Raw genomic sequence first — 56,849 nt, 5'->3', positions numbered from 1 at the left:
GTGATTACTTAGAGGCGCGCCGCGCCTCATGCGCATAGCGCCTTTATAGCGAAGCCACCATGTCCGACACAGCCGTCAAGCCCAGCACCGAGACCTTCGATCAGTTCGGCCTCGCGCCCGAGATCCTCAAGGCCGTCAAGGAGCAGGGCTACACGACGCCCACGCCCATTCAGGCGCAGGCCATTCCCGTGGTCCTCACGGGCCGCGACGTGATGGGCGCCGCGCAGACCGGCACCGGCAAGACGGCGAGCTTTTCGCTGCCGATCCTGCAACGCCTCTTGCCGCTGGCGAGCACGAGCGCATCGCCCGCACGCCATCCGGTGCGCGCGCTGATCCTCACGCCCACGCGCGAGCTGGCGGACCAGGTGGCCAACAACGTGCGCACCTACGCGCAGCACACGCCGCTGCGCAGCGCGGTGGTGTTCGGCGGCGTCGACATGAATCCGCAATCGGACGAGCTGCGCCGCGGCGTGGAGATCCTGATTGCGACGCCTGGCCGCCTGCTCGACCACGTGCAGCAGAAGACCACGCAACTCGGCCAGGTGCAGATGCTGGTGCTCGACGAAGCTGACCGCATGCTCGACATGGGCTTCCTGCCGGATCTGCAGCGCATCCTGAACCTGCTGCCGAAGGAGCGCCAGACGCTGTTGTTCTCGGCCACGTTCTCGCCCGAAATCAAGAAGCTCGCCGCGACGTACCTGCGCAATCCGCAGACCATTGAAGTGGCGCGCAGCAACTCCACGGCTACCAACGTCACCCAGATCGTCTACGAAGTCCACGAGGGCGACAAAACCGGTGCGGTCGTGCAACTGATCCGCGACCGGGGCTTGAAGCAGGTGATCGTGTTCTGCAACAGCAAGATCGGCGCGAGCCGTCTTGCGCGCCAGATCGAGAAGCAGGGCATCGTGGCCGCCGCGATTCACGGCGACCGCTCGCAAAACGAGCGCATGCAGGCGCTCGACGCGTTCAAGCGCGGCGAGATCGAGGCCCTGGTGGCCACCGACGTGGCCGCGCGCGGCCTCGACATCGCCGAGCTGCCGGCCGTGATCAATTTCGACCTGCCATTCAACGCCGAAGACTACGTGCACCGCATTGGCCGCACGGGCCGCGCGGGTGCCTCGGGCGATGCGCTTTCGCTGTGCAGCCCGAACGAGCGGAAGCAACTCGCCGATATCGAAAAGCTCATCAAGCGTCCGCTGACCGTCGAGCACCTCGTGGTCGACGTGCCGGTCGCGCATCACGAAGGCGGCAGCCGCCGCCGGGAACGTGATGGGCGCGATGGGCGTGACAGCCACGAAGGCCGCGGCGAGCGCATCGGCCACCGTCGCGCCGGCGCGTACGAGCGGCCGCATCATCACCGTTCCGCACAGCCCGTCGACGACTTCTTCCTGAAGCCCTACGAGCCGTCGCCGAGCGCGCGCAGCAAGGCCGACGACACGCCCGCGCCGGCGGCAGCCACGTCGCAAAAGCAGAAGCAGCCGCTTGCGGCGCTGCTCGGCGGCCTGGGTTCGTCGTGGCGCAACAAGCCGACGTCGTCTTCGTCGTCCTGAGACGTTCTGCGCGATTGCGCGCGATGAAGCGATGAAAAAACGGCGTGCCGGTCGAAACCGGCACGCCGTTTTTGCATTTCTGCCCTCGACCGTGGGTTACGCGCTCACGCGGTGGCTGGCAGTCTCAAGAGTCGCCGCTTCCACGCATCGATCGCACCAGTCTGGAATGCCTCGAGCGTCGCAGGAGTGGGACCACGAAGATCCAGACCCAGATGTCGCGCGGCGGCCAGCAGCGCCTCGAGCGGCCGCGTGGTGTCGAGCGCGAGCGCGCCGGTTTGCTTCGAGAGCTTTTCGCCTTCCTCGTTGGTCACGACGGGTACGTGTAGATACGCGGGCGTCGGCGCGCCCAGGCATTGCTGCAGCCAGATCTGGCGCGCCGTGGAGTCGAGCAGATCGGCGCCGCGCACGACGTGCGTGATGTTTTGCGCGGCGTCGTCCACCACCACGGCGAGTTGATATGCCCACTGGCCGTCCGCGCGAAGCAGCACGAAGTCGCCCACTTCGGTCGCGAGATCCTGTTGCTGTGGCCCTTGCCAGCGGTCATCAAAGCGAATCAGCGCGGGATTATCGTCTGCTTGTGGATCATCGTCCGGCACGCGCAGGCGCCACGCACGCGCGGGCTTGCCGTGCAGGCCGCCGCGGCAGGTGCCGGGATAGATCAGCGTGGTGTTGCGCCGGTGCGCATGCAGTAGCGAATCGGCGATTTCCTTGCGCGTGCAGCCGCACGGATACACGTGGCTCGCCGCGATCAGCTGGTCGAGCGCCGCGCGATACAAGTCGATGCGGCGGCTTTGCCATTCGGGCGGCTCGTCGGCTTGCAAGCCGAAGCACTCCAGCGTCGCGAGAATGTCCTCGGCGGCGCCGGGCACCGTGCGCGGGCCGTCGATGTCCTCCACGCGCACGAGCCATGTGCCGCCGTGTGCGCGCGCGTCGAGCCAGCTCGCGAGCGCCGAGACGAGCGAGCCGAAATGCAGCGGTCCAGTGGGCGAGGGCGCGAAACGCCCGCGATAGCCCTCGTGCATTCGCGCCGGTGCGCTCACACGCGAATCAAGCGGCTTGAGCCGGAGCCTGTGCGCTCGCGGCGCCTTGCGCGCGCTCCGGGTGGCACGCCGGGCAGCTCTTGCCCACGGCGTAGAGCGGCGAAGCCTGGTCGGCCGGCGAGACCACGGCGCGGCACGCGAAGCACTGCACGGTGTCGGTGGGCTCGAGCTGCGGATTGACCGCGGTGCGCTGATCGAACACGAAGCAGTCGCCGTTGTAATGCGCGCCGCCCACTTCCTCGAAGTACTTGAGAATGCCGCCTTCAAGCTGATAGACGTGCTCGATCCCCACTTCCTTCATGTGGATGGCCGCCTTTTCGCAGCGGATGCCGCCTGTGCAGAACGACACCACGGTCTTGCCTTCGAGGTCGGCGCGGTTCGCTTCGATCACGCCCGGGAACTCGCTGAACTTGTCGATGCGGTAGTCGAGCGCCTTGTCGAACGTGCCGACATCGATTTCGAACGCATTGCGCGTGTCGAGCATGACGACGGGGCGGCCCGCGTCGTCAAAGCCGCGGTCGAGCCATTGCTTGAGCACGACCGGCGCGACCGAAGGCGCGCGCCCTTCCTCGGGGCGGATCGCGGGCTTCTTCATCGTGATGATCTCGCGCTTCAGGCGCACGAGCATGCGGTTGAAGGGGCGCGTTTCCGAGAGGCTTTCCTTGAACTGCAGCGTCGCGAATTTGCCTTCGAACAGCGGATCGTGGTTGATGTAGTCCATGAAGGCGCGCACGTTGCCTTCGTCGCCCGCGACGAACAGATTGATGCCTTCTGGCGCGAGCAGAATGGTGCCCCGCAAGTCGAGCGACTTGCAGCGTTCGAGGACAAGCGGGCGCCATTCGGCGGTCTTGTCGAGTGTCGCGAACTGGTAGGCGGAGAGATTGAGAATACGCATGGCCAACTTGAAAACCTGAATCGGACGGACCCGCCTGAATGCCGCGCGCCGATTCAGCCAGCGGCGAAATCGGGGTACCAGCGCGGGAGGCGCGGCATGAGGTGTGGCATGGGACCAAAGTGCCAAATGACGACAAGCTGCGCGGCGGGCGTAATCCGCTATTATCCCTCAACCGGGCGCTGCCGCGCCGCGTGCGCGCCGTGTTCGCCAGGTTGCATGTCGCGCGTTGCTGATGACGCGCAAGGCCTTGGCCACAGGCCCGGGCCGTTTGGCCCGGCGTCGTGGCCGGCGTTTCGCCACACGCGCTCATACGCGCAGGCGGCGGCAAAAATCGCCGGACCGTAGAGTTACAATGACGCCCATGTCAGATCCCCGCTTCGTCCATCTCCGCGTCCACTCCGAATTCTCGATTGCCGATGGCATCGTGCGCCTCGACGACCTCGTCAAGGCGGCGGCCAAGGACGGCCAGGGCGCGCTCGCGCTCACCGACCTCGGCAACGCATTCGGCCTCGTTCGTTTCTACACGGAAGCCCGTGGCAAAGGGGTCAAACCCATTGCCGGCTGCGACGTCTGGATCATGAATCCAGATGACCGCGACAAGCCTTCGCGTCTGCTTCTGCTCGTGAAGGACAAACGTGGCTACCTGAATCTTTGCGAACTGCTCTCGAAGGCGTGGCTCACGAATCAGTATCGCGGCCGCGCGGAAGTCGACGTCGCATGGCTTGAATCCGGGCTTGCGGAAGGCTTGCTCGCGATCTCGGGCGCGCAGCAGGGCGACGTGGGCCTCGCGCTCGCGGCGGGCAACGTCGAAAGCGCGAAGCGTCACGCGCAGCGCTGGGCAACACTGTTTCCGAACGCTTATTACATCGAACTCCAGCGCTGCGGCCAGCCCGGCAGCGAGCAGTATGTCGAGCAGGCTGTCGCGATCGCGGCGGAGCTCGAGCTGCCGGTGGTGGCCACGCACCCCATGCAGTTCATGACCCACGAGGAATACACCGCGCACGAAGCGCGCGTGTGCATCTCGGAGGGCGACATCCTCGCGAATCCGCGCCGCCAGAAGCGCTTCACGACCGACCAGCGTTTTCGCACCCAGGAAGAAATGGCCGCGCTGTTCGCGGACATTCCCTCGGCCATTGCGAACACAATCGAAATCGCGCGGCGCTGCAATCTCACGCTCGAACTCGGCAAGCCGAAGCTGCCGCTCTTTCCGACGCCCGACGGCATGTCGCTCGACGACTACCTCGTGCAGCTCTCGAAAGAGGGCCTCGAAAAGCGCCTCGTGCAGCTTTATCCCGACGAAGCGGAACGCGAGAAAGAACACGCGCGCTACTACGAGCGTCTCGATTTCGAGTGCGGGACCATCATCAAGATGGGCTTCCCCGGCTACTTCCTGATCGTCGCGGACTTCATCAACTGGGCCAAGAACAACGGCGTGCCGGTGGGCCCGGGCCGGGGCTCGGGCGCGGGTTCGCTCGTCGCGTACGCGCTCGGCATTACCGATCTGGATCCGCTGCGCTACAACCTGCTGTTCGAGCGCTTCCTGAATCCGGAACGCGTCTCGATGCCCGACTTCGACATCGACTTCTGCCAGCACGGGCGCGACCGCGTCATTCAGTACGTGAAGGAGAAGTACGGCGCCGATGCGGTCTCGCAGATCGCCACCTTCGGCACGATGGCCGCGAAGGCGGCCGTGCGCGACATCGGCCGCGTGCTCGACCTCGGCTACAACTTCACCGACGGCGTGGCCAAGCTCATCCCGTTCAAGCCGGGCAAGCACGTCACGATTGCCGATGCGATGAAGGAAGAGCCGCTCCTGCAAGAGCGCTACGACAACGAAGACGAAGTGCACCAGCTGCTCGACCTCGCGCAGCTCGTGGAAGGTCTCACGCGCAACGTGGGCATGCACGCGGGCGGCGTGCTGATCGCGCCCGGCAAGCTCACCGACTTCTGCCCGCTCTACACGCAGGGCGACGAAAGCGGCGTCGTGAGCCAGTACGACAAGGACGACGTGGAAGCCGTCGGCCTCGTGAAGTTCGACTTTCTGGGCCTGACCACGCTCACGATTCTCGACTGGGCCGAGCGCTATATCCGCATGCTCGATCCGTCGAAAAAGGACTGGTCGCTCGCCCAGGTGCCGCTCGACGACGCGCCGTCGTTCCAGATCCTCAAGAAGGCCAACACGGTCGCCGTGTTCCAGCTGGAAAGCCGCGGCATGCAGGGCATGTTGAAGGACGCCCAGCCCGACCGCTTCGAGGACATCATCGCGCTCGTGGCCTTGTACCGTCCGGGCCCGATGGACCTGATCCCGAGCTTCTGCGCGCGTAAGCACGGCCGCGAAGTCGTGGAGTATCCCGATCCGCGCGTCGAGCCTGTTCTGAAAGAGACCTACGGCATCATGGTCTATCAGGAGCAGGTGATGCAGATGGCGCAGATCATCGGCGGCTACTCGCTCGGCGGCGCTGACTTGCTGCGCCGCGCGATGGGCAAGAAGAAGCCCGAGGAGATGGCCAAGCACCGCGAGATCTTCGCGGAAGGCGCGGCGAAGAACGGCCTCACGCGCGAGAAGGCCGACGAGACCTTCGACTTGATGGAGAAGTTCGCGGGCTACGGCTTCAACAAGTCGCACGCGGCGGCCTATGCGCTCCTCGCCTATCACACGGCGTGGCTCAAGGCGCACCATGTGGCGGAATTCATGGCGGCCAACATGTCGCTCGCCATGGACGACACCGACAAGGTCAAGATCCTCTTCGAAGACTGCATCACGAACGGCATCAAGGTGCTGCCGCCTGATGTCAACGCATCGGCGTATCGCTTCGAGCCGGTGTCCGACGCCAACGTGGCTGAAGGCAAGCGCTCGCGTACGATCCGCTATGGCCTCGGTGCGATCAAGGGCAGCGGCCAGAACGCCATCGAAGAAATCTTGCGCGCGCGCGAGGAGGGCGGTCTTTTCAAGGACCTGTTCGACTTCTGCGAGCGCATCGACCGCCGTCTCGTGAACCGCCGCACGATCGAGGCGATGATCCGCGCGGGCGCGTTCGACACGATCCACGCGAATCGCGCGCAATTGCTCGCCTCGGTGCCGATGGCGATGGAAGCCGCCGACCAGGCGAGCGCCAACGCCATGCAGGCGGGTCTGTTCGACATGGGCGACGCGCCGCTGGCCGCGCACGAACTGGTGGACGAGCCCGCCTGGGGCGACAAGCGCAGGCTGCAAGAAGAGAAGGGTGCGCTCGGCTTCTATTTGTCCGGTCACCTCTTCGACGCCTACAAGGACGAAGTGCGGCGCTTCGTGCGCCAGAAGATCGGCGAGCTCAAGGAAGGACGCGACAAGCTCGTCGCGGGTGTGATCGCCTCGCTGCGCACGCAGATGACCCAGCGCGGCAAGATGCTGATCGCGCTGCTCGACGACGGCACCGGCCAGTGCGAAGTGACGGTGTTCAACGAGCAATACGAGGCGCACAAGGCGCTCTTCAAGGAAGACGAGCTGCTGGTCGTGCAGGGCGGGGCGCGCAACGACGCGTTCACGGGCGGCATCCGCTTCACGGTGGACACCGTGATGGATCTGGAGCGCGCCCGCAGCCGCTACGCGCAGGCCGTGAAGGTGCAGGTGAACGGCAACGCCAACGCGAGTGCGCTGCGCACGGTGCTCGAGGCGCATCGCGCGAAGCCCGACGACTCGCTGCCCGCGCCCGTGGTGGAAACGCGCGGGCGTGGCGGCCGCGATGGCGGCGGCGGGGGTTATGGCGGCCGGGGCCGCGAGCGCGAGCAGGTGGTCATTCCGAACGGCCTCGCGGTGCAGATCGTCTATAGCAACGCACGCGCGCAAGGCGAGGTGCGTCTGGGCGATGCCTGGCGCGTGAAGCCCACCGACGACCTCATCGCCGCGCTGCGCGGCGAGTTCGTGGGCAGTTCCATCGAAATCGTCTATTGACGATGTCTACGCGGCGCGGGCGCAAATGGCCGCTCGCGTCGTGACTTCTCGTTCGGCTTTGCACCACGCCGAACGCCCACACTTCCCCCGGATTCAGCTTTTCTTCGCGACCTTGCCGTCGCGTGTGAGCAGCGCGAGCTTGGCGTAGCGGTAGTACGTCGTCTCGGCGTTGTTGATCGCCAGCATCAGCCCCTCGGCGCCGTCGAGAAAGCCCGCGCGAATCACCCAGGTGCGAAAGAACGCCCAGAAACCCTTGCCGAGCGCCTTGCCAAGCGACGAGCGCTTGCCGTTCTCGGCCATCGTCAGCGCGCCGGCCGTCGAATAGGCATTGGTTTTTTCGAGCGCCTCATGCAGGTCCGGCATTGAAATATGGATGATTGGGCCGTCGAAGCGTCCGATCGTGCCCTGAATTTCGAGGTGCGTGTGCGTGCGCACGTCGGTGAAGCGCGCGCTGCCGCGCCGGAACAGGCGCTCGATGCGGTCGGGCCACCAGCCCGAGTGCTTCATGAAGCGCCCGCAGAAGCTCGAGCGGCGCGGCGTGCTGAACGCGGCGTGCGGCGTGCCCTCGGCGAGCAGGCGCTCGAGTTCGGCGCGCAGCTCGGGGCTCAGGCGCTCGTCGGCGTCGAGACAGATGACCCAGTCGCCGCGCGCCTCGGCCAGCGCCCGGTTCTTCTGCGGGCCGTCGCCGGGCCAGTCGGTCTCGAACACGCGTGCGCCGAGCGCGCGGCAGAGATCGGGCGTGCCGTCGGTGCTGCCGGAGTCGAACACGATGGTTTCCATCGCGAGCCCGCGCACCGATTCGAGGCAGTCGCGAATGTCGTGCGCCTCGTTCATCGCCACCACGATGACCGAAAGCGTGGCGCGCGGCGTGCTGCTGGCCTCGCGGCCTGGGCGGGTCGGAGAAAGTCCGTCGGACATGGAAGGGACGCCTGTTCTGGAGGAATGTCGGAAACGGTGAGCCGCGCCGCGCCCGCCGGGGAACGGCCAGGCGCGGAGGTGCGTATTCTAGACGATGCTTCCCGTGCCGGGCGCGCCCGGGCCGTGCATTCAGGGCCAGTCACGCTCGTCGCATTCTGGCGGATCGCACGGGGCGCCGCGCCAAGCGTATACAATGCCTACCGCGCCGCCGGACCATCCGTCAGACGATCCGCTGCGAACCGCCAGGCGGCCCGGGCAGGTGGCCCAGGCGGTGAACCCTATACACCGGCATTGACCCCGCATTTCCAGCACCCGCCTTTCCAGAGGATTCCTTGAGCGAGACGTCCCGACAATCCACCCTCAGCAAGCCGATCGGCTCCGACACGAAGTCGAATGCCGCCTCGGTCGGACGGCGCCTCTGGCCGTATCTCAAGCCGCTCATGTGGGTGTCGATCGCAGCCATCCTTACGCTGGCGCTAGTGGCCGCGACCGAGGCCGGCATTCCCGCGCTCCTCAAGCCGTTGCTCGACCACGGCTTTGGCACCAAGGGCAGCCCGAGCGCCAGATGGATCGTCCCGACCGCCGTGATCGGGCTTGCGCTCGTGCGCGGCCTCGCGCAGTACGCGTCCGGCTATCTGCTCCAGTACGTGTCCAACCGGATCCTGCTCGAACTGCGCCTGAAGATGTTCGAGCGCATGATCCATGCGAGCGTCGGCTTCTTCCAGCGCGAGACGGCGAGCACGGTCATCAACGCGATCGTGTTCGAGGTCAACCAGATCCTGGGCGTGCTGTTGAGCGTGCTGGTCACCTCCGTGCGCGATTCGCTCACGGTCGTGTTCCTGCTCGGCTACCTGTTCATCCTCAACTGGCGGCTCACGCTGATCGTGGCGGTGCTGCTGCCGGCCATCGGCTGGCTCGTCAGCAAGATCAACCGGCGCCTGCGCCGCCTGAACCGCGAGCACCAGGCGCTCACGAACGAGCTGTCGTATATCGTCGAAGAGACCGTGGGCGGCTACAAGGTCGTCAAGGTTCACAACGGCGAGCAGTACGAAATGAACCGCTTCGGCGAGATGAGCAAGCGTCTGCGCGGCTATCAGATGCGCATGACGGTCTCGGGCGGACTCGCGCAGCCGCTCACGCAGTTCCTCGCCTCGATCGCGCTGGCGATTGTCATAACGATCGCGGTGGTGCAGGCCTCGCACGACCAGACGACCGTGGGCGGCTTCGTGGCCTTCGTCACCTCGATGCTGCTCGTGATTTCCCCGCTCAAGCACCTGATCGACGTGAACCAGCCGCTGCAGCGCGGCATGACGGCCGCCGAGCTCATCTTCGGCCTGATCGACGAGCCTGCCGAGCCCGCGGGCGGCGGCAAGCCGCTCGAGCGCGCCCGTGGCGAGATCGAGTTCCGCGGCGTGTCATTCGAATATGGCAACGGCAGGCCGATCCTCGAAAGCGTGACGTTCAGCGCGGCGCCCGGCGAGATGATCGCGCTGGCGGGCCCCTCGGGCAGCGGCAAGACCACGCTCGTGAACCTGCTGCCGCGCTTTTTCGATCCGAGCGGCGGCGAGATTCTCGTCGACGGCGTGGCGTTACCGGAGTACGACATCCACGCGCTGCGCAGCCAGATCGCGATGGTGAGCCAGGACGTGACGCTCTTTAACGACACGGTCGCGAACAACGTGGCCTACGGCGAGCAGGCCGACACGGCACGCGTCGAACAGGCGCTGCGCGCGGCCAACCTCTGGGACACGATCGCGGCGCTGCCCGACGGCATCGACACGCTGGTTGGCGACAACGGCATGAAGCTCTCGGGTGGGCAGCGGCAGCGTCTGGCGATCGCGCGCGCGATCTACAAGGACGCGCCGATCCTGATTCTCGACGAGGCGACTTCCGCGCTCGACTCGGAGTCGGAGCGCCACGTGCAGGCGGCGCTCGAAACGCTGATGAAAGGTCGCACGACGCTCGTGATCGCGCACCGGCTCTCGACCATCGAGCGCGCGGACCGCATTCTCGTGATGGAGGCGGGCCGCATTGTCGAGCGTGGCTCGCATCAGCAACTGCTCGAACAGCGCGGGCTCTACGCGCACCTGCACAAGATCCAGTTCCAGCAGAACGCGGCCTGAGCGGTGGTAGGGGCGCCCGATGTCCGGGTGCGCCCTGCGCTGGCGAGTCCAGTGGGCTGGTCCGCACAAGGGCCGCGGGCTGGGGCTCGCAGGCACGCCTCGCGCGCCAGAAATAGATCGGCGTTCCAAAGTAGACCCGCAAGAGGCGCGCCGCGCCCACGGCGCCCATTTCGGCAATGGCCGAGAAGAAGCCGCTGTGCGCGCGCTCATTGACGATCTGCTGGCTCGTCTCGCCTCGCCGTGCTGCGCGAGTTCGCGGAGTGCCTGTTCGAGACGTCTCTTGCCCACGCCGTAGACCGTTGTCATGTCGATGGAGCCGGGCAGTTGCGCCATTGCACGCCGCGCGGCCATCGCCAGCCTGCCATAGGGAAACTGGCTCTATGGCCCGTAAGCCGGTCGAATATACCGGGGGCGTTTTGGGTATGCGGGATGCTCCGACAGGGAGCGTGCGAGCCGCATTACAAGAACTTTCACACAAAGCTCAGGCGTGCCCTGGCGTGCGTCGATGCGGGCGAGTGGCGGCTTCGGCGCTGCGTGGAACTGGCGCTTTATAATCGGCCCACGCGAGATCTGCGCACAATAATTCACAACTCGGACGGGTCATGAAGGTTGGAATCTCCTGCAACGCCCTCAAGCACAGCGGTGGCCTGGAACGCTACGCGATGGACCTCGTCCAGGGGCTGGCCGCGCGCGGCGTGCGGCCCGTGTTCTTCGCGCGCAAGTTCGATCCATCCATACCCGAATACGCACTCGTGGAGCCGCACCGCATCAACGTCTCGTTGCTGCCGGGCAAGCTGCGCGACATGTGGTACTCGCGGCGGCTCACCACCTTGCGCCGCCGTGCGGGCGTGGACGTGCTGATCGGCTGCAACCGGGTCGACTCCTCGGAGATCGCCATCTGCGGCGGCACGCATCGCGGCTTTCTGCGCGCGACCGGGCGCACGCAGCGAGGCTCCGACAGCCGGCAGATCGCGCTCGAAAGCCAGCAATATGCGCGATCGCGCGTGATCGTCGCGCATTCCGACCTGATGGGTGCCGAGCTTCGTGAACTCTACGGCGTGGACGAAGCGAAGATCCGCGTGCTCTGTCCCCCCGTGGATGGTGAGCGCTTCTCACCCGTGGACGCCGGAACGCGCGCCGCGCTGCGCAGGCAATACGGATTCGCCGACCACGAGACGGTATTGCTCTTTGCGTCGAGCAGCCACGAGCGCAAGGGTTTGCCGCTCATCGAGCAGGTGATCGAGGCGCTGGATCTTCCGGTTGTGGTGGCCGTGGCGGGGCGCGCGCCCGAGCGCACCAGCGCGCGCGTGCGCTACATCGGCTATGTGAAGGACCTCGAAAATGCTTATCGCGCGGCCGACTACTCGATTCTCGCTTCGACCTACGAACCGTTCGGGCTCGTCGGCATCGAGTCGGTCATGTGCGGCACGCCGGTGATCTTTTCCTCGAATATCGGCTGCTGCGACGCCATCGCCGATAGCGCCAAATACCTGTTCAACCCCGGCGACGCCGCCGATCTGCGCCGCGCGATCGAAGCGGCGGTGGCGGCGCGCGGCAGGCGCGTCGAATCCGCCGCCGAACCGGGCAATCCTTCTGGCTCTCATCCCGTCGTTCTGTACGACGCGAGCGTGCAATCCCACGTGGACGCGCTCCTCGAACTCGTGACGGACATTTCCTCGACCCGCTAGTTTGCGCTTTGCGCCCGCTTCAAGCTCGCTCCGGCCAGCGCCAGAGCGGGCAATTTCGCCGTAAACCCCCGCCCTGTGCCGCTCGCGGCCATTCTTCCGCAATCTGGAAAGGTCCCCTAGGATTTCAAGGGTTAACCCTGGAGACTGACAGGCATACGATGCGTACATCGGTCGCATGCACATACACACAGTCGCACGCCGGCCGTCCTGAACAAACCGGAGGTCGTAACCATGAAGTCCCTGATTCAAGCCGTTGCCGTTGCCGCTGCACTCGTCGTCCCCGTCGCTTCGTTCGCGCAGTCGCACTCCACCATCACCCGCGCTCAAGTGCGCGAAGAACTCGTGCAACTGCAGAAGGTCGGTTACCGCGTCGGCGACGGCGATCAAGCGCACTACCCGGACGCAATCCAGGCCGCTGAAGCCAAGGTGGCCGCGCAAAACGGCAATAGCGCGTACGGCGGTGTCGCGAACGCGTCGGAATCGGGTGCGCGTGGTGCCACGGTGTCGGCGCAAGACTGGAACGCGATGTACGCGCATCCCTAAGCCGCTAGTCCGACTCAAATGAGCCATGGAGCGTCGCGCCGGGGGAGGGCGACGAGGCGCGCACAGCGGGCGGGCAGTCGAGCGGTGCAATGCCGCTGTGAAACGCAGCCTGCCCAGGAAGAAACCTCCACCATCGGGACTCCGATGGTTTAGCCCGGGCACGGAATGGGTGTCCGGGCGCTTTTTCCTGGGGGTTGCCATCCGTGGGCGGCCATCCGTGGGCGGTGAGCCTTGGGGCGGCCAACTGTGGGGCGGCCGTTCGCCGGCCGGAAATCGAACCGGCGGCTGTCCTCGGGACAGCCAGGCGTCGGGCGAGCGTCGCCCGAATGCTTAACCAGGCGATTGCCCCAACATCTCTCCAGGCCGATTTTCGCCGTGCAGTTGCGCAAGCAGCGCGCGCGCCTCTTCGATCGGGTCGCCCGTCATCGGATGGAACACGAATCGCGGCGAGGCCGACAGCTTCGGATAGTTCTTGCGCGTGCTGCGTGCATACGCGGGATCGTAGTGCTCGGTCACGAGCGTCTCGGACAGCTCCGCGTGGCGGCCCTCGTCCAGCAGACGGCACCAGGACTCGATGCGCTCGCGCCCATGCAGCGGTGTGAGCTTGAGCAATTGTTCCCGGAAGTAGGTCGGGTCGCCGAGCAGGTGGCCGTATTCTTCGAGCAGCAGCGTCACGCGCTCCTCGCGCGCCACTTCGACCACGACGCAGGGTGCGCCGTGGATGCCATCGACGAGTGAGACCGGCAGCGTGATCGCGCCGATGCGCCGGCTTTCCGCCTCCACGAAGACGGGCTGCGCGGGGTCGAACGCGTGGAGTTGCTGAACCAGTGCCGTGTCGAACGACTTCTGCGAGGGCTGCGCGCGTGTAGGCAGTGCGCCGAGCAGCGAGCCACGATGCGCCGCGAGTGCCTCGAGATCGAGCGTTTGCGCACCGGCCTGGCCGAGCGCGTGTAGAAGGCGCGTCTTGCCGCTGCCCGTGGGCCCGGCGAGCACGACATAGCGCAACTGCCCGGGCAGCGTGCCGAGCGTATCGAGCACGGCGTTCCGGTAGGTCTTGTAGCCGCCTTCGAGCTGCCGCGCGCGCCAGCCGATCATGTTGAACATGGCCGTCATCGAGCCCGAGCGCTTGCCGCCGCGCCAGCAGTAGATGAGCGGGCGCCAGTTGCGTGGACGGTCGGCGAAGGTCGTGTCCAGGTGCATGGCGATATTGCGCGCGGCGATCGCCGCGCCCACGCGGGTGGCCTCGAAGGGCGAGTCCTTGTACAGCGTGCCGACGATCACGCGCTCCTCGTTGCTGAGCACGGGCGCGTTGATCGCACCGGGCACGTGGTCCTCGGCGTATTCGAGCGGCGTTCGCACGTCGACGATCTCATCGAACTCGCCCAGTTGGGAAAGGGTGGCGCGCTGGTGATTCAACTGTGGTGCTCCGGTGGTGCATGCGACGGCTTCGCGCGGGTTGGGCGCGATGTCGTGGTTTGGCGATGTACGGTGGAAAGTCCCGGATCAATCGATCGCTTGGGAACAAGCATGGCCCGATTTCCAATTCCGGCTGCCCATTGTGCAACCGATTCCAGGTCGCCCCAGGCCAATAGCGAATGATATACGGTGGGACGGCCATCGGCAGTGTGAAGGCAATGAGCGGCGCTGCCTGCCGCAATGGTGTGGCAACGTGGGTCCACCCGACGCGCGAGCCGCATTGTGTCATGTCCAGCCGTCGCTCAAAGAGCACAATTCGGATTTGTGCGGTGCATATCTTCTCCCTCTTGTCGCGCACGGCCCTTCGTGCGTCGGCTTTTGCCTGTCCGCCGTCGGTGCCGGATATCTTGAAATTAGTGTTAGCACTACCTAAGATTCGCTCGTGATGTGCCGTTAAGCCGTACGCAGAAGCGCTCCGCCAACGGGCGGCATACGCAAGCTCCCAGACGGAGGCACGATGAAATCGAAGCATGAACGAAAGGCATGGCAATGGGTGCTCGGTGCTTCGATGCTGTTCACGGCTTGCGGCGTTGCGCAGGCTGGAACGGGGGGGACCATTTACCTTAGCGGTGCGATCGTTGAACCGACATTCCAGATAACCGCTGCCCCTGGCAGTTTTGCCGATGCTTCAAGCACGAGCGCCCCGGCATGGACGGTCGAACCGGATTGCGCGGTGTCCATCGCGTATGTCGCCGCGCCAAATGCGAGGGCCTACGCAGAAGTGTCGATCGTCGCGCTCGGCGGTAACGCGGGCGCGTCGCATGCGACACCGGCGCCTGTGTCGGTGAGCGTTGCTGACGGGGCGGTTTATCGACGCCAGGTCGATGGCAGCGGACGTTACGGTATTGGGAGTGCCGGTGGTGTGATCCGGCTTCAGGCCGGCGACCTGTCTCAGGCGACAGGACCGACATTGGTGGCGGTCGTGACGAGCTACCAGTGAACGCGATCAGCGCGCTTCGTTACCGATTCCTCACTTGCGGACATTTCAGAGGATTATGTTGAGCGGAATCGTTCGCAATTATCGCGCTTGGCAATCCGCACTTTCGCGGGTGCTTGCCGTCTGCAGGCACCCCACCAGTGGGCGTTCGTTGCCCAGCAAAGCATCACCGGCCGTATTCGCGGCGCATCAAGTCGCGGGACATTTATCTGCCGCAAGGTCTTGCTCCTGATCATCTGCTACGTATACCGGCCTTAACCGTTCAAGGGGCCGATGCCGATGATGCGAAACACGCTCGATATACCACTCGAAAGCGGATTGCCATGCACGTTAGTGCGGACGAAGCGGTACGACGACGCACTGTCCAGACGGTACAACGACCGGGCCGGTGGCGTGCTCCGTCGTAATGGAGCGGGGGAGATTCAGGATGTCCCATGCACTGGAAATTGATCTGTTGCCCGGACAGGCATGCCGGCTTTACTTCGAATGGGAATATTTTCACGAGTATGACGCGTTGCCGGGACGACGCGCATTATCGAACGAGGAAAAAAATCGGCAGCGAGAGCGGGACAAAGACCTGTTCCTGACCGAGTACTACGCAAACTACGATTGGGGGCCGTACCGCTGGAGCCAGCCTGAATTCGAGGCTCGAAATCTGCTGTGGTTGATCGAGCAAATTGACTTGCTCGGCGATAACCGCCCGGCGAAGAGCAACGCCGAGTTGGAGGCCGTGCTGAAAAACGCCGTGTCCGAAGGCTGGCTCATCCCCGAAATCGAGCCGGAGTATCAAAGCGGCCTCTATGCACCACTAGCCGAGCGGACATCAACGACGCCCGGTAATGATGGGATACTGGCATCGGTTGAGTCGTTCGAATCGTCTCGAAGCGCGCCTTTGCGCCGCGGTGAACCGGTTCTGAGTGGTCCCTACGATCCTTCTGCACAAGAAGCGAAACTGAATGCGGCACGCGGCATGTCGTCAAGCACTGGCGGCGCAGCGGACGATAGCGGTTTCGATCCGCTCGGTGATGCGCAGCCGTTCGAGTATCGACCGGCCAAATTGAGCGATGACGCGACGGAACTCGCCGCGCGCGGCCTCACCGGGACCGAAGAGGCCGAGTGTGATGCCATCTACGACGCCGAAATGATTGCCTGCTCTGCCGCCGCCGCGATGTACCGCGATCCGCGTACCTACGCGTTGTGCAAGCAGCGCGCGTTTCAGAATTATCAAGCTTGCCGAGGTTATTCATGAGCCAACGACAAACCGCCTTCGTCAGCTTCTATGACGAGCACAGTGGCCAGGTGAAGTTTTGCGTTGTTCCGCGTCAGTTCGTTCAGTCTGCGATCGATCGCGTAATGACGATCAGCGTGCCACCTGACGCGCCCGAGCATTCCGATATTCCATTCACTGACGAGGACGCTCGCAAGCTTGGCGGTATGGCGATTCTCGCTATTGCCGGCGCGAATCCTGAACTGCAAGCCCGCCTGCAGATCACCACCGAAGTGCCAATGGAATGGACGCCACCAGAGCCGCCGGCAAAGTGAGCACAAATCGAAGACGAATCCATCTGGCGGGAGAGCTTGGCTGCTTCGTACAGCGATACGTGCGGAAAGCACATGCTGGCCACGACCCGAATGATCGGCGATATGACAAGAAGATCGAAAGCGCTATGCGTCGAATGCGCCCTGAGGTGCTGTCAGATTTACTGACTGGCGACGGGGAAGACCAAGTGCTCGAAGCAGGCGGTGCAGCCGAGGTTGACGAATACCGGTAACGCGGGTCTTTACGCACACGCGATTCCGAAAACCAGCGCGGAATGAAGCGGGGATTTGGGCGGAGCCCCGACAGACAGGGCTTTCGCGGTGGTTGATGATCCGGGTCGATCCGCCCCGCCCCTCACATCAGCACAATATCGTACTGCTCCTGACTCAGATTCGACTCCACCTGCAGCGACACCGGCTTGCCGATGAAATCGATCAGCATCGCGAGATGCTGCGACTCTTCTTCGAGGAACAAGTCGATCACCTGCTGCGACGCCACCACGCGAAACTCGCGCGGATTGAACTGGCGCGACTCACGCAGGATCTCGCGCAGCACGTCATAGCACACAGTACGCGCGGTCTTCACCTGCCCCTTGCCGAGGCACGTCGGGCAGGGCTCGCACAGCACATGCGCGAGCGATTCACGCGTGCGCTTGCGCGTCATCTCCACGAGCCCCAGCTGCGAGAAGCCGTTCACGGTCACGCGCGTGCGGTCGCGCGAGAGCGCCTTCTTCAGCTCGCCGAGCACCTGGTCGCGGTGCTCGATGTTCTCCATGTCGATGAAGTCGATGATGATCACGCCGCCCAGATTGCGCAGCCGTAACTGGCGCGCAATGGTGTGCGCAGCTTCGAGATTGGTCTTGAAGATCGTGTCGTCGAAGTTGCGCGCGCCCACGTAGCCGCCCGTGTTCACGTCGATGGTCGTCATCGCCTCGGTCTGGTCGATCACGAGGTAGCCGCCCGACTTGAGATCGACGCGACGCGAGAGCGCGCGCTGGATCTCGGCCTCGATGTTGTAGAGGTCGAACAGCGGCCGCTCGCCCGTGTAGTGATGCAGCGTCGGCAGCACCGCAGGCGTGAATTCGGTGGCGAACTCCGTGAGCTTCTGGAACGTTTCGCGCGAATCGACCTGGATGCGCGAGGTCTCGTCGTTCACGAAGTCGCGCAGCACGCGCTGCGCGAGATTCAGGTCTTGATAGAGCAGGCTCGTGGCGGGCATGCGTTGCCCTTGCGCGAGGATCGTCGTCCACGTCTTGCGCAGGTAGGCGACATCGGCGGCCAGCTCTTCGCTCGTGGCGTCTTCGGCGATGGTGCGCACGATGTAGCCGCCTTTCTCGTCGGCGGGCAGCACGGCGGTCAGGCGCGCGCGCACGGCTTCGCGCTCCGCTTCGCTCTCGATCTTCTGCGAGATGCCGATATGCGGCTCCTGCGGCAGATAGACGAGCGTGCGGCCCGCGATGCTCACCTGCGTCGAAAGCCGCGCGCCCTTGGTGCCGATCGGATCTTTGACGACCTGGACCATCAGCGTCTGCCCTTCGAATACGGTCTTTTCGATGGGCTGATGATGCACGGGAGCATGCGCTTCGCCTGCGATGCGCGGATGCCAGATGTCGGCCACGTGGAGGAACGCGGCGCGCTCGAGGCCGATGTCGATGAATGCGGACTGCATGCCCGGCAACACGCGCACGACCTTGCCGAGATAGACGTTGCCGACTCGCCCGCGCGAGAGCGTGCGCTCGACGTGAAGCTCCTGGACTGCGCCTTGCTGGACCAACGCGACACGCGTCTCCTGAGGCGTGACATTGATCAGGATTTCTTCGTTCATGATTGCTTTTAGAAGTCGATGCCAGCGGCGCGCAGGAGGGCGGCCGTTTCAAAAAGTGGCAGACCCATGATACCCGAATAGGACCCGTCGATTCGCTCGATGAACTCGGCGGCGCGCCCCTGGATGCCGTATGCGCCGGCCTTGCCGAACGGCTCGCCGCTCGCGACGTAGCGTGCGAGCGCCGCGGGCATCGCGGGGGCGAAGCGCACGTGCGAGCGCGAGAGCGCAAGCGGCAGGCATACGCCTTCCGCATTGACCACGGCCACGGCGGTGAGCACTTCGTGCTCGCGGCCGGCGAGCCGTTCGAGCATCGCATAGGCATCGGCTGCGTCGTGCGGCTTGCCGAGGATATGGCCGTCGATGCTCACGGTGGTGTCCGCGGTGAGGATCGGCGCATAGCCGTGCGCGCCCGCAACGAGCCGGGCGCGCGCGGCATCGGCTTTCGCTGCGCACACGCGCTCGACGTAGACCGCGGCGGACTCGCCCGGCAGCACGGCCTCGAGCGATTCGGCGTCTTCGTCGGGACGCGGCAGCAGGAGCTCGAAGCGCACGCCGAGCTGCTGCAGCAGCTCCTGGCGGCGCGGGCTCTGCGAGGCGAGATAGACGAACGGATAGGGCGCAGTAGTGGTCATCGGGGCGTTTTTACGTCTTGTTGAGGCGGAAATCGGGGTCGCGCGGGTTCACACTTACGACGGACGCAATCCGGCGGGCGCCATTCGGGCCCGCTTCAAACGCGATGATAGGGGTGATTCTGCGTGATGGTCCACGCGCGGTAAAGCTGCTCGGCCAGCAGCACGCGCACCATCGCATGGGGCAGGGTGAGGGAGGACAGGCGCAGGAGCGTGTCCGCGCGCGCCTTGAGCTGCGGGTCGAGCCCGTCCGCGCCGCCGATCAGGAACGCCACGTCGCGCCCATCCTGCTGCCATCCGGGCAGCGCCTGGGCGAGCTGCATCGTGGTCCAATCGCGGCCGCGCTCGTCGAGCGCGACGATGCGCGCGTTCTTCGGCAACGCCGCTTCGATGCGCGTGCGCTCGGCGGCCATCACGCTTTCCGCCGAACGGCCCGAGGAGCGCTGCTCGGGCTTCACTTCGCGCAACTCGATGCGCAGCTCGGGCGGCATGCGCTTCGTGTACTCCTCGAAGCCTTCTGCCACCCAGTCCGGCATCTTGTGGCCAACGGCGACGATATGCAGTTTCATTGTGCTAAACGAATGCGTGTGGCGCGCTTGCGTGCACGTTGTGTGCTCGCGGTGTACCTGGCTCGTGCGCAAGGCGCGTCCACTTCGCGTTGATGGCGGACTTACTTCGCGCTGCGGCGCGATGCGGCTTTGCGCGCGGGCTTCTTGACGGCGGGCGCGTCGAGCTCGTCCTCGTCGTCTGCGTCGATCGGCTCGCTCGGGCGCGCGCCTGCGAAGCCCGTGTTGTTCGCGAGCTTCACGCGCACCGGCTTGTCGCCCCAGATTTCTTCGAGGTTGTAGTACTGGCGCAGCGCGGGCTGCAGGATGTGGACGACCGCGTCGCCGCAGTCGACCAGCACCCATTCGCCGATGTCCTCGCCTTCGGTGCTGACGATGTCGCCGCCGGCTTCCTTGACCTTCTCGCGCACGCTGTTGGCGAGCGCCTTGGTCTGGCGGTTCGAGGTGCCGCTCGCGACGACCACGCGGTCGAACAGCTCGGTCAGATGGCTCGTGTTGAAGACGCGGATGTCCTGTGCCTTGACGTCTTCGAGACCGTCGACGATGGCGCGTTGAAGTTTGCGGATGTCCATGTTTACCCGTGGTGCCTGTACAAATGATGTTGAAGGATATAGTCCCACACTGCCGCGGGAATCTTTTCGGCGGCGGTGCCGCCGCGTTGTTCTGTTGCTACTTGCGTTTGCACGCAGGTTTGGAGTTCGCGCCGGATCTCGGTGGCCGAGATGTCGAGCGCGAGCGTTTCGTCGATCAGCAAATGCCCGCAGCGCGTGGCTGCGAGCGTCGCGGCGCTGGTGCGCCGCGCGGCCACTTCGGCGGCCACGGCGGGCGGCAGCGCCGCGAAATCGAAGCCTGGGCGGCTCGCCACGCCCAGATGCGCGAGCGAGAACAACTCGCGCCACTCGTGCCACGAATCGAGATGCAGGAGCTGATCGGCGCCCATCAGGAGCGTGAGCGCCGCCTGGGCGTTGCTTTCGCTCTTCGCGCGCCAGCGGCGCAGCGTCTCGACCGTGTAGGTCGGGCCGTCGTGCTCGATCTCGTCGGTGTCGACGCTCACCGTCACGCCCGGCAGCACGAGCGAGGCGGCCGCCGCGCGCGTCATCGCGAGGCGGTGCTTTGCGGCGCTCACCTCGGGCTTCTGCCAGGGCTGGCCGGCGGGCAGCAGGATCAGCTCGGTGAGGCCGAGCACGCGCACGAACTGGCGCGCGAGCGCGAGATGGCCCTCGTGGATCGGATCGAACGTGCCGCCGAGCAGGCCGACGCGGCGTGCGGGCGCGCCGGCGGGTGCGCTGCTGGGCGCACTGAAGGGCTCGTTGCCTGGTGCGCCGGTTGGCGCACTCGCGGGGACGGTCAAATCTTGCGTCACGGCGTCAGATCCAGTCGCGCACCGGCAGGAAGTCCGTGTACAGGCGCGCTTCCGGCGTGCCTGGCTGCGGCTGCCAGTCGTAGCGCCAGCTGGCGGAGGGCGGCATCGACATGAGGATCGACTCGGTGCGCCCGCCGCTTTGCAGGCCGAAGTGCGTGCCGCGGTCCCAGACGAGGTTGAACTCGACGTAGCGGCCGCGCCGGTACGCCTGGAATTCGCGCTCGGCTTCGCCGTAAGGCGCTGCGCGGCGCTTTTCGATGATCGGCAGATACGCCTTCAGGAAGCCTTCGCCCACGCTCTTGAGCATCGCGAATGCCTGCTCGAAGCCGCCTTCGGCGTAGTCGTCGAAGAAAATGCCGCCCACGCCGCGCGCCTCGTTGCGGTGCTTGAGGAAGAAGTACTCGTCGCACCAGCGCTTGAAGCGCGGATACAAATCGCTGCCGAAGGGCGTGAGCGCGTCACGGCAGACGCGGTGGAAATGCTGCGCGTCTTCCTCGAAGCCGTAATAGGGCGTGAGGTCCATGCCGCCGCCGAACCAGAACACCGGTGCTTCGCCCGCTTTGGTGGCGAGCAGCATGCGCACGTTCATGTGCACGGTCGGGCAGTACGGGTTGCGCGGGTGCAGCACGAGCGAGACGCCCATCGCCTCGAAGCCGCGTCCGTTGAGCTCGGGGCGCGCGGCCGTGGCCGAGGGCGGCAGGGCGTCGCCCGAAACGTCGGAAAAGCCGATGCCCGCGCGCTCGAAAAACTGGCCGCCTTCGAGAATGCGCGTGCAGCCGCCGCCGCGCAGCTTCTCGCCGGGCTCGCGCTGCCACGTGTCGGTGGCGAAGGGCGTGCCGTCGAAGGCGCCGAGCGTGTCGGCGATCTGCGTCTGCAGGCCCGAGAGCCAGGCGCGCACGGCTGCGCTGTCGTGAGTGGCGCCATCGGTCGCCCCTGCGGGCGTCACGCGGGTTTGGCCGTTTTGAATCGGTTCGGTCATCGGTGGGCGGGCGAGGCGGCGGGGCCGGCACTGCGCCAGGATTGGGTTCGGATTCGGGGTACGGGGCGCGCGGCGCGCCCGGTAGCGGCAAGTTTACGCCGTTCGGCGCGGCTTCGCGGCTATGCCGCCCATGCGCTGCGCTGCATGGGGCCACCGCGAGGCCCGCTGCGTATGCCATGCGCACGCGGCGGGTAGCCCGTTCGTCAGAGTGCAGCCGCTGGTTTCGCTCCGGCGCGGCCTGGCGACATGCGCCTCGCCTTTGGGCTAGCTGGCCGATGGGCCGAGGGCCGTTGGTCTGCCAGGCCGATGCGCCACCATGCGGCGAGCAGCCATGCCACACCATACGTCGCGCCAGGCCGCGTGCCGGCAGCACGCGCGGGCTCGCAAGCCGCGCGTGCCTTTCCCGGATGGGCTTACTGCTTGCGCCCGGCGGCGCGATAGCCGATGTCGTGGCGATACTGCATGCCGTCGAACGAGATGCGGTTCACGGTCTCGTACGCCACGTTCTGGGCGCTGCGCACGGAATCGGCGAGGCCGACCACGCACAGCACACGGCCGCCCGAGGTCACGAGCTTGCCGTCCACGATCTGCGTGCCCGCGTGGAAGGTGACCGAAGCTTCGGTCTCGGCGGGGATGTCGCTGATGCGGTCGCCCTTGCGCGGCGTGTCCGGGTAGTTGTACGCGGCCATCACCACGCCCAGCGCCGTGCGGCGGTCCCAGTCCAGCTCGACCTGGTCGAGCGTGCCCGCAATGGCTTGCTCCACGACCTTCGAAAAGTCGCTCTTCAGGCGCGCCATGATCGGCTGCGTTTCCGGGTCGCCCATGCGGCAGTTGAACTCGAGCGTCTTCGGGTTGCCCTGCGCGTCGATCATCAGGCCCGCGTAGAGGAAGCCCGTGTAGCGGATGCCTTCCTTCTCCATGCCCGCCACGGTCGGCAGGATGATTTCGCGCATCACGCGTGCATGCAGCTGCGGCGTGACGACGGGCGCGGGCGAGTAGGCGCCCATGCCGCCCGTGTTCGGGCCCTGGTCGCCGTCCTGCAGGCGCTTGTGGTCCTGGCTCGAGGCGAGCGCGAGCACGTGCTTGCCGTCCACCATGACGATGAAGCTCGCTTCCTCGCCCGCGAGGAATTCCTCGATCACCACGCGCGCGCCGGCGTCGCCGAGCTTGTTGTCGGCGAGCATCATGTCGATGGCCTGATGCGCCTCTTCGAGCGACATCGCCACCACCACGCCCTTGCCCGCGGCGAGGCCGTCGGCCTTGATCACGATGGGCGCGCCGTTCTTCTCGACGTAGGCGTGCGCAGCTGCGGCGTCGGAGAAGGTCTCGTAGGCGGCCGTGGGGATGTTGTGGCGCTTCATGAACGCCTTCGCGAAGTCCTTCGAGCTTTCGAGCTGCGCGGCTTCCTTCGTCGGGCCGAACACCTTCAGGCCGCGCTGGCGGAACACGTTGACGATGCCGGCCGCGAGCGGGGCTTCCGGCCCGACCACGGTGAGGGCGATCTGCTCGCGCTCGGCGAAATCGGCGAGCTCATGGATGTCCGTGATGTCGACGTTGGCGAGCCGCTCGTCCTGCGCGGTGCCGCCATTGCCCGGTGCGACGTAGACGAGCTGGACGCGCGGCGCCTGCGCAAGCTTCCACGCCAGCGCATGTTCGCGGCCGCCAGAACCGACGACGAGTAACTTCATGTAAATCCCCGAAAGACCAGAACCAGAAACAGTTGCGGCCGGCGCGTCAATGCGCCGGCCGTGAAATCGTAAGGGCGGCGAACCGCGGGCGGCCATCCGTGGGGTGGCCATCCGCGGGGTGGCTAGCCAAGGGCGGCCGCAGCTGCACGGCCCGTCGCCTCTCTCGCCCGCGTTCGCTCGCGCCGATGCCGCTTATTCCTCGTCGATCGACGCGTTGGTGTACACCTCCTGGACGTCGTCCAGGTTTTCCAGCGCATCGAGCAGCTTCTGCATCTTCACCGCGTCGTCGCCCGTGAACTCGACTTCCGTTTGCGGCTTCATCGTGACTTCGGCCATTTCCGCCTTGAAGCCCGCGCCTTCGAGCGCGTCCTTGACCTTCTGGAAGTCGTTGGGCGGGCAGATCACCTCGATACTGCCGTCGTCGTTCGTGACGACGTCGTCGGCGCCCGCTTCGAGCGCGGCGTCCATCAGCTTGTCTTCGGCCGTGCCCGGCGCGAACAGGAACTGGCCGACGTGATCGAACATGAACGACACCGAGCCGTCCGTGCCCATGTTGCCGCCGAACTTCGAGAACGCGTGGCGCACTTCCGCGACGGTGCGGGTGCGGTTATCGGTCATGGTGTCGACGATGATGGCCGCGCCGCCGATGCCGTAGCCTTCGTAGCGGATTTCCTCGTAGTTCGCGCCATCCACGCCGCCCACGCCGCGCTGGATCGCGCGGTTGATGTTGTCCTTGGGCATGTTGGCGTCATAGGCCTTGTCCACGGCCAGACGCAGGCGCGGGTTCGAGTCGACCTCGCCGCCACCCATGCGCGCCGCCACCTGGATTTCCTTGATGAGCCGTGTCCAGACCTTGCCGCGCTTGGCGTCAGCCGCCGCCTTCTTGTGCTTGATGTTGGCCCATTTCGAATGACCCGCCATACCTTTCTCCGTCGCACGCTTTTCGCGTGCATGGTGCAGTTGTCGTTGCTGCAGTTTTCAATACGTTTGTCAGGGCGCGGCATGTCGCGCTCGTATGTGCGCGGCAGTGGCTTCATGCCGGTGTGCCCATGAGTAGCTATCCGCCCGCGTCTGCCCGACCGGATCTACCCGACTGGGTTTGTCCTCTCGATGCCGGTCGCCGGTGCCTGGCGCCACGGGCGCTCGCGGCCGGGCTTGCATGGTGGCGCACGGCGCTGCAGTTTCGCCTGGCGCACGCGCCGGATGCACGGCGCGCGCCTGCGCAGGCTGGCAAGTGCCGGCGGGGCCGGCCAGAACCGCTCCCAGGCCGCTCGGTGCCGCGTCAGGCGCCATGCGGCACGCTTCGCGACTTCCCCGGGGCCCCTTCGGGACCATCAGGCGGATCTGAATTTTATCACGGCGGGCTCGCCCGGCCTCACCCGTCGGTGTGATTGAGCGGGGATTTCGCGGGTGCCGCGCGCTCGTGCGCGGGCAAAGATCGGAGCAAAGCGAAGGGCGAGGAAAGGCGTGAGGGACGGCTGGGAGAGCCGCCCCCCGGCGGCATCAGTTCTTGGTGCCGAACAGGCGGTCGCCGGCGTCGCCGAGACCCGGGACGATGTAGGCGTGCTCGTTCAGGTGCGAGTCGAGCGAGGCCACGTAAAGGCGCACGTCCGGATGCGCCTGCTGGAACACCTCGACGCCCTCGGGCGCGGCCACCAGCGCGAGGAAGCGGATGCGCTCGCCGGGCACGCCGCGGCGCTTGAGCACGTCGATGGCGTGCGCCGCCGAGTAGCCGGTCGCGACCATCGGGTCGCACAGGATGAAGGTGCGGTCCTCGAGGTCGGGCAGGCGCACGAGGTATTCGACGGGGCGGTGGTCGTCGGCGCGATAGACGCCGATATGGCCCACGCGCGCCGACGGGATCAGCTCGAGCAGGCCGTCGGACATGCCCACGCCAGCGCGCAGCACGGGCACGATCGCGAGCTTCTTGCCGGCGATCACGGGCGCGTCGATCTCGACGAGCGGCGTTTGCACGCGGCGCGTCGTGACGGGCAGCTCGCGCGTGATTTCGTAGCCCATCAAGAGCGTGATCTCGCGCAGCAGCTCGCGGAACGTGCGCGTGGACGTGTCCCTGTCGCGCATGTGGCTGAGCTTGTGCTGGATCAGCGGGTGATCGAGGATGAAAAGATTCGGAAAGCGGCTGTCCTGTTTCATGGCGGGGCGCACGAGGCTGCAAGGGGAAATCGGGGTGTCGGTCGTGCCGCCGCCGGGCGCCTTGAACCGTCCTGGCCATCGGACGGGCGCGCGCAGCGTGCGGCGAGCAGGGCCCGCCACACGCGGCAGGCAGCCGGACGGTTGGGTCCGGCGTGGCTCGCGGGAGCGCTGGGCCGCGCTACAGGCGCAAGTATACGAGAACCGGGCGGGAATTGAGCAGGACTCGGACCGAACGGGGCGCGCGCTGCGGCGGTGCACGCTTTTCTGCCTCGGTTCGCGACCCGCAACCCGCGGCGTCCCACGCGCGCGGCCCGATTCTTCTAGAATCGCAAAAATCGGACGGGCAAGCAGGCACAACCAGGCATAACCGCGCGAAGCCGGACAGGGCTCGCCGCCGGTGCTCCGCTGTCACCGATTCGTCACGCCAACCACGAGGATCGAAAAACGATGGACATGGGCATCGCAGGACGCAGCGCGCTGGTGTGCGCGGCTAGCAAGGGATTGGGGCGCGGCTGCGCCGAGGCGCTCGCGGCCGAGGGCGTAAACGTGACGATCGTCGCGCGCACGGCGCAAACGCTCGAGGAGACCGCCGCGCAAATTCGCGCCAAAACCGGCGTAGAGGTCAAGGCCGTGGCCTGCGACATCACCACGGAGGCTGGCCGCGCCGCCGCGCTCGCCGCCTGCCCGTCGCCGGACATTCTCGTGAACAACGCGGGCGGGCCGCCGCCGGGCGACTTCCGCACCTACACGCACGAAGCCTGGCTCGCCGCGCTCGAAGCGAACATGCTCACGCCGATCGCGTTGATCCAGGCCACCATCGACGCCATGAGCCAGCGCGGCTTCGGGCGCATCGTCAACATCACGAGCTCGTCGGTAAAGGCGCCCATCGACGTGCTCGGCCTGTCGAACGGCGCGCGCTCGGGCCTCACGGGCTTCATCGCGGGCATCGCGCGCCAGGTCGCGAACACGGGCGTGACGATCAACAATCTGCTGCCGGGCGCCTTCGACACCGACCGCATCCAGGCCACCATCGTCGCGCAGTCGAAGGCGAGCAACCTCTCGCTCGACGAAGTGCGTGCGCGCCGCATGAAGTCGATTCCGGCGGGGCGCTTCGGCACGCCCGAGGAATTCGGCAGCGCCTGCGCGTTCCTGTGCAGCACCCATGCGGGCTATATCACGGGACAAAACTGGCTGATCGACGGCGGCGCCTATCCGGGTACGTTCTGATCCGGTATGTTCCGATGCGCTTCGTGCGCATCGGCGCACATGAGCGACACACACACCCTCACCGAAAGAAGGAAGAAGGCCATGCCCACCCGCGTCGCGCTCATTGCGCACGACCACAAGAAGGACGACATCGTCAGGCTGAGCGGCGAGTACGTTGACACGCTGCGCCGCTGCGAGCTGCTCGCGACTGGCACGACCGGCAGCCGCATTGCCGCGGCCCACGGCCTGAACGTCGAGCGCATGCTCTCGGGCCCGCACGGTGGCGACCTGCAGATTGGCGCACAGCTTGCCGAAGGCAATGTCGACGTGGTGATCTTCCTGCGCGACCCCATGACCCCGCAGCCGCACGAACCCGACATCAACGCGCTCGTGCGCGCCTGCGACGTGCACGACGTGCCGTGCGCGACCAATATCTCGACGGCACGCATGATCCTCGACGTGCTCACGCTGCGCATGAAAGACGAGATCTGAGCGCGTTACTGCTCCACTCACAGGACTCACGAGACGAAGGAGGCAAGATGACCAAGGCAATCCGTTACGACAAGACCGGCGGCCCCGAAGTGATGAAGTGGGTGGACGTCACGGTGGGCGAGCCGGGCGAGGGCGAGATCCGCGTGAAGCAGAGCGCATGCGGGCTCAATTACATCGACGTGTACTTTCGCACCGGGCTCTATCCGCAGCCGCTGCCCGCGGGCCTCGGCATGGAGGCCGCGGGCGAAGTCGTGGCCGTGGGCAAGGGCGTGACGCTCGTGAAGCCGGGCGATCGCGTGGCCTACGTCGCGCGTCCGCCGGGCGCGTACGCGCAGGAGCGCGTGCTGCGCGCGGACCAGGTGATCCGCCTGCCCGAGGCGATCAGCGACGAGCAGGCCGCCTCCGTCATGCTCCAGGGTCTGACCGCGCAATATCTGTTGCGCCGCACGTATCGCGTGAAGGCCGGCGACACGATCCTGATCCAGGCCGCCGCGGGCGGTGTCGGGCTGATCGTGTGCCAATGGGCCAAGGCCCTCGGCGCGACCGTGATCGGCACTGTGGGCTCGGACGAGAAGGCCGAAGTCGCGAAGGCGCACGGCTGCGACTACCCGATCGTCTACACGCGCGAGGACTTCACCGCGCGCGTGCGCGAGATCACGAACGGTGCGGGCGTGCCCGTGGTCTACGACTCGATCGGCAAGGACACGTACACGAAGTCGCTCGACTGCCTCGCGCCGCTTGGCATGTTCGTGAGCTTCGGCAATGCGTCGGGGCCGCTGCCGCCCATCGACTCGTCGGAGTTCGCGGGGCGCGGCTCGCTCTTTTTCACGCGCCCGACGCTTTTCACCTACATGGCCAGGCGCGCCGATTATGAAGAGATGGCCGCCGAGCTGTTCGAGGTGATCGCCTCGGGCAAGGTCAAGACCTCGATCAACCAGCGCTATGCGCTGCAGGACGTGGGCCAGGCCCACGCCGATCTCGAAGCGCGCCGCACGACGGGCTCGACCATTTTGCTGCCCTGAACGGCAGCCGATGGCAGATGGGGCGGAGCCGCCTGCTTCGCTCCGCTCGATAAAGCCGGCACGGCGGCAGCGCGTCGGCGGTCGTGAGCGTCGCCGCATTCGCAATGTCCTGATCTACGCTCCCGCCGCTCCCGCCGCTCCCGCCGCTCCCGCCGCTCCCGCCGCTCCCGCCGCTTTCGCGGCAGGCGGCTTTCCGCGCTCTTGTGCTGATTTGGGTCAGTAAATGGCAAGGCCGGAATTGGATCATTCTGTGTTCCTAATTATCCTGTCGGGCCCGTCTGGCCTGAGCCGGATTCAACAATGGGCAATGAGATCCGCAATGTTTCGTTCAACTCGCTTTCGCAGTGCCGCAGGCGCGCTCGCGCTCTGCGCCGCGCTGTTCGTTTCGTCGCCGGGGCCTGCCGCCGCGGCGGCGGCCGTGGATCAATACGCGGCGACGAAGTATCCGATCGTGCTGGTGCATGGCCTGACCGGCACCGACAAGATATTCGGCCTGTTCGACTACTGGTATGGGATTGCGTCGGATCTGCAAAGCCATGGCGCGCGGGTGTACACGGCGAATCTTTCGAGCTTTCAGGCCGACGACGGCCCCGCAGGCCGCGGCGAGCAGCTCCTCGCCTATGTCAAGCAGGTGCTCGCTGTCACCGGTGCGCAGAAGGTCAACCTCGTCGGCCACAGCCAGGGTGGCCTCACGTCCCGCTATGTCGCCGCGGTCGCGCCGCAGCTCGTCGCCTCGGTGACGACGATCGGCACGCCGCATCGCGGCAGCGAGTTCGCCGACCTCGCCGTCGACGTGCTGAACGTCGACCCGACCGGCAAGACATCGGCGGCCGTCGGCGCCTTCCTCAACATGTACGGCGTGCTCTCGAACAGCGCGCACATCACGAACCAGGACGCGTTGCTCGCGCTGCGCACGCTCAGGACCGACTCGACCGCGCAGTTCAACAAGCGCTACCCGAGCGCCGGTCTGGGTGCGCCGGGTTCGTGCCGGACGGGCGCGTCTAGCGAGACGATCGCCGGCAACAAGCATTTGTTGTACTCGTGGGCGGGCTCGGCGATCCAGCCCGTTGCGCGCATCGCGGGCCAGTACATTGCGAAGGACGCGAGCACGATGCCGCTCGTCGATCCGGCGAACGCCCGCGACATGACGACGCCAGCGTTCCTGCTCACCGGCACCGCGATGCTCAATCGCAACTCGGGCGTGAACGACGGTCTGGTGTCGACGTGCAGCGCGATGTACGGCCAGGTGATCAGCGTGAACTACAAGTGGAATCACATCGATTCGATCAACCAGCTGTTCGGCGTGCGCGGCGCCTACGCGGAGGATCCGGTCGCGGTCATCCGCACGCACGCCAACCGCCTGAAGCTGCAGGGCGTTTGAGTGATGAGACAGGCGCGGCATGGCGTGCGGCGGGTCTGGTGGGTTGCGGCTGGAGTCGCGGCGGCGGCTGTGGCGCTCGGCGTTGTTGTGGCGCCGACCGGCGCGGGCCGGGCGCAGCGCGACGGCGCAGAGGTGCCGGTGCGCGCAGCGACGGGTAGCGAGCGGGCCGCCATCCTGCCGGCTCAGCCCGGGCTCGAGGCCGGGCCGGATCGCCTGCCTGCCTCGCTTGCCGACACGAGCGCGCCGCGCTTGCCTACCGACGGCCATGGCCATCTCGCGCGCGATACGGCGGTGCGCGTCTTCTTCGATTATTGCTTGAGCGCGCAGGGCGACCTGGGCGAGGCGCGGCTCGATGCGTTCGTTGCGCGCGAGATTGCCGCGCAACTCGACGGCACCACCGCTCAGGCCGAAGCGCTCGCCGTGTGGCAGCGCTACGAGGCCTATCGGTCAGCGCTCGCGCAACTGCCGGGGGCCGCCGTCGACGGGGCCGCCGCATCGAATGTCGACATCGATGCGCTGAGAACCACCCTGGCGCAGCGTTCGGCGCTCGCGAGCCGCGAACTCGGCGAATGGAGCGAGGTGTTCTTCGGCGAAGAGTTTGCGTTACAGCGCAACAATACCGAGCGGCTTGCCATCGTCATGGACGCCAGTCTCACGGAGTCTGAAAAGCAGAGGCGCCTGGCTGCGCTCGACCAGCAGCTGTCCGCCCCGGAGCGCGCCTTGCGCGCGCAGGCCGAGGCGCAGCACGCCGCGCTCGCGCAGATCGCCGCCTTGCAGGACGCCCATGCGACGCCGGACCAGATACTGTCCGATTTGACGCCTTCCCTCGGCGCGTCAGCCGCCGCGCGCGTGGCGCAATTGCAGCGGGACGACGATGCGTGGCGGGAGAAATATGCAGCTTACGCGTCGCAGCGCGCGCAGATCGAGGCGGCCCAGCCGCCGGGCGCGGCGCGCGACGCATCGATCGCCCAGTTGCGCGAGCGCACGTTCACCGAGGCCGGCGAAGCCCTGCGGGCGGCCTCCCTCGATCAAACGCCGGGTTCCGCCCGCTAGCCAGCCCGGCGCAACGCCGCCCCGGCGCACGCCGCGTTTACGCGATTTTTATATCTGTGCCAAAACCTTTGATCCGGATTTAACGCGATAACCAGTACCTTGCAGCCATCCGTCATCCGCGAATGGAGAACACGACAATGGATGTGCTGTATATCGGGGGGCTGGCGGTCTTCGCCGCACTCACTTACGCGTTGATCGCCGGCTGCGAGAAGCTCATGCAGTACCGCCGCGCCGATCAGACCGCGACGGGAGCGCGCTCATGACCTGGATTTTCTGGCTATCGGGGGCGGCGACGCTGTTGCTGTTCGTCTATCTCGTCCATGCGCTCCTGCGCGCGGAGGAGATCGAATGAACGCCAACAATCTGCTCCAAACGGGGATTTTCATCGTCGTCCTGCTGGCGCTCGCGGTCCCCGTCGCGGGCTATATCACGCGTGTGCTGGACGGGCGCTCGCGCGTCGTGCGTCTTTTCGGGCCGCTCGAGAATCTGCTCTACCGCATTGCCGGGGTCGACCCGAGCGCCGAGATGAACTGGAAGCGCTATGCGTTCGCCACCATCTCGTTCAATGTGCTGGGCGTGGGCTTCCTTTACGTGCTGCTGCGCGTGCAGGGCTGGCTGCCCGGCAACCCGCAGCAGTTCAGCGCGATGACGGTGGACGGCGCGTTCAACACCGCCGTGAGCTTCGTCACCAACACGAACTGGCAGGACTACACGCCTGAGCAGACCGTGAGCTACCTCACGCAGATGCTCGGTTTCACCGTGCAGAACTTCCTCTCGGCGGCCACCGGCATCGTCGTGGTGGTCGCGCTGATTCGCGGCTTCGCGCGTCACTCGGTGCAGACCATCGGCAACTTCTGGGTCGATCTCACGCGCACGACGCTCTACATCCTCGTGCCGATGGCAGCCGTAATTGCGGCGCTCTTGATGAGCCAGGGCATGATCCAGAACTTCAAGTCGTACCAGGACGTGCCCACGCTGCAGACCACCACGTATGCGGCGCCCAAGCTCGATGCGCAGGGCAATCCGGTCAAGGACGCGAAGGGCAACCCCGTCACCGTCGACACCAAAGCGACGACGCAGACGCTCGCCATGGGCCCGGTCGCCTCGCAAGTCGCGATCAAGATGCTCGGCACCAATGGCGGCGGCTTCTTCAACGCGAACTCGGCGCATCCGTATGAAAACCCCACGCCGTTCTCGAACTTCGTCGAAATGTTGGCGATCCTGATCATTCCAGCAGCGTTGTGCCTCGTATTCGGCAACGTCGTGGGCGATCGCAAGCAGGGCGTGGCGGTGCTCGCGGTGATGACGATCGCGTTCGCCGTCGCCGTGGGCGTCGAGCTCTCGGCGGAGCAGACCGGCAATCCGATGCTTGCGACGCTCAACGTCGATCAGCACGCGAGCGCGCTGCAGGCCGGCGGCAATATGGAAGGCAAGGAAACGCGCTTCGGCATTGCGCAGACGGGCATTTTCGTCGTGGCCACCACGGCGGCCTCGTGCGGCGCCGTGAACGCGACGCACGATTCGCTCACGCCGATCGGCGGCCTCGTGCCGATGCTCTTCATCCAGCTTGGCGAAGTGATCTTCGGCGGGGTGGGCTCGGGCCTCTACGGCATGCTGGTGTTCGCGCTGCTCGCGGTGTTCGTGGCGGGCCTCATGATCGGGCGCACGCCCGAGTACGTGGGCAAAAAGATCGAATCGTTCGAAATGAAGATGGTGTCGATCGTCGTGCTGCTCACGCCGATGCTCGTGCTGCTCGGCACCTCGATCGCCGTGCTCTCCGACGCGGGCAAGGCCGGCATTGCCAATCCGGGCGCGCATGGCTTCTCGGAGATTCTCTACGCGTTCAGCTCCGCCGCGAACAACAACGGCAGCGCGTTCGCGGGACTTTCGGTCAACACGCCGTTCTACAACTGGCTGCTCGCGATTGCGATGTGGTTCGGCCGCTTCGGCACCATCGTGCCGGTGCTCGCCATCGCAGGCTCGCTCGCGAGCAAGAAGCGCATCGCCGTGACGGGCGGCACGCTGCCCACGCACGGACCGCTGTTCGTCGTGCTGCTGCTCGGCGTCGTGCTGCTGGTGGGCGCGCTCACCTATGTGCCGGCGCTCGCGCTCGGGCCGGGTGTGGAGCATCTGATCATGATGGGCGTGCATTGAACGGGGACTTCATCAAATGACACAACATAGTGCTACACGGTCCATGTTCGATCCGGCGCTCCTGCGTCCGGCCATCGTGGATTCGTTCAGGAAACTCAAGCCGCGCACGCAGTTGCGCAACCCGGTGATGTTCTGCGTCTACGTGGGCAGCGTGCTCACGACGATCCTCTGGATCGCGGCGCTGATGGGCCAGGCCGAGGCGCCCGCGGGCTTCATTCTCGCGATCGCGCTCTGGCTGTGGTTCACGGTGCTGTTCGCGAACTTCGCCGAGGCGCTCGCCGAAGGGCGCTCGAAGGCACAGGCCGCCTCGCTGCGCCAGGCCAAGCGCGACGTGATGGCGAAAAAGCTCAACGAGCCGCATCCGAAGTCGCCCATCCGCATCATGACCGCGACCGACCTGCGTCGCGGCGACGTGGTGCTGGTGGAAACCGGCGACACGATTCCCGCCGACGGCGAGGTGATCGATGGCGTGGCCTCGGTGGACGAATCGGCCATTACGGGTGAATCGGCGCCGGTGATCCGCGAGTCGGGCGGCGACTTTTCGTCGGTCACGGGCGGCACGCGCGTGCTGTCCGACTGGATCGTCGTGCGTGTTACGGCCAATCCGGGCGAAGCCTTCCTCGACCGCATGATCGCGATGGTCGAAGGCGCCAAGCGCCAGAAGACGCCCAACGAGATCGCGCTCACGATCCTGCTGGTCGCGCTGACCATCGTGCTGCTGCTCGCGACCGCGACGCTCTTGCCGTTCTCGATGTTCTCGGTCGAAGCCGCCAAGATGGGGCATGTGGTCACGATCACGGCGCTCGTGGCGCTGCTCGTGTGCCTGATTCCGACCACCATCGGCGGGCTGCTCTCGGCGATTGGCGTGGCGGGCATGAGCCGCATGATGCAGGCCAACGTGATCGCCACTTCGGGCCGCGCGGTGGAAGCCGCCGGCGACGTGGACGTGCTGCTGCTCGACAAGACCGGCACGATCACGCTCGGCAACCGCCAGGCGTCGGCCTTCGTGCCCGCGCCGGGCGTGAACGAGGAAGCGCTCGCGGACGCCGCGCAGCTCGCCTCGCTCGCCGACGAAACGCCGGAAGGCCGCAGCATCGTCGTGCTCGCGAAGCAGCGCTTCAACATTCGCCAGCGCGACATGGGCGCGCTGCACGCGGTGTTCCTCGCCTTCAGCGCGCAGACGCGCATGAGCGGCGTGGACCTCTCGCCCGAGGGGACCGCCCCCGGCACGCACGGCCGCGAGATCCGCAAGGGCGCCGCCGACGCGGTCAAGCAGTATGTGGAAGCGCACGGCGGCCGCTGCCCCAGCGAAGTGGACACGGCCGTAGACGACATCGCGCGCCGCGGCAGCACGCCGCTCGTGGTGGCGGAGATGCACGACAAGGTCGCGCGCGTGCTCGGCGTGATCGAGCTGAAGGACGTGGTGAAGGGCGGCATCAAGGAGCGTTTCGCCGAGCTGCGCAAGATGGGCATCAAGACCGTGATGGTGACGGGCGACAACCGCCTGACCGCCGCCGCGATCGCCGCCGAAGCGGGCGTGGACGACTTCCTCGCGCAAGCGACGCCGGAGACCAAGCTCGCGACGATCCGCGAGCACCAGGCTCAGGGCAAGCTCGTGGCGATGACCGGCGACGGCACCAACGACGCCCCGGCGCTCGCGCAGGCCGACGTGGCCGTGGCGATGAACACCGGCACCCAGGCCGCGAAGGAAGCGGGCAACATGGTCGACCTCGACTCGAACCCGACCAAGCTCATCGAGATCGTGGAGATCGGCAAGCAGATGCTCATGACGCGCGGCTCGCTCACGACGTTCTCGATTGCCAACGACGTTGCCAAGTACTTCGCGATCATTCCGGCCGCGTTCGCCACCACGTACCCGCAACTGCGCGTGCTCGACGTCATGCACCTGAGCTCGCCGTCTTCGGCGATTCTCTCGGCGGTGATCTTCAACGCGCTCATCATCGTGATGCTGATTCCGCTCGCGCTCAAGGGCGTGAAGTACCGGCCGCTCGGCGCCGCGACGCTGTTGCGCCGCAATCTGTTGATCTACGGCCTCGGCGGCATTCTCCTGCCGTTCCCGTGCATCAAGCTGATCGACATGGTGCTCACGGCGTTCGGCTGGGCTTGACCCGCTCGTCTCGCCTCGTATGTCGCCAGATCAATAGGAAACCAAAATGAAAGCGCAGTTTCGACCTCTCATCGTGATCTTCGCCGTGCTCGCGGCGATCACGGGTCTCGTGTATCCGGCCGTGATGACCGCGTTCGGCCAGGCCGTGTTCCATCGCCAGGCCAACGGCAGCCTCGTCGAGGTGAACGGCAAGGTGGTGGGCAGCGCGCTGATCGGCCAGCAGTTCGACGCGCCCCAGTACTTCTGGGGCCGTCTCTCGGCCACCACGCCCAATCCGTACAACGCGACGAACTCGGGCGGCTCGAACCTCGGCCCGACCAACCCGGCGCTCGCCGACGAAATCAAAGGCCGCATCGAGGCGCTCAAGGCCGCGGGCACCGACGTTTCGCAGCCGATTCCCGCCGACCTCGTGACCTCGTCGGCCAGCGGCCTCGACCCTGAGATCTCGCCTGCCGCCGCCGCGTATCAGGTGGCGCGTGTGGCCAAGGCGCGCAACATGAGCGCGAACGACGTGCAGGCGCTCGTGGACCGCTATACCAAGGGCCGCCAGTTCGGCGTGTTCGGCGAGCCGCGCGTGAACGTGCTCGAGCTGAACCTCGCGCTCGACGGCAAGGAGGTGGGCTGAGCGCTGGCTGAAGACTTAAGGCAACCGGGCGCCGCATGCCGCTTGGGCTGCATGCGGTGCCCGTGTTTGCTCATCCGGCGCTTTGCCGGCATGGGCTCGCTGTTCGGTCGCGCTGTTCGGCCGCGCGGTTCGGGCGTCGTGCCAGCGTAGTTTGCTTATTCCGCGCCACGGTGAGACGATCCTCCGTAGCGTTCCAGGTGCCTGACCCCAGGCGCGTCCGGCACGCGCCACTCCCTATGAATTTCGCATGAACCGCCCCGATCCCGACGAACTCCTCGACCGGCTCCAGCGCGACGAAGAAAAGCGCCGCCGCGGCAAGCTGAAGATTTTCTTCGGCGCATCGGCGGGCGTCGGCAAGACCTACGCGATGCTGCAGGCCGCGCGCCGCCGCGCCGAAGAAAGCGTGGACGTGGTGGTCGGCATCGTCGAGACCCATGGGCGCAGCGAGACCGCTGCGCTCACGAGCGGTCTCGAAGTGCTGCCGCGCCAGCGCATTGCGTACCGCGGGCGCACGCTCGAGGAGTTCGATCTCGACGCCGCGCTCGAGCGCAAGCCGCAACTCGTGCTAGTCGATGAGCTGGCCCACTCGAACGTGCAGGGCGCGCGCCACATGAAGCGCTGGCAGGACGTCTACGAGCTGCTCGACGCGGGCATCGACGTCTACACGACCGTCAACGTCCAGCACCTCGAAAGCCTGAACGACGTGGTGGGGCAGATCACCGGCATTCGCGTCTGGGAGACGGTGCCCGACCGCGTGTTCGACAGCGCCGACGAAGTCACGCTCGTCGACCTGCCCGCCGAGGAGCTGCTCGACCGCATGCGCGACGGCAAGGTGTATCTGGCCGCGCAGGCCGAGCGCGCGGTGCGCAACTTCTTTCGCAAGGGCAACCTGATCGCGCTGCGCGAGCTGGCGCTGCGCCGCACGGCCGACCGCGTCGACGCGCAGATGCACGAGTACCGTGCCGACCGCTCGATCCAGCACGTTTGGCAGGCGCGCGAGCGGCTGCTCGCGTGCGTGGGCCCGGGCCCCGAGGCGACTGCGCTCGTGCGCGCGGCGGCGCGGCTCGCGGCAAGCCTGAAGGCCGACTGGATCGCCGTTTATGTGGAGACGCCCAGGCTCCAGCGCCTGCCCGACGAGGTTCGCCAGCGCACGCTCGGCGCGCTCAAGCTGGCGTCCGAGCTGGGCGCGGAAACGGCCACGCTTGCGGGCGAGGACGCCGCCGTCACGCTCGCCGGCTATGCGCGGCTGCGCAACGTGTCGAAGCTCGTGGCGGGCGCCGCGACGCGCACAGGCTCTGCGTGGTGGGTGCGCTGGTTGCGCCGGCCGTTCGGCGAGCGCCTCGCGGAAAAGGCCGAGGACGTCGATTTGACCCTGGTGCGCGCGAGCGCCACCGATAACGACAGGCTCGCCGGCGGCGTCCCGCGCGAGGCATCGGCCGCCGCGCGCGCCGCCAACGCCTGGCGCGCCGCCATCGCCGCCGGTAACGCCGCGAACCGCTCGCCGCCGCGCGCCTATGCGGCGGCGCTCGCGATTTGCGCGAGCATTACGGTGCTCGCAAGCACGCTGCTCGACCGCATCGCGCTCGCCAATCTCGTGATGCTGTATCTGCTCGGCGTGATCTTCACGGCGACCAAACTGGGGCGCGGGCCGGGCGTGCTGCTCTCGTTCGCGAGCGTGGCCGCCTACGACTTTTTCTTCGTGCCGCCGCGCATGTCGTTCTCGGTGAGCGACACGCAATACCTGCTGACCTTCGTGGGCATGCTGCTCACCTCGCTCGTGATCAGCCATCTCACTTCGAGCCTGCGCCGCGAGGCGAGCGTCGCGCAGCGGCGCGAGCAGCGCACCGGCGCGATGTACGCGATGGCGCGCGAGCTGGCCGCCGCGCTCGCGACCGAGCAGATCGTGGCGATCGGCAGCCGCCACGTGAACGAGGTGTTCGGCGCGCGCGTGGCGATTCTGTTGCCCGACAGCGCCGACAAGGTGCAGCAAAAGATCGAGGACCCCGATCCGAAGGTCATGCTCGAGCCGGGCAGCCTCGACATCGACGTGGGCCAGTGGGTCTACGACCAGCAAAAGCCAGCGGGCCACGGCACCGACACATTGCCCGCGGCGGCGGCGCTCTACCTGCCGCTCAAGGCGCCGATGCGCACGCGCGGCGTGCTGGCCGTGGTCACGCGCGACGCGCGCGAGATGCTGGTGCCCGAGCAGCAGCGCATGCTCGACGCATTCGCCGCGCAGATCGCGCTCGCGCTCGAACGCGTGCACTACGTGGAAATCGCGCGCGACGCGCTCGTCAACATGGAGTCCGAACGGCTGCGCAACTCGCTGCTCTCGGCGATCTCGCACGACCTGCGCACGCCGCTTACGGCCATCGTCGGCTTTTCGTCGATGCTCGCGCAGACACACGAGCCCGGCACACCCGCCGACGTGCAGAACGCCCGCGCGGGCGAGCTCATCGAGGCGATTCACGACGAGGCGCTGCGCATGACCGGCATCGTCACGAATCTGCTCGACATGGCGCGCCTGCAAGCGGGCAGCCTCAAGCTCAACCGGCAATGGACGCTGCTCGAGGAAACCGTGGGCGCGGCGCTGGCCGCGTGCCGCCGCGTGCTGGCGCGCCATCCGGTGCGAGTGTTGCTCGAAGAGGGCTTGCCCTTGCTGCAGCTCGACGCCGTGCTCATGGAGCGGCTCTTCTCGAACCTGCTGGAAAACGCCGCGAAGTACACGCCGCCCGATACGCCGCTCACGATCGGGGCGCGCCGTATCGAGGAGAACGGTCAGCCGTTCGTGCGCGTGAGCATCGACGACAATGGCCCGGGCCTGCCGCACGGCATGGGCGAGCGCGTGTTCGAGAAGTTCACGCGCGGCGAGAAGGAGTCGGCGAAGCCCGGCATCGGCCTCGGGCTTGCGATCTGCCGCGCGATCGTCGAGGCGCACGGCGGTACAATCGGCGCGGCTAACCGCGTGGCCGCCGATGGCCGCATCGAGGGCGCGTCGTTCTGGTTCGCGCTGCCGGTGGAGGCGCCGCCGCCGCTGCCCACCGATGCGGCCGAGCTCGACGAAGCCGCCCAGACGGGGGATGCCGCGCTCGACGCGCACGAAGCGCATGAAGCTCACGAAGCGCACGCCGTGGAACCCCAACCCGCTGTGGAACCCCAACCCGCCAAGCCCGCCCATGAGTGATCCGAGCCTCGCCGTTGTCCTGATCGAAGACGAAAAGCAGATTCGCCGCTTCGTGCGCGCGTCGCTGGAGGGGGAGGGCATTGCCGTCTACGACGCCGAGACCGGCAAGCAGGGTCTGGTCGAGGCGGCGACGCGCAAGCCCGACCTCGTGATCGTCGATCTGGGCCTGCCCGACACGGATGGCCTCGACGTGATCCGCGAGCTGCGCGGCTGGAGCGACCTGCCCGTGATCGTGCTCTCGGCGCGCACTCAGGAGAGCGAAAAAGTCGCCGCGCTCGACGCCGGCGCCGACGACTACCTCACGAAGCCGTTCGGCGTGTCCGAGTTGCTCGCACGCATCCGTGCGCATCTGCGCCGCCGCAACCGGGGTGGCGCGAACGAGGCGCCACAAGTGTGCTTCGGCGAGGTGATCGTCGACCTGGGCCTGCGCCAGGTGACGCGCGGTGGCGCTGCGGTGCACCTCACGCCGATCGAGTACCGCCTGCTCGCGACGCTCGTGCGCGATGCGGGTCGCGTGCTGACCCACCGGCAACTGCTGCGCGAGGTCTGGGGGCCTTCGCATGTGGAGAGCAGTCACTACCTGCGCATCTACATGGCGCATCTGCGGCAGAAACTGGAGCGCGATCCCGCGCAGCCCGAGCACATCGTCACCGAGACGGGCGTAGGGTATCGGCTGGTGGGCGTGCAGTAGCGGTGCCCTGGCGGGCGGCTACGGGTCGCCCATGATATACTTACAAAAGCGTAAGGACGGCCTTGCGCCTCATCTTCAAGCGGGGACGGCCCCATTGCTAAAGGGGAGCGTTCTCATGCCCTGGTTTTATCTCCTGATTGCCGGTGTGCTCGAAGTCGCATGGGCGACCGGCCTCAAGTCTTCCGAAGGCTTCACGCGGCCCGGCTGGTCGGTCTTCACGCTCGTGACGGCGCTCGGCAGCTTCTGGCTGCTCGCGCTCGCCATGCGCCAGCTGCCGCTCGGCACGGCGTACGCGGTGTGGACCGGCATCGGTGCGGTGGGCGCGTTCATTCTCGGCATCGTCGTGATGGGCGAGGCCGCTAGCGTCGCGCGCGTGGCAAGCGCCGCGCTGATCGTGCTCGGACTCATTGGGCTCAAGCTCTCGTCGGGGGCCTGAGGCGCTTTTCCCGGGCCAGGCGCGCCACGCGTGGCGCGCTCGCACAACACGGCAGCGGTGCCGCGGGGAGCGTGGCTATAATGGAACGGTCATCACCCCAAAACCCGATAACACTCCGCGCCCGATAACGCCTGGCGCCACGCATGCGTATGCGTCGCGCCATGCCTGATTCGTGGGGAACGGCGCCGCGCGCGCCTCGCGCGAGGAGGCAGTCATGCTGGAACCACTTTCGCTTGCCGCGGGCCTGTCCTGGGGCAGCGGTCTGCGCCTCTACCTCACGGTCCTGATGGCCGGCGTGCTGCAACGTCTCGGCCTCATCCATCTGCCTGACACGCTTGCAATCCTCGCTTCCCCCTGGGTGATCGGCATCGCCGCCGCGCTCACGCTGCTAGAGTTTCTCGCCGACAAAGTCCCCGCCTTCGATTCGCTCTGGGACGCCGTGCATACCTTCATCCGCATTCCCGCCGGCGCTGTGCTGGCGGCCGGCGCGCTCGGCCATGCCGATCCGGCGCTGCTTACCGTCGCCGCGCTCGCCGGCGGCACGCTCGCCGGCACCGCGCATCTGGCCAAGGCCGGCACGCGCGCGCTCATCAATCTCTCGCCGGAGCCGGTGTCGAACGTTGTCACGTCCGGCGCGGAAGACGGCATGACCTTCGTCGGCGTGTTGCTCGCGCTCTTCATGCCGCTGCTCTTTCTAGTGCTGCTCGCGGCCTTCCTGCTGGTGGCCGCGTGGGCGCTGCCGCGCCTGTGGCGCGGCGTGCAGGGCGGCTTTCGGGGCATGGCGACCCATATGGTGTCGCGTTTCTCGCTGCGGAGCCGTCACGATTGAGCGGCGCCGGGTCTTCCTCGTCTGCATCGAACGCCGCGGCCGGCGGCAATCCTGGCCGCTCCGGGGCCACGCCGCCCCGCGCGGGCGGTGAAGCGCCGCGCGGTGGCGCAGGCGCCATTGCACGCACCGTCGCGCGCACCACGCTCGGCTGGCCCGATCTCGTGCGCCTTGCCGTGCGCATGAGCGCACGCGACTGGCGCGCGGGTGAGCTGACCATGCTGCTGCTGGCGCTCGTGCTGGCCGTGGCGGCGCTCTCGAGCGTGGGATTTCTTGCCGACCGGCTCCAGCGCGGGCTCGAGCGCGACGCACGCGGCATGATCGCCGCCGACTTCATCGTGCGCGCCGATCATCCCGTCGATCCTTCGTTCGCGCGCGAGGCGCAGTCGCTCGCCTTGCAGACCGCGACCACGGCGATCTTTCCGAGCATGGTGAGCGCCGAAGCGGCGCCAGGTGCCACGGATGACCAGACGCCCACCCGCCTCGCCGCGGTCAAGTCGGTCTCGCCCGGCTATCCGCTGCGCGGCGCGTTGCGCATCGCTGGCGTGCCCGGTGCCCCCGACCACGCGGCGCAGGGCATCCCGCCGCCCGGCACCGTCTGGGTCGATCAGCAACTGCTCGACGCGCTCAAGGTGCACGTGGGCAGCCAGGTGAGGGTCGGCACGCGCACCTTCACGATCGGCGCGCTGATCACGCGTGAGCTCGACCGCGGCTTTTCGTTCGTGAACTTCTCGCCGCGCCTGATGCTCAACGCCGCGGATCTTCCCTCCACAGGCCTCACGGGCTACGGCAGCCGCGTGACGTACCGCCTGCTCGTGGCCGGCGCCGATCCCGCCGTCGCGCAGTTCGCCGCGTGGGCGCACGCGCGCGTCGACGGCGGCAAGCTACGCGGCTTCGGCCTCGAATCGTTGCAGGACGGACAGCCGCAGGTGCGCCAGACGCTCGACCGGGCGCGCCATTTCCTCACGCTCGTCTCGCTGCTCACGGCGCTGCTGGCGGCCGTGGCGATCGCAATGGCCGCGCATCGCTATATGCGCCGGCATCTCGATGGCTGCGCCGCGATGCGCTGCCTCGGCGCGAGCCAGCGCACGCTGCGCGCGCTCTTCGTGCTCGAATTCACGGGCCTCGGGCTCGTGGGCGGCGCGATTGGCGTGGCGCTCGGCTATGCGGGGCATCTCGCGCTGCTCGCGTGGCTCGGCACCCTGATCGAAGTCGTGTTGCCGTACCCGGGGCCGCTGCCCGCGCTCGAAGGTCTTGCGGCGGGCCTCGTGCTGCTGCTCGGCTTCGCGTTGCCGCCGCTCCTGCCGCTCACGCGGGTGCCGCCCGTGCGGGTGCTGCGCCGCGAGTGGGGCGATGAGAGCCGCACCGCGTGGGCCGCTTACGCCATCGGCATAGTGCTGTTTGCGGGGTTGCTCGTGATCGCCGCGGGCGAGCTCAAGCTCGGTGGCATCGTCGCGGGCGGATTTGCGCTGGGCCTCGTCGTGTTCGCGGTCCTGGCGCGGCTTGCGCTCTGGGGCGCCGCGCGCGTGGCGCGCAGCCAGCGCAACGGCCTCGAGGCGCGCGCGGGCGTGGGCTGGCGCTACGCGCTCGCGTCGCTCGAGCGGCGGCCCGGCACGAGCGCGCTGCAGATCACCTCGCTCGCGATCGGCCTGATGTGCCTGCTGCTCATCGCGATGACGCGCAACGACCTGATCGAGGGCTGGCGCAAGTCCACGCCGCCCGACGCGCCCAACGAATTCCTCATCGACATCCAGCCCGCCCAGCACGACGCCGTGGCCGCGTGGCTCAAGGCACACGGCATTGCCAGCCCCGATCTCGAGCCGATGGTGCGCGGGCGTCTCGTCACGATCAACGGCAAGCCCGTGAACCCCGCGAACTACAAGAGCGAGGAGGCGCGCCGCCTCGTCGATCGCGAGTTCAACCTTTCGTACACGACGCAACTGCCCGAGGACAACCGCATCGAGGCCGGCGCGTGGTACGGCGATTCGAGCGCGCCGCAGCTTTCGATCGAGCAGGGGCTCGCGAAGCTGATCGGCGTGAAGCCCGGCGACGTGCTGACCTTCGACGTGACCGGTCTCGAAGTGACGGCGCCCGTTACGAGCGTGCGCAAGCTCGACTGGGGCTCGTTCAAGGTGAACTTCTTCGTGCTGATGCCGCCCGCGCTGCTGCGCGACTTCCCGGCCACCTACATCACGAGTTTCCACTTGCCCGAAACGCAGCGCGCCGTGGTGGACGGGCTCGTCGCGCAGTATCCGAACGTGAGCGCCATCGACGTCGGCCCGATCCTCGCGCAGATCCAGCGCATGCTGGAGCAGGTGATCGGCGCGGTGCAGTTCCTGTTTCTGTTCACGCTCGCGGCGGGCGTGCTCGTGCTCTATGCAGCGCTCGCGGGCACCCGCGACGAGCGCATGCGCGAGTCGGCGCTGCTGCGCGCGCTGGGGGCATCGCACGCGCAGGTGCGCGCGGTGCAGGTGGCGGAGTTCGTCGCGGTGGGCGCGCTGGCGGGGCTGATGGCGGCGGTGGGCGCGCAGATCGTGGGGTCGGTGCTCGCCACGCGCGTGTTCAACTTCTATCTCGCGTTCGATCCGTGGCTCGTGCCCGCGGGCATCGCGGCGGGTGTCACCTGCGCGGGCGTGGGCGGGTGGATCAGCCTGCGGCACGTGCTTGCGCGGCCCGCGCTGCAGTCGCTGCGCGACGCGTGAAGGATGCATGGGCGCAGCGGCGTGCGCTCAGTGTCCGTGATGCGTCGGGCGTGCCCGCAGCACGGATTTCGGCATATGATGCCGGGGCTTTTTCCGCCGATGCCATGAATACCGAATCGATACCCAAGCCGATACCCAAGCCGACACCCACGCGCGCTTCGAAGCGTACCGCCACGCGCGCGACGAAACCCAGCGCGCCGGCTCCCGCACAGACGGACCTGGCCGCCCCCGAAGCCGCGCCGATGCGCTTTCTCGACACCTATCTCGCCGCGCTGCTCGCACGCGCGAGCAGCCTCATTTCCGACGAATTCCACGCCACGCTCGCACGCAAGAAGATTCCAGTCCTGCAATGGCGCGTGCTCGCGTGTCTCTCCGACGGCTCGCTGCCGATGGGCGACCTCGGCCGCGTGATCCTCGCGAAGCAGCCCACCGTGAGCAAGCTGATCGACCGCATGGAGGCAGCGGGCCTGGTCGCACGCCAGGAGGATCCGGCGAGCCGCCGCCGCACGCTCGTCGCGCTCACGCCGCATGGCAGCACGCTCGCTGCGGAACTGGTCGTGCTCGCGCTGGAACATGAGGCTTCGGTGCTGCTGCCGTTTGCACCCGAGACCGCGAAGATCTTCGTCGACGTTCTGCGGCAACTGATCGCGCAGCATTCGAAGTGAGGCGCGCGCCGTACCGGGCGCGCGGCCGTGGTTCGTCACATGCGCATCAAAGCGCGAGGCTGCCTGTGCTCGTGCCGCCGCACACGTAAAGCGTCTGCCCCGTGACGAAGCCGTTTTCCGGCGCCGCGAAGAACATCGCGGCGCGCGCGATGTCGTCGGGCTGGCCGAGGCGACCCACCGGGATGCCGGCCGCGATTTGCGCGACCTTCGGGCTGTCGGCGGGCACGATCTCGTGGAACATGTCGGTCTGGATCGGCCCGGGTGCGATGGCGTTCGCGGTGATGCCGAGCGGCCCGAGTTCGAGCGCCCAGGTGCGCACGAGGCCGAGCATGCCCGCCTTGGTCGCGGAGTAGGCCGTGCGCGTGGCGAGCCCGAGTGCCGCGCGCGACGAAACCAGCACGAGACGTCCGAAACGTTGTGCGCGCATCGTGGGCAGCATGGCCTGCGCGAGTGCAATGGGCGCGGCGAGATGCAGGTTCGTGAGCGCGAGCAGGTCCTCGTGCGCGACGTCGGGCAGGAGCGCCGGGCGGATCGCGCCAGCGTTGTGGATCAGCGTGGTGGGCGCATGGCGCGCGGCGATCTCGGCCGCGGCCTCGCGCGTGGCCGCCGCGTCGCAGAGATCGACTTCGACGGTGGACAGGCGCGCGTGGCCCGGCGCGTTCGCGCGCAGGTCGAGCGAGATCACTTCATAGCCGGCTTCGAGCAGATGCTCGACGATCGCCCGGCCGATGCCGGCATTGCCGCCGGTGACGATGGCTGCGCGGTTCATCGCGTTTTCCTTGCTGAGGGTGTACGTCATATCAGTCCTGGCGCTTCTTCATGGTGCGCGTGTCGATACAGCACGGCGTGCCGGGCAGCGTGCGCGCGAGATCCTTGAGCGCGGCGCGCTGGACCTTCTGCGTGCCGGTCAGCGGCAGCGCGTCGACGAACGCCACAAAGCCGGGCGCCTTGAAATAAGCGAGTTGCGCGAGGCACAGCTGCACGAGCTCGGCGGCGCGCGCGGTGCGTTCAGCCTCGCGTAGCGGCTCGCGCGTGACGATGCAGGCGAGCACTTCATCGCCGCGCACCGCATCTGGCGTGGCCGCGACGGCCACGTCGGCCACGCACGGATGCTTGCGCAGCACGCTCTCGACCTCGACCGCCGAGATGTTCTCGCCGCTGCGGCGAATCACGTTCTTCTTGCGGTCGACGAAGTACATCTGGCCGTCGGCGTCCTGCCGGACGATGTCGCCGGTATGGAACCAGCCGCCTTCCCAGGCCGCCGCCGTTGCTTCGGCATCCTTGAGATATTCGCGAAAGAAGCCGCGGCGCGGCGAGTCGCCGCTCGCTCGCACGAGCAGCTCGCCCGGCTCGCCTGCCGGCGCGAGCTGGCCGTCGTCGCCGACGATGCGCACCTCCAGCGCCGCCTCGGGCTTGCCGAAGCACGACCTGCCGATGTTGCGCGGCTCGCGGTTGGCGATCACCACGGCGCCCGCGCCGGTTTCGGTCATCGCCCACGCTTCGAGCAGCGGTATGCCGAAGCGCGTTTCAAACGGTGCATGCAGGGTCTTGTCGACGCCTGCGCCGAAGCCGAAGCGCACCGAGTGCTCGCGGTCGTGCGCGCCTGGAGGCGCGCCGAGCAACATGGCCGGCATCACGCCGAGATAGTGGATCACGGTCGCGCGCGCGGCGCGCACGTCTTCCCACCAGCTGCGCGGATGAAAGCGGTCAAGCGCGACGATGGCGCCGCCCGCGAGGATCATCGCCATGGTCGAGTAGGCCATCGCGTTCATGTGCGTCATCGGCAGCGGCGTGATGAGGCGCTCGACGCCGGGCCGCAGCGTGCACAGGCCGCCGATGCGGTTGTACCAGAGGCCCGCGAGCAGGAAGTACTCGTTGGGCAGCACGCAGGCTTTTGGGCGACCCGTCGTGCCCGAGGTGTAGAGCAGCGCGCATTCGGTATCGGCGTCGGGCGTGTGCGTGCGCGGCGCAGTGGCGGCGCGCGGGATCGCTTTTGCATCCGCATCCGCATCGGCTTCGCAGATCGTGACGCTGCGTTGTGCGGCTTGCGCGGCCGCGTGCAGATCGGCATGACGCGCCGAGGGCGCGACGGCGAGATCGAGTTCGCTGTGCCCCGTGATGTATTCGAGCTCGGCGGCGCGCAGCTCGGTGGAGAGCGGCACGACCGAGACGCCGAGCGCGTTCAGCGCGAGCCAGTGCAGGAAGAACGCGGGGCGGTTCTCGAGCATCAGGCCCGCGCGATGGCCGGGCCCGAAGCCAGCAGCGCGGTAGCGCGCGGCGAGGGCGTCCACGCGAGCGAGCGCAACGCCGTAGCGCAGCGTTTGCGTGTCGATGCCATAGATCTGCGCGGTCTGAGGCAGGACGACCAGGAAGTCGTGATCGGGATAGCGCGCGGCGCTTGCCGCGAAGGCCGCATAAACGGACGGAAACGCGGACGGAAGCGCGGACGGAAGCGCGCACGGATAAGGCAACGGATCGGGATGGCGTTGTTCGTGGTTCACCGCGTGCCTCACATGAAGAGCTGGACCGACGGCAGCGCCGCGTCGCAATTGAGCAGGTCGATGCGCTTTTCGCGGATGCGCAGCGCGCCGCCCTCCTCGACGAGGTGATGGCGCACGACGCCGGTGAAGAGCAGTTGCTCGTCGCCGCGCGCTTCGGCGTAGAAGAACGGCGTGCGCAGGCGATAGCCGTCGGCGCCGGCGGACTCGATTTCGGGGCGCTGCAGCACGTGCTGGCAGCGGCTCTCGGGCTGCTGCGAGAAGGCGCGCGGCTGCTTCAGGCGCTCGATGCGCAGCTTGAGCAACAAGCGGTCCTCGTACATCAGCGAGGCGTGATTGAGGCCGTCGCGCTGATCGGGCGCGAGCGGGATCCAGTAGAGGCCGTCTTGCGCGAACAGCGCGTACCACGCGTCGAGTTGCTTCTCGTCGAGGAGGCGCGCCTCGCGGTAGACGAAGTCGATCAGCGTCTCGCGCAATGCAGGGTCGCGCAGTGCGGTGTCGCTCGGTGGAGTGTCGCTCGGTGGAGTGTCGATCAATGCGGTCATCGCTGGGTCCCCGGGAATGATTTCGCCGCTTGTGGCGCCATGTAGCGCGCCCATGCACGGAACTGGTTGCGCATCGAGATCTCGCTCGTGCCGTTGACAGTGAGGTCGGGCGTTTGCGCCTCGTCGGCGCGATAGTCGCGGTGCAGGCTCACCCATTCGTTGCCGTTCGCGGCGAGCCCTTCCTGGATCGCGCGGTACGCGTGCAGGTCGTCGTGGCCCACCACCGACATCGGCGAGTTGATGAGGCGCGAATACGTGAGCGTGCGTTGCAGCAGCACGTCGGGCGCGCCTTTCAGGCGGAAGGTCCACGATTCGATCAGTGTCTTGTCCGGCGCGATGGGGCGCACCACGCGGATCGCCTGGATCGCGCCCTTGATCGTGAGGCTCGGGTAGTAGACCGTGTTGTGGCGCGCGGTGCCGAGCACCTGTTTCGCCTTTTCTTCGCCCCAGGCGGTGGCGAGCTGCTGCTCGTATTCAGGCAGCGCCGAATAGCTCGAATGGATCGAGAAGTTCACGCCCGTGTAGCTGTGCCCGTTCTCGAAGACGCGCACGCCCATGCCGTCGAAGAACGCGTAGTCGGACACGAACGGCACGAACTGCTCGATCGCCATCGGCTTCGGTTCGTCGGCGCTTTTGCCGTCCCAGAGCTTTTTCGCCGTGCCCGCCGACGACTCGTGCGCCACCATCGGATGCATCGTGTCGTTGAGGTTCTCGACGAACATCTTCCAGTTGCAGTTGTGCACGTAGCGCAGGCAGCCGCCCGCGATTTCCAGCTCGCCTTCGGGCGAGCGGTCGGCCATGTTGTCGATCGACGAGAGCGAGTCGCCGAAATAGTCGCTGAACGACGGGCCTTCATCGGACAGGCGCACGAACACGAAGCCGCGATACGTCTGTACGTTCGCGACTGCGGCGAGGCCCTGCCCGGAGGGGCATTCGCTCATGCGCGTGCCTTCGTAACCGTTCTTCAGCGGAATCGCGAGCGGCTTGCCGTCGGTCTTGTAGGTCCACGCATGGTAAGGACAGCGGAAGAACTTGCCGGTGTTGCCGTTGGGCGCGCTCACGAGCTTCGCGCCCTTGTGTGCGCAGCGGTTCTTCAGCACGCGCACGCTGCCGTCGGCCTGGCGCACCATCACGAGCGGCTCTTGCGCGATATCGACGGTGAGGTAGTCGCCTGCATTGGGCACCTGGCTCGTGTGGCCGAGATAGACCCAGGTGCGGCGAAAGAGCCGCTCCATCTCGAGGTCGAACACTTCCTGATCCAGATAAACGTCGCGGTGAACCTGGTCGGGCTCGACGAGCGCGGCAAGCGCTGCGGCGTCTTCGCGATAGCGGGGCATGGTGGGCTCCTTGGCCGGTGCTGGGTGCGTTGTGTTGCGGGTCGCGCGTGCTTGTGTGTCGCGTCGATACGTCGAGCTTGTGCGTCGTGCTTAGGCGTCGTGCTTATGTGTCGCGCTTAGGCGTCGATTACGAGGCGCGCCGCGCGGGCGCGCGACACGCAGATATGCATCACCTTCCCCGAGCGCTTTTCGGCCTCGCTCAGGCAATAGTCGCGGTGCTCGACTTCCCCTTCGATCACGCCGACCTGACACACGCCGCATTCGCCGCGCTTGCAGTCGTAGAGCGGATCGAGGCCGGCGTCGAGCATCGCGTCAAGGATCGTCTGCGCGGGGGCCACGGTGAGCGTCATGCCGGTCTGGCGCAACTCGAGTTCGAACCCGGCGTCGCCAGCCTCGGGCGCCGCGGCCGCGAACAGCTCGGAGCGGATGCGCTCGCGCGGCCAGCCGCGTTGCGTGGCGAGCGCGATGACCGCGTCGATCAGGCTTTGCGGGCCGCACACATAAAGCGGCTGGCCCGGCGTGAGCGTGGCGAACAGGCGCGCGAGGTCGAAGCGCTTGGCCTCGCCCGGTTCATCGTCGCCGTAGAGATGCAGGTGCTCGCCCGCGAGCGCGCGCAGTGCGTCGACAAAGGCGAGTTGCGTGATCGAGCGCCCGGTGTAGTGCAGGGTGTAGCGGCAGGCGCGCGCGGCGAGCGCGGCGGCCATCGAGGCGATCGGCGTGACGCCGATGCCGCCTGCGATCAGCACGGCGTTGGCGCTCGCGTCGTCGTGTGCGAGCGCGAACGCGTTCACGGGCGGCGCGATGCGCAGCGTGTGGCCCGCGCGCACCTGTGTGTGCATCCACAGCGAGCCGCCTGCGCCCGCATCTTCGCGGCGCACGGCGATCAGGTAGTGATCGGGCGCGCGCTCGCACGCAGCGCAGGCGTCCGGCGCGAGATTGACGAGCGAGTAGGCGCGCCACTCATCGCTGCCTTCGCCCACCTGCACGCGAATATGCGCGCCCGCGGCGAAGCCTGGCAGCGCACGGCCGTCGGGCGCGCGCAGGCGGAATGAGGTGATGTGCGAGCTGAGCGGCTCCACGGACTCGACGACGACGTCGAAGGCATCGGTGACGGGCGCGGCACTCATTTCAAAGCTCCTTGTGCGCCGGCGCGGCGGCGGGCTGTCCGGGATGTCGTGAAAGCGATCATGAGGCGTCTCCTGAGCGGTCCACGAAGCCGTGGCGGCCGCAGTGCGCGGCTCGCGTGGCGAGGTGGCGCTACTTGTTTCGATCGGCGGGACTGACGCGTCGCGAAGGCGATTTACGCGTAAACCCTTTAGATTCGAAAATATGAAAATTCATGTGTTTTATTGGATAATGAAAAAAACCGGCTGTCAAGGCGGGTGCTCCCGAGGCGAAGAAGGTGAAGCGTCGGACAACGTGGAGACAGCGGGCAACCGCTGAGGAGTCGAGGCAAGATGAACACGGACAGGATGCGCACGGCGACAGGCCCTGGGAGGGGACATGCAATCTGATTTCGACGGCGCGGCCGTTGTCTGCGGCGTGGAGGTGCCCTACCGCCGCCAGGCGCCGGAGCACACGACCGGCGATTTGCTCGCGCAGGCGTTTGCACTGGCGCTCGCGCAATCGGGGTTCGATGCGGGTGAGGTGGATGGGCTCGGTGTGGCGTCGTTCACGCTCGCGCCGGATCACGCGATCGACATGGCCTGGCGGCTGGGCATCAGCCCGCGCTGGTGCATGGACGACTGCCACGGTGGCGCGAGCGCGATCAACCTGCTGCAGCACGCGATTCGCGCGGTGCAGCACGGCGATGCCTCGGTCATCGTCCTGCTTTCCGGCGACCGCTTCGAGGCCGCCGATTTCCGGCAACTGGTCGAGCACTACAACCTCACGACGCGCACGTATCTGCGGCCGCTGGAGAATGGCGGACCGAACAGCCTCTTCGCGATGCTCACGCAGCGCCACGCGCGGCGTTACGGGCTGGACGCGCGCGACTACGGCGCGTTGTGCGTGGCGCAGCGCGAGTGGGCCGGGCTCAATCCGGGCGCGGTGTACCGCACGCCGCTCACGCTCGACGAGTATCTCGCGGCGCCGCGTGTGGCCGACCCGCTCGGTCGCTTCGATTGCGTGCCGGTGGTGTGCGGCGCGAACGCCGTCGTCGTGGCGCGCGCGGATCTCGTCAAAAAGCAGGCCACCGAGGCGCGCGCGCCGCTCCACGTGCGCGCGCTGCAATGCCGCTACAACCCCGATCATCAGGCGGGCGATGGCCTGGAGACCGGCCTCGCCGTGCTCGCCAACGCGCTCTGGACGCAGGCCGGAGCCACCCCGGCCGAGATCGACGTGATCTCGGTCTACGACGACTATCCGGTGATGACGCTGATCCAGCTCGCCGATCTGGGCTTCGCGCCCGACGGCGACCTGGGCGCGCTGATTGCGCGCATCGCGTCGCGCGAATTGCCGGTGAACACCTCGGGCGGACAGCTTTCGGCAGGGCAGGCGGGTGCGGCGGCCGGCATGCACGGACTCGTCGAAGCGATCCGGCAGCTGCAGGGCGAAGCGGGTGCGCGTCAGGTGCGCGAGGCGCGGCTCGCGCTCGTGAGCGGCTATGGCATGGTGCAGTATCGCTACGGCATGTGTGCGAATGCCGTCGTGCTCGACAGGAGGCCAGCATGAGCGAAACGGTTCTGGCGATTCAGCGTTGCAATGCCTGTGGCGAGGCCGTGTTTCCGGCGCGCTACCGCTGCCCGCGCTGCGGCGCGGCGCAGTGGTCGAGCGAGCCCGCCGCCGGCGGCGCCGTGGAGGAAAGCACGGTGGTGCGGCATCGCGTGGGAGCGCAGGGCGCGGGCGACGTGTACCTCGCCAGCGTGCGCACGCAGGCGGGACCGGTGGTGATCGCACGCAGCGAAACGGCGTTGCGTGCAGGCGACGCGGTGGCGCTCGCCATCGACGACGCCATGCGGGTGTGGGCGCGAGCGCGCTAGACGCACGTGGCGCGCACGGCGTGGGAAGAAGCGGCGCGCGCCGCCTGCGCCGCCATGCGAAAATGACAGCTTCCCCGGCAGGACGCCAAGCGCCTTGCCGCCTGAGTTTTTGTAGCGATTGAACCGTATGACCGATCCAGCCGATGAAGCGCCGCAGGACCCCTCGGCCTTCGAACTTGTCGGCGGCGAGGCGCGCGTGCGCGAGCTCGTCGACCGCTTTTATGACCTGATGGACCTCGAGCCCGAGTTTGCCGGCCTCCGCGCGATGCACCCGCAGACGCTGGACGGCTCGCGCGACAAGCTGTTCTGGTTCCTGTGCGGCTGGCTCGGCGGCCCGGACCATTACATCGAGCGCTTCGGCCATCCGCGCCTGCGCGCGCGTCACATGCCGTTCGGCATTGCTTCCTCTGAGCGCGACCAGTGGCTGTGCTGCATGGCCTGGGCGATGGTCGACATCGGGCTGCCCGAGGTGCTGCGCGAGCGCCTGCTGGAATCGTTTTTCGCAACCGCGGACTGGATGCGCAATCGTCGGGGCTGATGCAGGGCGTGAGAAGCGATTGAGCCGATTGTCCCGGTAAAAGCGCCGGTACAGTCCGGCGGTGGCGCGCGCACAGTCTGCATTTTGGGCCGGTGCGTACGTCGCCATAATGCAGGATTCGGGACCCAAGCGAGGATCAGATCCCCATGACGACATCTCCTACCCGCGCACTCTTTCGCGAAGACGCCTATCTCACGCAGTGCGATGCCATCGTGATCGCCGTCGGCGAGGACGGCGTGCGGCTCGACCAGACCGTGTTCTACCCGCTCGGCGGCGGCCAGGCCGGCGACACCGGCGCGCTCGTGCTCGCCGACGGCACGCGCATCGAAATCGCGGACACGCGCAAGGCCAAATTCGAAGGCGCGACCCCGGACGACGCGCTGCACGTTCCGGCACCGGGCCAGGAGGCGCTGCTCGCGCGCATCGTGGCCGGCGAGCGCGTGCGCGCGGAGATCGACTGGGCCCGCCGTCATCGGCATATGCGCCTGCACACGGCGAGCCATCTGATGTGCGCGGTGCTGCCCTATGCGGTGGACGGCTGCAGCATCACGACGGACTACGCGCGTCTGGACTTCGCGACCGTCGAGCCGATCGAGCGCGACATGGTCGAGGCGCGTCTGGCCGAGCTGGTGGCGGGGGCGCATCCCGTCGCCACCGAATGGATCACCGACGACGAAATGCTGCAGCGCCCCGAGCTCGTGCGCACGATGAGCGTGAAGCCGCCGATGGGGCTCGGCCGCGTGCGCCTCTTGCGCATCGAGAGCATCGACCTGCAACCGTGCGGCGGGACGCACGTGCGCAACACCGGGGAAATCGGCCGGCTGCGTGTGGCGAAGCTCGAGAAGAAGAGTGCGCGCACGCGCCGGCTCGTGCTGGAACTGGCCGAATGAGCGTAGCGCCGAATACCGCCCGCGCCCACGACGTGCTCGATCCGCGCGCCCGCGAGGTGCTCGACTTCTGGTTCGGCACGCCAGGTTCGGAAGCATTCGGACGCGAGCGCAAGATGTGGTTCCGCAAGGACGAGGCGTTTGATGCGTCCTTGCGCGAGCGCTTCGGCGCGTTGCTCGACGCCGCGCGCTCAGGCGAGCTCGACGCGTGGAGCGCGATGCCCGAAGGCGCGTTGGCCCTCGTGATTCTGCTCGACCAGTTCTCGCGCAACTGCCATCGCGGCACGCCGCACGCGTTTTCCGCGGACGACAAGGCGCTCGGCATCGCGCGCGCGATGGTGGCGAGCGGCGCCGATCTGCGCCTGCCGAGCCTCCAGCACCGCGTGTTCGCGTATCTGCCGTTCGAGCATGCGGAATCGGCCGATGCGCAGCGCGAGTCGCTGCGGCTCTTCGGCGAGCTCGCGAAGGATCCGGAAGCTAAGGGATACTACGATTACGCGCTGCGCCACGCCGCGGTCATCGAGCGCTTCGGGCGCTTCCCGCACCGCAATGCGCAGCTCGGCCGCTCGAGCAGCGACGCCGAGGCCGTATTCCTGCGTGAGCCGGGCTCGTCGTTCTAGCAGGAATGCGCTGTAGCGCGGCGGGCAGTTTTTGCAACTGCCCGGCGATTTCGCGGCGCTCGCTCAGCGCCCGCCGCTCACGTCGAGCAGGGCGCCCGTCACGTACGATGCCGCATCGCTCAAGAGCCACACGATCGTTTGCGCGACTTCATCGGCGCTGCCCGGGCGACCGAGTGGCGTTTGCGCGCCGAGCACGGCCGCGCGCTCGGGCCGGCCGCCGCTCGCGTGGATCTCCGTGTCGATGAGCCCGGGCCGCACCGCGTTCACGCGCACGCCCTGCGGGCCGAGCTCCTTGGCGAGACCGATCGTCATCGTGTCGATGGCGCCCTTGGAGGACGCGTAGTCGACGTACTCGTTAGGCGAGCCGAGCCGCGACGCCGCCGAAGACACATTCACGATGGCGCCGCCGTCGCCGCCGCGGTCCTTCGACATGCGCCGCGCCGCTTCGCGCACACACAGGAATGCGCCGTACACGTTCACGTCGAACATGCGTTTGAGGCGCTCGGCGTCCATGTCCGCGACGCGCGACGAGGGCGCCACGATGCCCGCGTTGTTCACGAGCGCATCGATGCGACCATACGCCGACTCGAGCGTGTCGAACATCGCGAGCACGTCGGCTTCGCTGGCCACGTCGCCGCGCAGCACGCGTGCGTGGCCGCCCGCGCGGCCGACCTCGGCCGCGGTCTCTTCGGCGGCTGGTTCGTTGTGCAGATAATTCACGCCCACGGTCCAGCCGTGTGCGCCAAGCAGCCGCGCGCACGCGCGGCCGATGCCGCGGCTCGCGCCGGTGATTAGAACGACCTTGCCCATCTGTGTGTCACCTCCTGTCGACGGGACCGGGTGCAACAAGTGCCGGCTGGAGCGCTGGCTCCGAGCCCCGGCATCACACCTGGCCCCACGCAATGCCTGTGGTTGCGCATCTGGCGCGGTGAACGGCGCGCGGCAGATCGGCCTCGCCTCAAACGTTCTCGCGCAGATCCGCCCACTTGTCCTTGGCCGGCGCGTGGTAGTGCTTGAGCTTGCCGATCAGCGCGGCGGGATCGCTGTCGATCTGCAGTAGGTCGAGATACGCCTGGCGCATGAAGCCTTCGCTCACGGTGTGCTCGAGCAGCGCGATGAGCGGGTTGTAGAAGCTGTCGATATTGAGCACGCCCACCGGCTTGTGGTGATAGCCGAGCTGCGCCCACGTGTAGACCTCGAACAGCTCTTCGAGCGTGCCCACGCCGCCAGGCATCGCGACGAAGCCATCGGAGAGATCGGCCATCATCTTCTTGCGCTGATGCATGTCGGGCACGACGTGCAGCTCCGTGAGGCCGTTGTGGCCCACTTCCTTGTCCACCAGCAGCTCGGGAATGACGCCGATGGCACGGCCGCCATGCGCCATCACGGTATCGGCGATCACGCCCATCAGGCCCACCTTGCCGCCGCCGTAGACGAGCGCGAGGTTGGCATCGACGAGCGCGCGGCCGAACGCCTGCGCCGCCTCGTTGTAGACCGGTCGGGCTCCCATCGAGGAGCCGCAATATACGCAGACTGCTTTCATTCGCATCAATCCTTGTTGTCCTTCGCGCTCGCGCCCCCCGTCGTGCCCTCGCGCGGCGGCAGGTAATCGTAGAACTCGCGCTTTTCCAGCTTGCCCGTGACGAGGTCGTCGAAGAGCTGGCGCGCGCGTCCGCGCAGATAAGGCGCCATCAGCGAGACGATCTGCACGCTCACCTGGTGCAGTTCGTCCTGGATCGCTTCCTGGTCGTTGTACTTGCGCGGGTTCATCACGAACTGGTACGACAGCCAGTAGGTGGCAATGACGCCGATATTGGTCGAGATCACGTGGATCTCGGCGGGCGTCGCGACCATCTCGCCGTCTTCCACGAGCTGCTCGCAGAACTGCTTCGCGAAGTGCACCTTGTGGCTGATGATCTGCTTGAAGTGCATCTCGAGCGTGCGGTTGCGCGCGAGCAAGTCGTTCAGGTCGCGATAGAGGAAGCGGTAGCGCCACGTGAAATCGACCATGTACTGCAGATACGCCCACATCTCGTCGATGGTGGCGCGATGGTCGTCCGGGAAGCGCAGACGCTTTTCGATCTCCTGCTCGAACTGGCTGAAGATGCTGTTGATGATGTCGTCTTTGTTGCGGAAGTGGTAGTACAGGTTGCCTGGACTGATCTCCATTTCCTCGGCGATGGTCGTCGTCGTGACGTTGGGCTCGCCGATCTCGTTGAACAGCTTCAACGACAGCTCAAGAATCCGTTCGCGTGTACGGCGGGGAGGTTTGGAATCCATGTCGTCGGGCCTTGGGAGTGCGGCGTCGGACCTGCAACGCTGCCGCCTGTGCGAAGCGCCGCCGGCCCGGACGCGGGTGGTCGTTTTTTAAGACTGTCGTTCGATTATAAACCGACGATCCGGCCGCCAAGCCAGCCTGTCCGGAACGCACGGCATGAGCGTGGCACGGCGGCGCCCCTGGCGGTTGCAGGAGAGTTGGGGCTCAGCGCATGCCGAGCCAGTGCAGCAGGGCGGGGCCGAAGCGCGGCACGAGGATCAAGCCCCATGCCATCACGCAGGTGAGGAGCGCGACCGTCACCGCGGCGCTGCCGAGATCCTTGGCGCGGCCCGAAAGCTCGTTGCGCTCCAGACCGATGCGGTCGACGGCGTTTTCGATGCTCGAATTGAGCAGCTCGACGATCAGCACCAGCATCACCGAGCCTAGCAGCAGCACGCGCTCGACCGGTTCGACCGGCACCAGCACACCGATGGGCACGAGGATGGCCGCGAGCGTGAGCTCCTGGCGAAACGCACTTTCTTCGCGGATGGCGACGCGAAAACCCTTGATCGAATATTTGAGCGCGTTCCAGGCGCGCATGATGCCGCGGTTGCCCTTGTAGGGGTTGAACGGCAGCGGGGCCAGCGGGTCGTCCGGGCCGAGCGGCTCGTGCAGATGCGCGGGTTCCGGCGGCTCGGGCGGTCCGGGCTGCGGGTGGGGCGCGGTGGCGCTCGCGCACGGCGCGTTCGCGGCGGCGCCCGCATGCACGGGCGCCGC

51 protein-coding genes are annotated in these 56,849 nt (G+C 67.1%); 29 read left to right on the top strand and 22 right to left on the bottom strand.

The features are described 5' to 3' along the window. Positions 1-59: 59 nt before the first annotated feature. Complete coding sequence (locus EYW47_RS35460) at positions 60-1,550, top strand: DEAD/DEAH box helicase (RefSeq protein WP_133199465.1); 1,491 nt, start codon at positions 60-62, stop codon at positions 1,548-1,550. A 104-nt stretch (positions 1,551-1,654) separates the two neighbouring features. On the opposite strand, the gene gluQRS is transcribed toward EYW47_RS35460, so the two are convergent. Then, positions 1,655-2,572 (bottom strand): tRNA glutamyl-Q(34) synthetase GluQRS, encoded by a 918-nt coding sequence (gene gluQRS, locus EYW47_RS35455; protein ID WP_133199478.1) that lies wholly within the window; start codon positions 2,570-2,572, stop codon positions 1,655-1,657. Between the two features lie 25 nt (positions 2,573-2,597). Continuing rightward, entirely contained in the window at positions 2,598-3,485 is an 888-nt protein-coding gene (locus EYW47_RS35450) for a sulfurtransferase (RefSeq protein ID WP_133199464.1), read from the bottom strand. Positions 3,486-3,837: 352 nt separating this feature from the next. Here EYW47_RS35450 and dnaE point away from each other — a divergent pair, with 352 nt between their 5' ends. Further along, positions 3,838-7,416 (top strand): DNA polymerase III subunit alpha, encoded by a 3,579-nt coding sequence (gene dnaE / locus EYW47_RS35445; RefSeq protein ID WP_133199463.1) that lies wholly within the window; start codon positions 3,838-3,840, stop codon positions 7,414-7,416. 93 nt (positions 7,417-7,509) lie between these two features. On the opposite strand, the gene EYW47_RS35440 is transcribed toward dnaE, so the two are convergent. After that, a complete protein-coding gene (locus tag EYW47_RS35440; protein WP_133199462.1) occupies positions 7,510-8,334 on the bottom strand; it encodes a glycosyltransferase family 2 protein in 825 nt (274 codons plus the stop codon). Between the two features lie 332 nt (positions 8,335-8,666). Here EYW47_RS35440 and msbA point away from each other — a divergent pair, with 332 nt between their 5' ends. The 3 genes from msbA to EYW47_RS35425 all read left to right on the top strand — a co-directional run bounded on the left by msbA (position 8,667) and on the right by EYW47_RS35425 (position 12,688). Beyond that, on the top strand, positions 8,667-10,457 hold the full coding sequence (gene msbA / locus EYW47_RS35435) for a lipid A export permease/ATP-binding protein MsbA (protein ID WP_276322978.1): 1,791 nt from the start codon (positions 8,667-8,669) through the stop codon (positions 10,455-10,457). 602 nt (positions 10,458-11,059) lie between these two features. Then, positions 11,060-12,145, top strand: a complete 1,086-nt coding sequence (locus EYW47_RS35430; protein ID WP_133199461.1) for a glycosyltransferase family 4 protein — start codon at positions 11,060-11,062, stop codon at positions 12,143-12,145. A 231-nt stretch (positions 12,146-12,376) separates the two neighbouring features. Then, entirely contained in the window at positions 12,377-12,688 is a 312-nt protein-coding gene (locus EYW47_RS35425) for a DUF4148 domain-containing protein (RefSeq protein ID WP_133199460.1), read from the top strand. Positions 12,689-13,018: 330 nt separating this feature from the next. Here EYW47_RS35425 and mnmH read toward each other — a convergent pair whose 3' ends face one another. Beyond that, positions 13,019-14,104: a tRNA 2-selenouridine(34) synthase MnmH gene (mnmH, locus tag EYW47_RS35420; protein WP_133199459.1), complete on the bottom strand. Its 1,086-nt coding sequence runs from the start codon at positions 14,102-14,104 to the stop codon at positions 13,019-13,021. Positions 14,105-14,621: 517 nt separating this feature from the next. Here mnmH and EYW47_RS35415 point away from each other — a divergent pair. From EYW47_RS35415 to EYW47_RS35405, 3 genes are all read left to right on the top strand, one after another. Next, on the top strand, positions 14,622-15,104 hold the full coding sequence (locus tag EYW47_RS35415; RefSeq protein WP_133199458.1) for a hypothetical protein: 483 nt from the start codon (positions 14,622-14,624) through the stop codon (positions 15,102-15,104). Positions 15,105-15,528: 424 nt separating this feature from the next. Beyond that, positions 15,529-16,350: a hypothetical protein gene (locus EYW47_RS35410; protein ID WP_133199457.1), complete on the top strand. Its 822-nt coding sequence runs from the start codon at positions 15,529-15,531 to the stop codon at positions 16,348-16,350. After that, on the top strand, positions 16,347-16,643 hold the full coding sequence (locus EYW47_RS35405) for a hypothetical protein (protein WP_133199456.1): 297 nt from the start codon (positions 16,347-16,349) through the stop codon (positions 16,641-16,643). The genes EYW47_RS35410 and EYW47_RS35405 overlap by 4 nt, the downstream gene beginning before the upstream one ends. A gap of 352 nt (positions 16,644-16,995) precedes the next feature. On the opposite strand, the gene rng is transcribed toward EYW47_RS35405, so the two are convergent. The 9 genes from rng to upp all read right to left on the bottom strand — a co-directional run bounded on the left by rng (position 16,996) and on the right by upp (position 25,844). After that, positions 16,996-18,465 (bottom strand): ribonuclease G, encoded by a 1,470-nt coding sequence (gene rng / locus EYW47_RS35395; RefSeq protein ID WP_133199455.1) that lies wholly within the window; start codon positions 18,463-18,465, stop codon positions 16,996-16,998. Between the two features lie 8 nt (positions 18,466-18,473). Further along, positions 18,474-19,097: a Maf family protein gene (locus tag EYW47_RS35390; RefSeq protein WP_133199454.1), complete on the bottom strand. Its 624-nt coding sequence runs from the start codon at positions 19,095-19,097 to the stop codon at positions 18,474-18,476. Between the two features lie 95 nt (positions 19,098-19,192). Continuing rightward, complete coding sequence (gene rlmH / locus EYW47_RS35385) at positions 19,193-19,663, bottom strand: 23S rRNA (pseudouridine(1915)-N(3))-methyltransferase RlmH (RefSeq protein WP_133199453.1); 471 nt, start codon at positions 19,661-19,663, stop codon at positions 19,193-19,195. Between the two features lie 101 nt (positions 19,664-19,764). Then, complete coding sequence (gene rsfS, locus EYW47_RS35380; RefSeq protein ID WP_133199452.1) at positions 19,765-20,232, bottom strand: ribosome silencing factor; 468 nt, start codon at positions 20,230-20,232, stop codon at positions 19,765-19,767. A gap of 2 nt (positions 20,233-20,234) precedes the next feature. Beyond that, complete coding sequence (locus tag EYW47_RS35375) at positions 20,235-21,011, bottom strand: nicotinate-nucleotide adenylyltransferase (RefSeq protein ID WP_165976769.1); 777 nt, start codon at positions 21,009-21,011, stop codon at positions 20,235-20,237. 16 nt (positions 21,012-21,027) lie between these two features. After that, complete coding sequence (gene hemF / locus EYW47_RS35370) at positions 21,028-22,002, bottom strand: oxygen-dependent coproporphyrinogen oxidase (RefSeq protein WP_133199450.1); 975 nt, start codon at positions 22,000-22,002, stop codon at positions 21,028-21,030. Positions 22,003-22,415: 413 nt separating this feature from the next. Continuing rightward, on the bottom strand, positions 22,416-23,690 hold the full coding sequence (gene purD / locus EYW47_RS35365; RefSeq protein ID WP_133199449.1) for a phosphoribosylamine--glycine ligase: 1,275 nt from the start codon (positions 23,688-23,690) through the stop codon (positions 22,416-22,418). Positions 23,691-23,882: 192 nt separating this feature from the next. Beyond that, complete coding sequence (locus EYW47_RS35360; protein WP_028218567.1) at positions 23,883-24,611, bottom strand: YebC/PmpR family DNA-binding transcriptional regulator; 729 nt, start codon at positions 24,609-24,611, stop codon at positions 23,883-23,885. A 582-nt stretch (positions 24,612-25,193) separates the two neighbouring features. Further along, a complete protein-coding gene (gene upp, locus EYW47_RS35355; RefSeq protein ID WP_028218566.1) occupies positions 25,194-25,844 on the bottom strand; it encodes a uracil phosphoribosyltransferase in 651 nt (216 codons plus the stop codon). Between the two features lie 447 nt (positions 25,845-26,291). Between upp and EYW47_RS35350 the strand changes: the two genes are divergently transcribed. From EYW47_RS35350 to EYW47_RS35270, 16 genes are all read left to right on the top strand, one after another. Beyond that, positions 26,292-27,071 carry an SDR family oxidoreductase gene (locus tag EYW47_RS35350; protein WP_133199448.1) on the top strand — a complete coding sequence of 260 codons (780 nt, stop codon included), beginning with the start codon at positions 26,292-26,294 and terminating at the stop codon, positions 27,069-27,071. Between the two features lie 81 nt (positions 27,072-27,152). Beyond that, on the top strand, positions 27,153-27,542 hold the full coding sequence (locus tag EYW47_RS35345) for a methylglyoxal synthase (RefSeq protein WP_133199447.1): 390 nt from the start codon (positions 27,153-27,155) through the stop codon (positions 27,540-27,542). Positions 27,543-27,589: 47 nt separating this feature from the next. Then, positions 27,590-28,564: a quinone oxidoreductase family protein gene (locus EYW47_RS35340; RefSeq protein WP_133199446.1), complete on the top strand. Its 975-nt coding sequence runs from the start codon at positions 27,590-27,592 to the stop codon at positions 28,562-28,564. A 319-nt stretch (positions 28,565-28,883) separates the two neighbouring features. Then, positions 28,884-29,945: a triacylglycerol lipase gene (locus EYW47_RS35330; RefSeq protein ID WP_133199444.1), complete on the top strand. Its 1,062-nt coding sequence runs from the start codon at positions 28,884-28,886 to the stop codon at positions 29,943-29,945. A 3-nt stretch (positions 29,946-29,948) separates the two neighbouring features. Next, complete coding sequence (locus EYW47_RS35325; protein ID WP_377785169.1) at positions 29,949-30,998, top strand: lipase secretion chaperone; 1,050 nt, start codon at positions 29,949-29,951, stop codon at positions 30,996-30,998. A 137-nt stretch (positions 30,999-31,135) separates the two neighbouring features. Further along, positions 31,136-31,261: a potassium ABC transporter ATPase gene (locus EYW47_RS35320; protein ID WP_133199443.1), complete on the top strand. Its 126-nt coding sequence runs from the start codon at positions 31,136-31,138 to the stop codon at positions 31,259-31,261. Further along, positions 31,258-31,350, top strand: a complete 93-nt coding sequence (gene kdpF, locus EYW47_RS35315; protein WP_028218560.1) for a K(+)-transporting ATPase subunit F — start codon at positions 31,258-31,260, stop codon at positions 31,348-31,350. Before EYW47_RS35320 ends, kdpF begins: the two co-directional genes overlap by 4 nt. Further along, positions 31,347-33,152: a potassium-transporting ATPase subunit KdpA gene (gene kdpA, locus EYW47_RS35310; protein ID WP_133199442.1), complete on the top strand. Its 1,806-nt coding sequence runs from the start codon at positions 31,347-31,349 to the stop codon at positions 33,150-33,152. The genes kdpF and kdpA overlap by 4 nt, the downstream gene beginning before the upstream one ends. Positions 33,153-33,168: 16 nt before the next feature. After that, positions 33,169-35,280: a potassium-transporting ATPase subunit KdpB gene (gene kdpB, locus EYW47_RS35305; protein WP_133199441.1), complete on the top strand. Its 2,112-nt coding sequence runs from the start codon at positions 33,169-33,171 to the stop codon at positions 35,278-35,280. Between the two features lie 46 nt (positions 35,281-35,326). Continuing rightward, on the top strand, positions 35,327-35,905 hold the full coding sequence (kdpC, locus tag EYW47_RS35300; RefSeq protein ID WP_133199440.1) for a potassium-transporting ATPase subunit KdpC: 579 nt from the start codon (positions 35,327-35,329) through the stop codon (positions 35,903-35,905). A 247-nt stretch (positions 35,906-36,152) separates the two neighbouring features. Next, positions 36,153-39,089 carry a sensor histidine kinase gene (locus EYW47_RS35295; protein WP_133199439.1) on the top strand — a complete coding sequence of 979 codons (2,937 nt, stop codon included), beginning with the start codon at positions 36,153-36,155 and terminating at the stop codon, positions 39,087-39,089. Next, on the top strand, positions 39,082-39,780 hold the full coding sequence (gene kdpE, locus EYW47_RS35290) for a two-component system response regulator KdpE (RefSeq protein ID WP_133199438.1): 699 nt from the start codon (positions 39,082-39,084) through the stop codon (positions 39,778-39,780). The genes EYW47_RS35295 and kdpE overlap by 8 nt, the downstream gene beginning before the upstream one ends. A 115-nt stretch (positions 39,781-39,895) precedes the next feature. Continuing rightward, positions 39,896-40,216 (top strand): quaternary ammonium compound efflux SMR transporter SugE, encoded by a 321-nt coding sequence (sugE, locus tag EYW47_RS35285; protein ID WP_133199437.1) that lies wholly within the window; start codon positions 39,896-39,898, stop codon positions 40,214-40,216. A gap of 214 nt (positions 40,217-40,430) precedes the next feature. Continuing rightward, entirely contained in the window at positions 40,431-41,045 is a 615-nt protein-coding gene (locus EYW47_RS35280) for a DUF4126 domain-containing protein (RefSeq protein ID WP_133199436.1), read from the top strand. 179 nt (positions 41,046-41,224) lie between these two features. Continuing rightward, complete coding sequence (locus EYW47_RS35275) at positions 41,225-43,744, top strand: ABC transporter permease (protein ID WP_133199474.1); 2,520 nt, start codon at positions 41,225-41,227, stop codon at positions 43,742-43,744. Between the two features lie 104 nt (positions 43,745-43,848). After that, positions 43,849-44,409 (top strand): MarR family winged helix-turn-helix transcriptional regulator, encoded by a 561-nt coding sequence (locus EYW47_RS35270; RefSeq protein WP_133199435.1) that lies wholly within the window; start codon positions 43,849-43,851, stop codon positions 44,407-44,409. Positions 44,410-44,455: 46 nt separating this feature from the next. Here the strand turns inward: EYW47_RS35270 and EYW47_RS35265 are convergent, their stop codons facing one another. The 5 genes from EYW47_RS35265 to EYW47_RS35245 all read right to left on the bottom strand — a co-directional run bounded on the left by EYW47_RS35265 (position 44,456) and on the right by EYW47_RS35245 (position 49,916). Continuing rightward, positions 44,456-45,208, bottom strand: coding sequence for an SDR family NAD(P)-dependent oxidoreductase (locus EYW47_RS35265; protein ID WP_240764053.1), 753 nt, complete (start codon positions 45,206-45,208; stop codon positions 44,456-44,458). A 1-nt stretch (position 45,209) separates the two neighbouring features. Then, positions 45,210-46,880: an AMP-binding protein gene (locus EYW47_RS35260; RefSeq protein ID WP_133199472.1), complete on the bottom strand. Its 1,671-nt coding sequence runs from the start codon at positions 46,878-46,880 to the stop codon at positions 45,210-45,212. Positions 46,881-46,918: 38 nt separating this feature from the next. After that, positions 46,919-47,452: an aromatic-ring-hydroxylating dioxygenase subunit beta gene (locus EYW47_RS35255; RefSeq protein WP_133199434.1), complete on the bottom strand. Its 534-nt coding sequence runs from the start codon at positions 47,450-47,452 to the stop codon at positions 46,919-46,921. Then, positions 47,449-48,789 carry an aromatic ring-hydroxylating dioxygenase subunit alpha gene (locus EYW47_RS35250; RefSeq protein WP_133199433.1) on the bottom strand — a complete coding sequence of 447 codons (1,341 nt, stop codon included), beginning with the start codon at positions 48,787-48,789 and terminating at the stop codon, positions 47,449-47,451. Before EYW47_RS35250 ends, EYW47_RS35255 begins: the two co-directional genes overlap by 4 nt. 116 nt (positions 48,790-48,905) lie before the next feature. Beyond that, positions 48,906-49,916 carry a PDR/VanB family oxidoreductase gene (locus EYW47_RS35245; protein ID WP_133199432.1) on the bottom strand — a complete coding sequence of 337 codons (1,011 nt, stop codon included), beginning with the start codon at positions 49,914-49,916 and terminating at the stop codon, positions 48,906-48,908. A 376-nt stretch (positions 49,917-50,292) separates the two neighbouring features. On the opposite strand from EYW47_RS35245, the gene EYW47_RS35240 reads away from it, so the two are divergent. The 5 genes from EYW47_RS35240 (at position 50,293) to EYW47_RS35220 (ending at position 53,815) form a co-directional block, all read left to right on the top strand. Then, positions 50,293-51,462: a thiolase family protein gene (locus EYW47_RS35240; RefSeq protein WP_133199431.1), complete on the top strand. Its 1,170-nt coding sequence runs from the start codon at positions 50,293-50,295 to the stop codon at positions 51,460-51,462. Next, positions 51,459-51,770, top strand: coding sequence for a Zn-ribbon domain-containing OB-fold protein (locus EYW47_RS35235; RefSeq protein WP_133199430.1), 312 nt, complete (start codon positions 51,459-51,461; stop codon positions 51,768-51,770). The genes EYW47_RS35240 and EYW47_RS35235 overlap by 4 nt, the downstream gene beginning before the upstream one ends. A gap of 127 nt (positions 51,771-51,897) precedes the next feature. After that, entirely contained in the window at positions 51,898-52,308 is a 411-nt protein-coding gene (locus tag EYW47_RS35230; RefSeq protein WP_133199429.1) for a group II truncated hemoglobin, read from the top strand. 146 nt (positions 52,309-52,454) lie between these two features. Next, on the top strand, positions 52,455-53,198 hold the full coding sequence (locus EYW47_RS35225) for an alanyl-tRNA editing protein (RefSeq protein ID WP_133199428.1): 744 nt from the start codon (positions 52,455-52,457) through the stop codon (positions 53,196-53,198). Beyond that, positions 53,195-53,815 (top strand): DUF924 family protein, encoded by a 621-nt coding sequence (locus EYW47_RS35220; RefSeq protein WP_133199427.1) that lies wholly within the window; start codon positions 53,195-53,197, stop codon positions 53,813-53,815. Before EYW47_RS35225 ends, EYW47_RS35220 begins: the two co-directional genes overlap by 4 nt. A gap of 63 nt (positions 53,816-53,878) precedes the next feature. Here EYW47_RS35220 and EYW47_RS35215 read toward each other — a convergent pair whose 3' ends face one another. The 4 genes from EYW47_RS35215 to EYW47_RS35200 all read right to left on the bottom strand — a co-directional run bounded on the left by EYW47_RS35215 (position 53,879) and on the right by EYW47_RS35200 (position 56,840). Beyond that, entirely contained in the window at positions 53,879-54,625 is a 747-nt protein-coding gene (locus tag EYW47_RS35215) for an SDR family oxidoreductase (RefSeq protein WP_133199426.1), read from the bottom strand. A gap of 148 nt (positions 54,626-54,773) precedes the next feature. Then, positions 54,774-55,358: an LOG family protein gene (locus EYW47_RS35210; protein ID WP_133199425.1), complete on the bottom strand. Its 585-nt coding sequence runs from the start codon at positions 55,356-55,358 to the stop codon at positions 54,774-54,776. A gap of 5 nt (positions 55,359-55,363) precedes the next feature. Continuing rightward, entirely contained in the window at positions 55,364-56,095 is a 732-nt protein-coding gene (locus tag EYW47_RS35205; RefSeq protein ID WP_133199424.1) for a TetR/AcrR family transcriptional regulator, read from the bottom strand. 202 nt (positions 56,096-56,297) lie between these two features. Beyond that, positions 56,298-56,840: a diacylglycerol kinase gene (locus EYW47_RS35200; protein ID WP_240764055.1), complete on the bottom strand. Its 543-nt coding sequence runs from the start codon at positions 56,838-56,840 to the stop codon at positions 56,298-56,300. Positions 56,841-56,849: the final 9 nt, after the last annotated feature.

This window comes from Paraburkholderia silviterrae (genome assembly GCF_004353915.1).
Lineage (GTDB): Bacteria > Pseudomonadota > Gammaproteobacteria > Burkholderiales > Burkholderiaceae > Paraburkholderia > Paraburkholderia silviterrae.
The sequence above is the reverse complement of the archived record's forward strand: the minus strand, read 5'-3'. Positions and strand labels throughout refer to the sequence as shown.

Coding starts and splice junctions, on each gene's coding strand:
- EYW47_RS35215 (WP_133199426.1), bottom strand. CDS start 54,625: ATGGGCAAGGTCGTTCTAATCACCGGCGCGAGCCGCGGCATCGGCCGC.
- EYW47_RS35325 (WP_377785169.1), top strand. CDS start 29,949: ATGAGACAGGCGCGGCATGGCGTGCGGCGGGTCTGGTGGGTTGCGGCT.
- EYW47_RS35225 (WP_133199428.1), top strand. CDS start 52,455: ATGACGACATCTCCTACCCGCGCACTCTTTCGCGAAGACGCCTATCTC.
- EYW47_RS35425 (WP_133199460.1), top strand. CDS start 12,377: ATGAAGTCCCTGATTCAAGCCGTTGCCGTTGCCGCTGCACTCGTCGTC.
- upp (WP_028218566.1), bottom strand. CDS start 25,844: ATGAAACAGGACAGCCGCTTTCCGAATCTTTTCATCCTCGATCACCCG.
- kdpA (WP_133199442.1), top strand. CDS start 31,347: ATGAACGCCAACAATCTGCTCCAAACGGGGATTTTCATCGTCGTCCTG.
- EYW47_RS35440 (WP_133199462.1), bottom strand. CDS start 8,334: ATGTCCGACGGACTTTCTCCGACCCGCCCAGGCCGCGAGGCCAGCAGC.
- rng (WP_133199455.1), bottom strand. CDS start 18,465: ATGAACGAAGAAATCCTGATCAATGTCACGCCTCAGGAGACGCGTGTC.
- EYW47_RS35410 (WP_133199457.1), top strand. CDS start 15,529: ATGTCCCATGCACTGGAAATTGATCTGTTGCCCGGACAGGCATGCCGG.
- purD (WP_133199449.1), bottom strand. CDS start 23,690: ATGAAGTTACTCGTCGTCGGTTCTGGCGGCCGCGAACATGCGCTGGCG.
- EYW47_RS35415 (WP_133199458.1), top strand. CDS start 14,622: ATGAAATCGAAGCATGAACGAAAGGCATGGCAATGGGTGCTCGGTGCT.
- EYW47_RS35255 (WP_133199434.1), bottom strand. CDS start 47,452: ATGACCGCATTGATCGACACTCCACCGAGCGACACTCCACCGAGCGAC.
- EYW47_RS35340 (WP_133199446.1), top strand. CDS start 27,590: ATGACCAAGGCAATCCGTTACGACAAGACCGGCGGCCCCGAAGTGATG.
- EYW47_RS35350 (WP_133199448.1), top strand. CDS start 26,292: ATGGACATGGGCATCGCAGGACGCAGCGCGCTGGTGTGCGCGGCTAGC.
- EYW47_RS35205 (WP_133199424.1), bottom strand. CDS start 56,095: ATGGATTCCAAACCTCCCCGCCGTACACGCGAACGGATTCTTGAGCTG.
- EYW47_RS35250 (WP_133199433.1), bottom strand. CDS start 48,789: ATGCCCCGCTATCGCGAAGACGCCGCAGCGCTTGCCGCGCTCGTCGAG.
- EYW47_RS35295 (WP_133199439.1), top strand. CDS start 36,153: ATGAACCGCCCCGATCCCGACGAACTCCTCGACCGGCTCCAGCGCGAC.
- kdpE (WP_133199438.1), top strand. CDS start 39,082: ATGAGTGATCCGAGCCTCGCCGTTGTCCTGATCGAAGACGAAAAGCAG.
- EYW47_RS35235 (WP_133199430.1), top strand. CDS start 51,459: ATGAGCGAAACGGTTCTGGCGATTCAGCGTTGCAATGCCTGTGGCGAG.
- kdpF (WP_028218560.1), top strand. CDS start 31,258: ATGACCTGGATTTTCTGGCTATCGGGGGCGGCGACGCTGTTGCTGTTC.
- kdpB (WP_133199441.1), top strand. CDS start 33,169: ATGACACAACATAGTGCTACACGGTCCATGTTCGATCCGGCGCTCCTG.
- EYW47_RS35230 (WP_133199429.1), top strand. CDS start 51,898: ATGACCGATCCAGCCGATGAAGCGCCGCAGGACCCCTCGGCCTTCGAA.
- rlmH (WP_133199453.1), bottom strand. CDS start 19,663: ATGAAACTGCATATCGTCGCCGTTGGCCACAAGATGCCGGACTGGGTG.
- EYW47_RS35270 (WP_133199435.1), top strand. CDS start 43,849: ATGAATACCGAATCGATACCCAAGCCGATACCCAAGCCGACACCCACG.
- EYW47_RS35330 (WP_133199444.1), top strand. CDS start 28,884: ATGTTTCGTTCAACTCGCTTTCGCAGTGCCGCAGGCGCGCTCGCGCTC.
- EYW47_RS35405 (WP_133199456.1), top strand. CDS start 16,347: ATGAGCCAACGACAAACCGCCTTCGTCAGCTTCTATGACGAGCACAGT.
- EYW47_RS35265 (WP_240764053.1), bottom strand. CDS start 45,208: ATGACGTACACCCTCAGCAAGGAAAACGCGATGAACCGCGCAGCCATC.
- EYW47_RS35220 (WP_133199427.1), top strand. CDS start 53,195: ATGAGCGTAGCGCCGAATACCGCCCGCGCCCACGACGTGCTCGATCCG.
- EYW47_RS35430 (WP_133199461.1), top strand. CDS start 11,060: ATGAAGGTTGGAATCTCCTGCAACGCCCTCAAGCACAGCGGTGGCCTG.
- EYW47_RS35345 (WP_133199447.1), top strand. CDS start 27,153: ATGCCCACCCGCGTCGCGCTCATTGCGCACGACCACAAGAAGGACGAC.
- EYW47_RS35360 (WP_028218567.1), bottom strand. CDS start 24,611: ATGGCGGGTCATTCGAAATGGGCCAACATCAAGCACAAGAAGGCGGCG.
- dnaE (WP_133199463.1), top strand. CDS start 3,838: ATGACGCCCATGTCAGATCCCCGCTTCGTCCATCTCCGCGTCCACTCC.
- sugE (WP_133199437.1), top strand. CDS start 39,896: ATGCCCTGGTTTTATCTCCTGATTGCCGGTGTGCTCGAAGTCGCATGG.
- EYW47_RS35245 (WP_133199432.1), bottom strand. CDS start 49,916: ATGAGTGCCGCGCCCGTCACCGATGCCTTCGACGTCGTCGTCGAGTCC.
- EYW47_RS35450 (WP_133199464.1), bottom strand. CDS start 3,485: ATGCGTATTCTCAATCTCTCCGCCTACCAGTTCGCGACACTCGACAAG.
- EYW47_RS35240 (WP_133199431.1), top strand. CDS start 50,293: ATGCAATCTGATTTCGACGGCGCGGCCGTTGTCTGCGGCGTGGAGGTG.
- EYW47_RS35320 (WP_133199443.1), top strand. CDS start 31,136: ATGGATGTGCTGTATATCGGGGGGCTGGCGGTCTTCGCCGCACTCACT.
- kdpC (WP_133199440.1), top strand. CDS start 35,327: ATGAAAGCGCAGTTTCGACCTCTCATCGTGATCTTCGCCGTGCTCGCG.
- EYW47_RS35460 (WP_133199465.1), top strand. CDS start 60: ATGTCCGACACAGCCGTCAAGCCCAGCACCGAGACCTTCGATCAGTTC.
- hemF (WP_133199450.1), bottom strand. CDS start 22,002: ATGACCGAACCGATTCAAAACGGCCAAACCCGCGTGACGCCCGCAGGG.
- rsfS (WP_133199452.1), bottom strand. CDS start 20,232: ATGGACATCCGCAAACTTCAACGCGCCATCGTCGACGGTCTCGAAGAC.
- EYW47_RS35390 (WP_133199454.1), bottom strand. CDS start 19,097: ATGACCACTACTGCGCCCTATCCGTTCGTCTATCTCGCCTCGCAGAGC.
- EYW47_RS35275 (WP_133199474.1), top strand. CDS start 41,225: ATGAGCGCACGCGACTGGCGCGCGGGTGAGCTGACCATGCTGCTGCTG.
- EYW47_RS35210 (WP_133199425.1), bottom strand. CDS start 55,358: ATGAAAGCAGTCTGCGTATATTGCGGCTCCTCGATGGGAGCCCGACCG.
- gluQRS (WP_133199478.1), bottom strand. CDS start 2,572: ATGCACGAGGGCTATCGCGGGCGTTTCGCGCCCTCGCCCACTGGACCG.
- EYW47_RS35280 (WP_133199436.1), top strand. CDS start 40,431: ATGCTGGAACCACTTTCGCTTGCCGCGGGCCTGTCCTGGGGCAGCGGT.